The 54981-nt window shown below is 60.2% G+C and carries 54 protein-coding genes and 4 pseudogenes (2 of these 58 running past the window's edge); 26 read left to right on the top strand and 32 right to left on the bottom strand.

Annotated features, from left to right (window positions below):
* Positions 1-70 (bottom strand): annotated as a pseudogene (locus ACF8K2_RS11720) (transposase); its annotated part reaches 54 nt to the left of the window's first position; the annotation flags it as partial.
* A gap of 523 nt (positions 71-593) precedes the next feature.
* Positions 594-1028, bottom strand: coding sequence for a PRC-barrel domain-containing protein (locus ACF8K2_RS11715; RefSeq protein ID WP_060492524.1), 435 nt, complete (start codon positions 1026-1028; stop codon positions 594-596).
* Positions 1029-1608: 580 nt separating this feature from the next.
* On the opposite strand from ACF8K2_RS11715, the gene ACF8K2_RS11710 reads away from it, so the two are divergent.
* Positions 1609-2124, top strand: coding sequence for an MgtC/SapB family protein (locus tag ACF8K2_RS11710; protein ID WP_060492525.1), 516 nt, complete (start codon positions 1609-1611; stop codon positions 2122-2124).
* A 40-nt stretch (positions 2125-2164) separates the two neighbouring features.
* Here ACF8K2_RS11710 and ACF8K2_RS11705 read toward each other — a convergent pair whose 3' ends face one another.
* The 3 genes from ACF8K2_RS11705 to ACF8K2_RS11695 all read right to left on the bottom strand — a co-directional run bounded on the left by ACF8K2_RS11705 (position 2165) and on the right by ACF8K2_RS11695 (position 8065).
* A complete protein-coding gene (locus ACF8K2_RS11705) occupies positions 2165-6274 on the bottom strand; it encodes a CheR family methyltransferase (RefSeq protein WP_063426138.1) in 4110 nt (1369 codons plus the stop codon).
* A gap of 121 nt (positions 6275-6395) precedes the next feature.
* The gene (locus ACF8K2_RS11700; protein WP_060492527.1) at positions 6396-7493 is read right to left on the bottom strand and encodes a mechanosensitive ion channel family protein; all 1098 of its coding nucleotides are present in this window, start codon (positions 7491-7493) and stop codon (positions 6396-6398) included.
* A 71-nt stretch (positions 7494-7564) separates the two neighbouring features.
* Positions 7565-8065 carry a DUF4142 domain-containing protein gene (locus ACF8K2_RS11695; protein ID WP_060492528.1) on the bottom strand — a complete coding sequence of 167 codons (501 nt, stop codon included), beginning with the start codon at positions 8063-8065 and terminating at the stop codon, positions 7565-7567.
* 216 nt (positions 8066-8281) lie between these two features.
* On the opposite strand from ACF8K2_RS11695, the gene ACF8K2_RS11690 reads away from it, so the two are divergent.
* The 6 genes from ACF8K2_RS11690 (at position 8282) to ACF8K2_RS11665 (ending at position 12964) form a co-directional block, all read left to right on the top strand.
* Positions 8282-8467 (top strand): hypothetical protein, encoded by a 186-nt coding sequence (locus ACF8K2_RS11690; protein ID WP_060492529.1) that lies wholly within the window; start codon positions 8282-8284, stop codon positions 8465-8467.
* Between the two features lie 14 nt (positions 8468-8481).
* A complete protein-coding gene (locus tag ACF8K2_RS11685; RefSeq protein ID WP_060492558.1) occupies positions 8482-9807 on the top strand; it encodes an iron-containing redox enzyme family protein in 1326 nt (441 codons plus the stop codon).
* Complete coding sequence (locus ACF8K2_RS11680) at positions 9807-10760, top strand: class I SAM-dependent methyltransferase (protein ID WP_060492530.1); 954 nt, start codon at positions 9807-9809, stop codon at positions 10758-10760. Before ACF8K2_RS11685 ends, ACF8K2_RS11680 begins: the two co-directional genes overlap by 1 nt.
* Positions 10761-10767: 7 nt before the next feature.
* Entirely contained in the window at positions 10768-11874 is a 1107-nt protein-coding gene (locus ACF8K2_RS11675) for a carboxylate-amine ligase (RefSeq protein WP_060492531.1), read from the top strand.
* Between the two features lie 106 nt (positions 11875-11980).
* Complete coding sequence (locus ACF8K2_RS11670) at positions 11981-12118, top strand: PSPA7_2676 family Cys-rich small protein (RefSeq protein WP_169725120.1); 138 nt, start codon at positions 11981-11983, stop codon at positions 12116-12118.
* A 9-nt stretch (positions 12119-12127) separates the two neighbouring features.
* Positions 12128-12964: a Ku protein gene (locus ACF8K2_RS11665; RefSeq protein ID WP_060492532.1), complete on the top strand. Its 837-nt coding sequence runs from the start codon at positions 12128-12130 to the stop codon at positions 12962-12964.
* A gap of 1 nt (position 12965) precedes the next feature.
* On the opposite strand, the gene ACF8K2_RS11660 is transcribed toward ACF8K2_RS11665, so the two are convergent.
* From ACF8K2_RS11660 to ligD, 5 genes are read right to left on the bottom strand one after another with little or no spacing between them, the layout of a single operon-like run.
* On the bottom strand, positions 12966-13628 hold the full coding sequence (locus ACF8K2_RS11660) for a glycosyltransferase family 2 protein (RefSeq protein ID WP_060492533.1): 663 nt from the start codon (positions 13626-13628) through the stop codon (positions 12966-12968).
* Positions 13625-14224: a bifunctional 2-polyprenyl-6-hydroxyphenol methylase/3-demethylubiquinol 3-O-methyltransferase UbiG gene (locus ACF8K2_RS11655; RefSeq protein WP_060492534.1), complete on the bottom strand. Its 600-nt coding sequence runs from the start codon at positions 14222-14224 to the stop codon at positions 13625-13627. Before ACF8K2_RS11655 ends, ACF8K2_RS11660 begins: the two co-directional genes overlap by 4 nt.
* The gene (locus ACF8K2_RS11650) at positions 14221-14991 is read right to left on the bottom strand and encodes a PIG-L deacetylase family protein (RefSeq protein WP_060492535.1); all 771 of its coding nucleotides are present in this window, start codon (positions 14989-14991) and stop codon (positions 14221-14223) included. The genes ACF8K2_RS11655 and ACF8K2_RS11650 overlap by 4 nt, the downstream gene beginning before the upstream one ends.
* Positions 14988-16013 (bottom strand): hypothetical protein, encoded by a 1026-nt coding sequence (locus ACF8K2_RS11645; protein ID WP_060492536.1) that lies wholly within the window; start codon positions 16011-16013, stop codon positions 14988-14990. Before ACF8K2_RS11645 ends, ACF8K2_RS11650 begins: the two co-directional genes overlap by 4 nt.
* A complete protein-coding gene (gene ligD / locus ACF8K2_RS11640) occupies positions 16010-18475 on the bottom strand; it encodes a DNA ligase D (RefSeq protein WP_060492537.1) in 2466 nt (821 codons plus the stop codon). Before ligD ends, ACF8K2_RS11645 begins: the two co-directional genes overlap by 4 nt.
* Positions 18476-18629: 154 nt before the next feature.
* On the opposite strand from ligD, the gene ACF8K2_RS11635 reads away from it, so the two are divergent.
* On the top strand, positions 18630-19091 hold the full coding sequence (locus ACF8K2_RS11635) for a hypothetical protein (protein ID WP_060492538.1): 462 nt from the start codon (positions 18630-18632) through the stop codon (positions 19089-19091).
* Positions 19088-19318, top strand: coding sequence for a metallothionein (locus ACF8K2_RS11630; protein WP_081238088.1), 231 nt, complete (start codon positions 19088-19090; stop codon positions 19316-19318). Before ACF8K2_RS11635 ends, ACF8K2_RS11630 begins: the two co-directional genes overlap by 4 nt.
* An 81-nt stretch (positions 19319-19399) precedes the next feature.
* On the opposite strand, the gene ACF8K2_RS11625 is transcribed toward ACF8K2_RS11630, so the two are convergent.
* Genes ACF8K2_RS11625 through ACF8K2_RS11605 form a run of 5 tightly spaced genes read right to left on the bottom strand, consistent with a single transcriptional unit; the run spans position 19400 to position 23704 of the window.
* Positions 19400-19828: a hypothetical protein gene (locus ACF8K2_RS11625; RefSeq protein WP_060492539.1), complete on the bottom strand. Its 429-nt coding sequence runs from the start codon at positions 19826-19828 to the stop codon at positions 19400-19402.
* Positions 19829-19855: 27 nt separating this feature from the next.
* On the bottom strand, positions 19856-20815 hold the full coding sequence (locus tag ACF8K2_RS11620; protein ID WP_060492540.1) for a lysylphosphatidylglycerol synthase domain-containing protein: 960 nt from the start codon (positions 20813-20815) through the stop codon (positions 19856-19858).
* Positions 20815-22017, bottom strand: a complete 1203-nt coding sequence (gene clsB / locus ACF8K2_RS11615; RefSeq protein ID WP_063426153.1) for a cardiolipin synthase ClsB — start codon at positions 22015-22017, stop codon at positions 20815-20817. Before clsB ends, ACF8K2_RS11620 begins: the two co-directional genes overlap by 1 nt.
* Positions 22014-22787 (bottom strand): endonuclease/exonuclease/phosphatase family protein, encoded by a 774-nt coding sequence (locus ACF8K2_RS11610; RefSeq protein WP_060492542.1) that lies wholly within the window; start codon positions 22785-22787, stop codon positions 22014-22016. Before ACF8K2_RS11610 ends, clsB begins: the two co-directional genes overlap by 4 nt.
* Positions 22784-23704 (bottom strand): DUF72 domain-containing protein, encoded by a 921-nt coding sequence (locus ACF8K2_RS11605; RefSeq protein ID WP_060492543.1) that lies wholly within the window; start codon positions 23702-23704, stop codon positions 22784-22786. The genes ACF8K2_RS11610 and ACF8K2_RS11605 overlap by 4 nt, the downstream gene beginning before the upstream one ends.
* A 166-nt stretch (positions 23705-23870) precedes the next feature.
* Here ACF8K2_RS11605 and ACF8K2_RS11600 point away from each other — a divergent pair, with 166 nt between their 5' ends.
* Entirely contained in the window at positions 23871-24251 is a 381-nt protein-coding gene (locus tag ACF8K2_RS11600) for a low affinity iron permease family protein (protein ID WP_060492544.1), read from the top strand.
* Between the two features lie 83 nt (positions 24252-24334).
* Complete coding sequence (locus ACF8K2_RS11595; RefSeq protein ID WP_169725121.1) at positions 24335-24499, top strand: DUF6021 family protein; 165 nt, start codon at positions 24335-24337, stop codon at positions 24497-24499.
* Between the two features lie 48 nt (positions 24500-24547).
* Here the strand turns inward: ACF8K2_RS11595 and ACF8K2_RS11590 are convergent, their stop codons facing one another.
* The 4 genes from ACF8K2_RS11590 to ACF8K2_RS11575 all read right to left on the bottom strand — a co-directional run bounded on the left by ACF8K2_RS11590 (position 24548) and on the right by ACF8K2_RS11575 (position 29291).
* Entirely contained in the window at positions 24548-26992 is a 2445-nt protein-coding gene (locus ACF8K2_RS11590) for a TonB-dependent siderophore receptor (protein ID WP_392464895.1), read from the bottom strand.
* 137 nt (positions 26993-27129) lie between these two features.
* Entirely contained in the window at positions 27130-28086 is a 957-nt protein-coding gene (locus tag ACF8K2_RS11585; RefSeq protein WP_060492546.1) for a FecR domain-containing protein, read from the bottom strand.
* A complete protein-coding gene (locus ACF8K2_RS11580) occupies positions 28083-28589 on the bottom strand; it encodes a sigma-70 family RNA polymerase sigma factor (protein ID WP_060492547.1) in 507 nt (168 codons plus the stop codon). Before ACF8K2_RS11580 ends, ACF8K2_RS11585 begins: the two co-directional genes overlap by 4 nt.
* Positions 28590-28751: 162 nt before the next feature.
* The gene (locus tag ACF8K2_RS11575) at positions 28752-29291 is read right to left on the bottom strand and encodes a type 1 glutamine amidotransferase domain-containing protein (RefSeq protein WP_060492548.1); all 540 of its coding nucleotides are present in this window, start codon (positions 29289-29291) and stop codon (positions 28752-28754) included.
* Positions 29292-29458: 167 nt separating this feature from the next.
* Here ACF8K2_RS11575 and ACF8K2_RS11570 point away from each other — a divergent pair, with 167 nt between their 5' ends.
* Positions 29459-29701, top strand: a complete 243-nt coding sequence (locus ACF8K2_RS11570; RefSeq protein WP_060492549.1) for a hypothetical protein — start codon at positions 29459-29461, stop codon at positions 29699-29701.
* Positions 29698-30495 carry an exodeoxyribonuclease III gene (gene xth, locus ACF8K2_RS11565; protein WP_060492550.1) on the top strand — a complete coding sequence of 266 codons (798 nt, stop codon included), beginning with the start codon at positions 29698-29700 and terminating at the stop codon, positions 30493-30495. The genes ACF8K2_RS11570 and xth overlap by 4 nt, the downstream gene beginning before the upstream one ends.
* 115 nt (positions 30496-30610) lie before the next feature.
* On the opposite strand, the gene ACF8K2_RS11560 is transcribed toward xth, so the two are convergent.
* The 7 genes from ACF8K2_RS11560 to ACF8K2_RS11530 form a co-directional block, all read right to left on the bottom strand.
* Entirely contained in the window at positions 30611-33154 is a 2544-nt protein-coding gene (locus ACF8K2_RS11560) for an EAL domain-containing protein (protein WP_060492551.1), read from the bottom strand.
* 148 nt (positions 33155-33302) lie between these two features.
* Positions 33303-33551, bottom strand: coding sequence for a hypothetical protein (locus ACF8K2_RS11555; protein WP_060492552.1), 249 nt, complete (start codon positions 33549-33551; stop codon positions 33303-33305).
* A 78-nt stretch (positions 33552-33629) separates the two neighbouring features.
* Entirely contained in the window at positions 33630-34094 is a 465-nt protein-coding gene (locus ACF8K2_RS11550) for a hemerythrin domain-containing protein (RefSeq protein WP_063426161.1), read from the bottom strand.
* A gap of 143 nt (positions 34095-34237) precedes the next feature.
* A complete protein-coding gene (locus ACF8K2_RS11545) occupies positions 34238-34681 on the bottom strand; it encodes a DUF421 domain-containing protein (protein WP_060494708.1) in 444 nt (147 codons plus the stop codon).
* 9 nt (positions 34682-34690) lie between these two features.
* Complete coding sequence (locus ACF8K2_RS11540) at positions 34691-35197, bottom strand: hypothetical protein (RefSeq protein ID WP_060494713.1); 507 nt, start codon at positions 35195-35197, stop codon at positions 34691-34693.
* A gap of 10 nt (positions 35198-35207) precedes the next feature.
* The gene (locus tag ACF8K2_RS11535; protein ID WP_060494709.1) at positions 35208-35711 is read right to left on the bottom strand and encodes a CinA family protein; all 504 of its coding nucleotides are present in this window, start codon (positions 35709-35711) and stop codon (positions 35208-35210) included.
* A gap of 362 nt (positions 35712-36073) precedes the next feature.
* On the bottom strand, positions 36074-36931 hold the full coding sequence (locus ACF8K2_RS11530; RefSeq protein ID WP_054881852.1) for a glucose 1-dehydrogenase: 858 nt from the start codon (positions 36929-36931) through the stop codon (positions 36074-36076).
* Positions 36932-37127: 196 nt separating this feature from the next.
* Here ACF8K2_RS11530 and ACF8K2_RS11525 point away from each other — a divergent pair, with 196 nt between their 5' ends.
* The 6 genes and pseudogenes from ACF8K2_RS11525 (at position 37128) to ACF8K2_RS11500 (ending at position 40708) form a co-directional block, all read left to right on the top strand.
* Positions 37128-37652 (top strand): hypothetical protein, encoded by a 525-nt coding sequence (locus ACF8K2_RS11525; protein WP_004573937.1) that lies wholly within the window; start codon positions 37128-37130, stop codon positions 37650-37652.
* A gap of 99 nt (positions 37653-37751) precedes the next feature.
* On the top strand, positions 37752-38045 hold the full coding sequence (locus ACF8K2_RS11520) for a DUF6555 family protein (RefSeq protein ID WP_060494710.1): 294 nt from the start codon (positions 37752-37754) through the stop codon (positions 38043-38045).
* A gap of 38 nt (positions 38046-38083) precedes the next feature.
* Positions 38084-38242 (top strand): hypothetical protein, encoded by a 159-nt coding sequence (locus ACF8K2_RS11515; protein WP_169725122.1) that lies wholly within the window; start codon positions 38084-38086, stop codon positions 38240-38242.
* A gap of 29 nt (positions 38243-38271) precedes the next feature.
* On the top strand, positions 38272-38706 hold the full coding sequence (locus tag ACF8K2_RS11510; protein ID WP_060494711.1) for a hypothetical protein: 435 nt from the start codon (positions 38272-38274) through the stop codon (positions 38704-38706).
* A gap of 82 nt (positions 38707-38788) precedes the next feature.
* The gene (locus ACF8K2_RS11505) at positions 38789-39223 is read left to right on the top strand and encodes a response regulator (RefSeq protein WP_060494712.1); all 435 of its coding nucleotides are present in this window, start codon (positions 38789-38791) and stop codon (positions 39221-39223) included.
* Between the two features lie 142 nt (positions 39224-39365).
* Positions 39366-40708, top strand: a pseudogene (locus ACF8K2_RS11500) (cation:proton antiporter).
* A gap of 59 nt (positions 40709-40767) precedes the next feature.
* Here ACF8K2_RS11500 and ACF8K2_RS11495 read toward each other — a convergent pair.
* A complete protein-coding gene (locus tag ACF8K2_RS11495) occupies positions 40768-40986 on the bottom strand; it encodes a general stress protein (protein WP_060494690.1) in 219 nt (72 codons plus the stop codon).
* A gap of 276 nt (positions 40987-41262) precedes the next feature.
* Between ACF8K2_RS11495 and ACF8K2_RS11490 the strand changes: the two genes are divergently transcribed.
* A complete protein-coding gene (locus ACF8K2_RS11490; protein ID WP_060494691.1) occupies positions 41263-41541 on the top strand; it encodes a hypothetical protein in 279 nt (92 codons plus the stop codon).
* A 243-nt stretch (positions 41542-41784) separates the two neighbouring features.
* Here the strand turns inward: ACF8K2_RS11490 and ACF8K2_RS11485 are convergent.
* The 3 genes and pseudogenes from ACF8K2_RS11485 to ACF8K2_RS11475 all read right to left on the bottom strand — a co-directional run.
* Positions 41785-42132, bottom strand: a pseudogene (locus ACF8K2_RS11485) (short-chain dehydrogenase); the annotation flags it as partial.
* Positions 42133-42164: 32 nt separating this feature from the next.
* The gene (locus ACF8K2_RS11480; RefSeq protein WP_014859183.1) at positions 42165-42398 is read right to left on the bottom strand and encodes a PLD nuclease N-terminal domain-containing protein; all 234 of its coding nucleotides are present in this window, start codon (positions 42396-42398) and stop codon (positions 42165-42167) included.
* 13 nt (positions 42399-42411) lie between these two features.
* A complete protein-coding gene (locus ACF8K2_RS11475) occupies positions 42412-43614 on the bottom strand; it encodes a zinc-dependent alcohol dehydrogenase (RefSeq protein WP_060494693.1) in 1203 nt (400 codons plus the stop codon).
* 424 nt (positions 43615-44038) lie between these two features.
* Here ACF8K2_RS11475 and ACF8K2_RS11470 point away from each other — a divergent pair.
* The 6 genes and pseudogenes from ACF8K2_RS11470 to cydB all read left to right on the top strand — a co-directional run bounded on the left by ACF8K2_RS11470 (position 44039) and on the right by cydB (position 52287).
* A pseudogene (locus tag ACF8K2_RS11470) lies at positions 44039-48161 on the top strand (CheR family methyltransferase).
* Between the two features lie 646 nt (positions 48162-48807).
* Positions 48808-49200, top strand: a complete 393-nt coding sequence (locus ACF8K2_RS11465; protein ID WP_081238041.1) for an NUDIX domain-containing protein — start codon at positions 48808-48810, stop codon at positions 49198-49200.
* A 153-nt stretch (positions 49201-49353) separates the two neighbouring features.
* On the top strand, positions 49354-49644 hold the full coding sequence (locus tag ACF8K2_RS11460; protein WP_063425418.1) for a hypothetical protein: 291 nt from the start codon (positions 49354-49356) through the stop codon (positions 49642-49644).
* Positions 49645-49671: 27 nt separating this feature from the next.
* The gene (locus ACF8K2_RS11455) at positions 49672-49923 is read left to right on the top strand and encodes a hypothetical protein (protein ID WP_060494599.1); all 252 of its coding nucleotides are present in this window, start codon (positions 49672-49674) and stop codon (positions 49921-49923) included.
* Positions 49916-51292, top strand: a complete 1377-nt coding sequence (locus tag ACF8K2_RS11450; RefSeq protein ID WP_060494600.1) for a cytochrome ubiquinol oxidase subunit I — start codon at positions 49916-49918, stop codon at positions 51290-51292. Before ACF8K2_RS11455 ends, ACF8K2_RS11450 begins: the two co-directional genes overlap by 8 nt.
* The gene (gene cydB / locus ACF8K2_RS11445) at positions 51289-52287 is read left to right on the top strand and encodes a cytochrome d ubiquinol oxidase subunit II (RefSeq protein WP_060494601.1); all 999 of its coding nucleotides are present in this window, start codon (positions 51289-51291) and stop codon (positions 52285-52287) included. Before ACF8K2_RS11450 ends, cydB begins: the two co-directional genes overlap by 4 nt.
* Before the next feature lie 33 nt (positions 52288-52320).
* Here the strand turns inward: cydB and ACF8K2_RS11440 are convergent, their stop codons facing one another.
* Together ACF8K2_RS11440 and ACF8K2_RS11435 are read right to left on the bottom strand one after the other, a co-directional pair.
* The gene (locus tag ACF8K2_RS11440) at positions 52321-54519 is read right to left on the bottom strand and encodes a xanthine dehydrogenase family protein molybdopterin-binding subunit (protein ID WP_060494602.1); all 2199 of its coding nucleotides are present in this window, start codon (positions 54517-54519) and stop codon (positions 52321-52323) included.
* Positions 54516-54981 carry the end of a xanthine dehydrogenase family protein subunit M gene (locus ACF8K2_RS11435; RefSeq protein WP_060494603.1) on the bottom strand. The gene runs 536 nt beyond the window's last position, so 466 of the gene's 1002 nt are visible here — the last part of the coding sequence; its start codon lies off the right edge, out of view; its stop codon occupies positions 54516-54518. Before ACF8K2_RS11435 ends, ACF8K2_RS11440 begins: the two co-directional genes overlap by 4 nt.

The following is a 54981-nucleotide window of genomic DNA, read 5'->3' as shown; positions in this document are numbered from 1 at the left end:
GCTTGCAATAGCGTGTACCCAGGTGGCGGTGCTCCTTCAACCAGCCAAATAGCCGTTCGATAGCGTTGCGAATACAGTCTTTGGCACCAAGAGGAACAGCGTGGTCGGCAGATTACCGGAAGCGCTGAGCATCTTCGGTTGGGGGCATCATTTTCAAACCATCCAAAGCATGCCCTCAAATATGCCCCAAATGTAGCAATTAGCTGGAAGTAAATAGCTATTCGAGGCTAGAAAAACGCAGAAATGATCAGCTAACAAGCATGCGCCAAGCCCCTAAAGACTGTCAGGATCGCCAAAAAACATTTGGAAAGGCCTCTGGAACGGCATTTCTGGCTTCAAAAAGCAGAAATGTACCCCCAAAAATACCCGCGATACCCCCAGCAGGATGCACGATCGAGAATGGCGATTTCTGACAGCTGTCGAGATGGTGCAGCTTGGATTTCAGTGTAACTCCATGGCGGTGTGGTCGAAAGCAGGACAGTGCCTCGTCCGTATGGAAATTTTTCCACACGGCTGCTATCGACCCAAATCCGCCTGCCACGACCCTGTTGGTCAGGATAAGCTTGGCCGGAAGCCCGGCCAAGCAGGGCCCATCACAGCCGGGGATCGCTTTCCCACGTGGTGCCGTAGTAGTCGTGGATACCTCTGCCCCAAGTCGGATCGCTCATGTTTGGCCAGTTGTCCTTATCGAAGCCTGGGGCGTTCTTCAGGCGGTCCTTGTCGGCATCAAGGACGAAGCGCTTGTTCACCGTGTCCAGGCGCAAAGCAGCCCACGGCACGGCGAACAGCTTTTCACCCATCCCCAGGAAACCGCCAAACGACAGTACAGCGTACGCAACCTTGCCGCTGGCGGTGTCCAGCATGATTTCCTTGATGTCGCCCAAGTCTTCGTCTTGCGTGTTATACACGTCGTTGCCGATGAGGGTATCCGCGCCCATCAGCCGCGGCCCCGGGCCGCGGTCTCCCTCGGCAGTGAAATCGGTCCGTCCCTTGTACATACCGTACTTGTCGCGCTCTTCGAAATTCATAGTACGCTCCTGGCCAGCGGCCACAGGCAGTAGAGCCTCTCGACTCTTTGTTCAAGGCTGCTCGAGTGACGCCGGCGGGAATGTCGGCGTCATCTCACATTTTATAACCGCGCGATATCCCTCGAGCATTTAGTAAGGCTCGTACGAGAAGCGGGCGGGACAGCGAGCGACGGAATAGGACACTAAGCTACGACAGCCTGGATGCGTTCTGCGGCGCTCAGAATAGGAGAGTGGTCAGCATAACCAGCCGTTCGCTATTTGCGACCAGTGGTGGGACATGGAGTCGACTGAAGCGGCTGCGACTGGCCGTCAATTCGGTCTGAACGCCTTACCGACAGCACAGCACGCGCTGAGAATATCTACGGCGACCTGCGAAACTTGATGCTGACCGTCAATTGCAGAGACGAACAAGAGGTTTGCCCACGAATACTGCAAGGCGACCACTTGAGCGTTCGATGCAGCAAACGTGCAGTGCTCGCAGTCACACTCTGTAACTGCCTCCGGAAGACCCGGCCATGCCCATCGAGATCGTAAAAAGCGCCAGCAGAGGCCGAACGTGTAAACGGCACGGACCCCATCCATGGATCTGATCTGGCAAACAATCCAGGCCGAATTCGCCGATATCGGCGATGTGCGTGAGGTCGTGCGGATTCTTGTACGCCTCGTGATGGCTGCCGTACTAGGCGCGGTGCTGGGTTTCGAGCGCGAGCACAAGGGCAAATCTGCCGGGGTGCGCACGCACATGCTGGTTTCGCTCGGCGCGGCGCTGTTCGTACTGGCACCGAGCACGGCAGGTGCCGATGCGCAGGCGCTCAGCCGGGTGATTCAGGGCATCGTTGCCGGTATCGGATTTCTGGGCGCGGGCACCATTCTCAAAGGCAATGGCCAGGACACCAGTCATGTCAAAGGCCTTACCACAGCTGCCGGGTTATGGATGACGGCTGCCATCGGTACGGCAGCGGGGATGGGACGCGAAGCCACGGCGCTGGTCAGCACGGTGCTGGCGCTGTTGGTGCTGGGAACGATGCCTTTGCTGGTGGACAAGGTTGAAGGGCAGGACGAAGAAAAACAGAAGGAGGAGGGCAGGAAGCACTGAGGGGCGTGAGTCGCCCCCGGTAAAGCCCATCTTCTCCTATTCAAACCGACGCTGAGCCATTCAGGCGCTCGATCGCGTCAATCAAGTCGTCATAACCCACCGGCTTGTTCAAGTGGCGGTCAAAACCGGACTGGCGAGACTTGTGTTGGTCCGCGCTTGCCCCATAGCCAGTCAACGCAATGGCAGGGATGTAGCGCAGATGCTCCAGGCCGCGCAGCGCCCGGATCAGAGCATGGCCATCCATGCCAGGCATGCCGATGTCGGAAATGATCACGTCGTAACGCGCATCTGCCGCCGACTGCAGCGCCAGTTTCGGGTCGCTGTACGCATCGACGTCGGCATCTTCCATCAACAGCAATTGTTCCATCACTTCCAGCACATCGACCGAGTCATCCACCAGCAGGATGCGAACCCCTTTCAGGCGACCTTCTGAGGGCAGCACTTCGCCCTGAGCCTGGGGTTGCTGGGTATACACGCACAAAGGCAGGGTAATGATGAACGTACAACCCTGGCCTATTCCGGGAGACTCCACGCTTACCGCTCCGCCATGGGCTTCTACCAATTGACGAACCAGGGAAAGGCCAATACCTAGCCCCTCTCGCCCATGGCCGGTGGGTGCAGCCTGGTTGAACAGCTCAAAAATATCTTCCAGGGAGTTTTGGGCGAGGCCTATGCCCTGATCGATGACTTCAAGTCGCGCCTGCTCATCCTGTCGAGCAAGTCTCAACAGAATTTCGCCATCGGCAGGGCTGAACTTCAGTGCGTTGTTCAGCAGGTTCCAGATGATCTGCTCGACACGGGTGCTGTCGGCCTCCACATAGACCGGTTCGCCATCGGCCGGCAGCGTCAGCCGAACACTTCGGCCGCGCTGCTCATTGCAGGCTACGGAGCAGATACCCTGCAGCACGGCGCACAAATCGACCGGCTGGGTCTTCAGTTTGAGTTTGCCCGTGCGGATGCGCGCTACATCGAGCAAGTCATCGATGATCCGCGCCTGGCTGGTGACCGCTTCGCGAATGACGTTGACCGCTTTGCTCGCCATGCCGGTACTTGTGACCGATGGTATACGTCGCAAGATATCGGCATTGAGCTGAATCAGGTTCAACGGGTGCTTGAGCTCGTGGGACATCACCGCGAAGAACTCATCCTTCATGTGGCTGGAGCTTTGTGACTCGGCCAGGCGCTTGCTTTGTTCGTCCTGCAGGCGCTTGTGGCCGGTCAGATCACGGGCGATCTTCACGTAACCGCGCAGGCTGCTGCCCTTGAGGCGTGAAACTTCACCACTGCAATAAAAGCGGCTGCCGTCCTTGCGCACATGCCAGCGTTCGTCCTGGCCGCGGCCATGCAGGCGGGCAGCGCGCAATTCGCGTTCCGGCTCGCCGTTTTCGCGGTCCTGCTCGGTGAAAATCAGCGCATAGTGAATGCCCAGCACTTCATCCTTGGCGTAGCCGAAGATCAGCGCAGCGCCCGTGTTCCAGTCGATGATCAGGCCTTGTTCGTCAAGCAGGATGATGGCGAAGTCATGGGTGCTCTCTGCGACCAGGCGCATGCGCTCCTCGCCTTGACGCAAGCGTTCTTCGGCTGCGCGACTCTTGGTGATGTCGATAAACGTCAGCACGGTGCCATCGACATTCTGCTCGCTGGCCCGGTACGGTAGCAGGCGCGCCAGGTACCAATGCTGGTCCTGGCCGATCACTTCACGCTCGATCGTGGTTTCGCGTTCGATCACGGCGCGCGCATCGTCCGCCAGGCCTGGGTATTCCAGACGATGGGTGATGTCGAGCAGCGAGCGGCCGGTGTCGACCGGCAGTATGCTGAAAATGGCGGTGGCCCCAGGGGTGAACCAGCGAATGTGCAAGTTGCGGTCGACAAACACGGTGGCGATCTGGGTGGAGGCGATCAGGTTGCTCAGGTAGTCGTTGATCTTGTCGGTTTCATCGACCTTGGTCTTGAGCTCGTAGTTGACCGTCAGCAGTTCTTCGTTGATGGATTGCAGCTCTTCCTTGCTGGTTTCCAGCTCTTCGCTGGCCAGGCGCAGCTCCTCGTTGATCGCCTGCATTTCTTCGTTCGAGGCCATCAGCTCCTGGCTGGAGATATCCGACTGCTCGATGGTTTCCTGCAACTGCTGACGGGTGCGCTGCAGTTCGCGCTCCAGGGTGTTCAACACCATGCCTTCGGTTTGCTGGATAGCAGGCGGGGTATGGGGATCAGCTTCGCGAACCTGAAAAACCACCAGCAGGCATTCGCTGCCACTGGGTTCGTCCTGGTGGGGCTGGACCTGTAACTGGACTTCGACGCGTTGATCGTCGACGGTGGTGATCACTGCGCCAGAGCTGACCGGCTGACCGGTGTTCTGGGCCTGCAACAGGGTACTGCGCAGGGCAGGGCGCAGCGGCGTGAGTACCAGGTTGAGCAGGCTGGGGCTGACTTCGCCACCGGCGTGGCGCAGGAAGCGGCCGACACCATCGCTCATGTGCAAGATGTTGCCGTCAGTATCGACGATCAGGCTGGGCGGTGTGCGTCTGGACAATGCACGGTGATGGATTTCAGCATAGGACAGCTTGCGCAGGGGCTTGGGTTTGGTGCGTACTGCTTGCGTGTCGGGCGCTTGAAGCCGCCCTGGGCGGCTCGCCGGTTCTACTTCCCTGGCGCGGAAGATGCGATGGCGCTTGTCCACGGCAATAAACAGGTCGGCCGCCACGTCCGCTGATTCCGAACTGCCCAGGAACAGGTAACCTCCTTTGCGCAGGGCGAAGTGGAACAGCCGCAGGATCTCCCGTTGCACTTCCCGGTCCAGGTAGATGAGCAAGTTACGGCATACCACCAGGTCCAACTGAGAGAACGGTGGATCGGACAACAGGTTGTGCCGGGCGAACAGGACTTTTTCGCGAATGTCCTTGCGTACCTTGTAATGCTGGTCTTCCTTGATGAAAAACTGACGCAACCTGGCCGTGGGTACATCGGTGGCGATGGCATCGGGGTAGACGCCCAGCCGGCCGACATTGATCGCGTGTTCGTCGAGATCGGTGGCGAACACCTGGACTTTGGTGCTGCGCTGCTCCATGGCCAATTGCTCGGTCGCCATCATCGCCAGGCTGTAGGCTTCTTCGCCGGATGAGCAACCTGCCGACCAGATGCGCACTTCGCGCTGAAGCTCTTCGTTGTCGTCATTGGCAAGGCCCGGCATCACATGCTGCTGCAATGCTTCGAAGGCTTCGCGGTCACGGAAGAAATTGGTGACCCCTATCAACATGTCAGCCAGCAATGCACGGCATTCCTCAGGATGCTGCTCGAGGTATTCGCGGTAACCGGCCAGGTCGGTCTGTGCAGTGACATGCAGGCGCCGTTCAAGTCGGCGCAGGACCGTCGCGCGCTTGTAGTGCTGAAAGTCGTGACCGGTGCTGGCATGCAGGCGGGCAAGGATGTCGTCGAGCAGTGGGTCGCATTGAGCCGGGTCGCCTGAACGCTCGCCCAGAGGCGGTGGGAGGCTGTCATCCTCGATTTCAGGAAGTTTCACGTTCTGTGCCGAGCGCCACAGCTCCAGCAGCTTGCCCGGAATCTCGGTTACCGGCAGGATCAGGTCGACCATGCCGGTGGCGATGGCAGCCTTGGGCATGTCGGGGTACTGGGCGTCATCGGGGGACTGCACCAGGGTTACGCCACCCTGTTCCTTGATGCGTGACAGGCCCACTGCACCATCGCTGCCGCTGCCCGAAAGCACCACGCAGAACGCATGGTCCTTGTGCACGTCGGCCAGGTCGCGGAAGAACAGGTCGATGGCAACATGGTCGCCGCGGCTGCGCCTGGCCGGGCTGACCCGCAGGTAGCCGTCATTGGTGGACAGGCGGTTGGCCGGTGAAATCACATAGACGTGATCACGCTCGATCGGTACCGGCTCGCTCACCTGGCACACCGGCATGCGCGTGACACGCTGAATCAGGCGGTCGGCCTGGCTCTGGTGGTCCGGCGACAAGTGCAACACTACAACGAACGCCATGCCGCAGTGCTCGGGGGCGTGCTGGAAAAACGCCTGGACCGCCTCCAGCCCGCCAGCCGATGCGCCGATGCCCACCACTGGAAAGTCCAGGTGGCTAGGGCTGAGCGCAGGGTTGTGCGGCGACGCGATGGAAGTCTTGCTGGACGATTTCATTGGCACGAGCCTTGTGCGAACCGGGAGTGAGCTTTGGCACCGATTATAGGCCCGACACCCTTCAGACGACGAGCGGGGTTCACGTTAGGACAGCCCTCGTTGGCCAAAGTGCCGCTATTTATCAGTGAGCCGGTGGCTCAGCGGGCGGCTGCGGCAGCGCGGTGACCTTGATGGCACGTACCGGCACGGCAAACTTGGCTCCGATCCGGGTGAAGCGCTCTAGCAGGTGGAAGTTGATGGCCTGCTGGATATCCATGTAAAGGTTGTAGCCAGGGTCCCGCACGATATAAACGCACTCGAACTCCAGCGCCTCTTTACCAAAGCCGCGCAGGTGAGCGCGGTCGAAGCGGACCTGCTGCTGGGCCTTGATTGCCTCCTCGACGATGGCGGGTGCCTTTTTGACCGCATCAGTGGGGGTGTCATAGGACAAGCCGAACTCGAACACGATGCGTCGTTCCTGCAAGCGCTTGTAGTTCTGGATCGTGCTGCTGATCATGCTGGCATTGGCCATGACGATCTGCTCACCGCCCAGGCTGCGGATGCGTGTAGTCTTCAGCCCGACATGTTCCACTGTGCCGGCCAGTGGGCCGATGACGATGAAGTCGCCGACTTCGAAGGGTTTATCGACGGCGATCGACAATGAAGCGAACAGGTCACCCAGAATGTTCTGCACGGCCAGGGCGACGGCAATGCCGCCCACACCCAGGCTGGCCACGAAGGCGGTGATATTGACGCCCAGATTGGACAGCATGGCCAGCAACACCACCGACCACAACAGCACGCGCGCGCCCCAGGCCGAAAGCGTGGCCAGCGCACTGCCTTGGTAAAGGCCGTCGGCGCTGTGCCGGCTGAAGTAGCGGGTCAGGCCCAGCGCGATGGCGCGATTGACCCAGAGGCCGATCTGCAGGGCAGCGACCACGAACCACAAGCTACTGACCCGGCCCAGCCAGCGCTCGGGCAGGTCCAGCATGCTCAAACCCACCAGCAGCGAAGCTAGCAGCAGCAGGCTGTTGCTGGTGCCGGCCAGTACCTTGGCCAGCACCTGACTCATTGCCCCGTCATGTTCGGACCAGCGCTGCACCCGGCGCATCAACAGGCCGATGACAGCTCTGGCAATCAGGAACGTCAGCACAGCAACGCACAGCGCCACCAGCAGGTTGAGGATGGAAATGCCGAAGAATGTGGTGTCGGTGAACAGTTCGATGATTCGATCATTCATGGGGAGCCCACCTCCAGATGGCTCAAGGCAGGGCCGCAGGGCGGCCCCTGGATAGCGTGGTGACGTGTGGGTTACTTGCCGTGGGTGGCTTGCAGCGCCTTGGCCTGTTCCAGATGGTGTTGCAGCGTTGGCAGCTTGTCGCTGGCGAAGGCCTTCAGCTCCGGCTTGTCGGAGGAGGCGGCCTCTTTCTTGAACAGTTCCACGGCCTTTTCGTGCGCGTCGATCTGATTATTGACGTATGACCGGTCGAAAGACTCCTCGCGCCATTCGAGGATCATCTTCTTGACCTTGTCGGTCAGCGCCGCTTCGTCGGGCACGCTGATGTCCAGCTTGCGGGCGATATCAGCGAGTTCCTGGTTGGCTTTGGTATGGTCCGTGACCATTTGCTGGGCGAATTGCTTGATGTCTGCGCTCTGGCTCTTTTCCTGTGCCAGGTTGCCGGTGACCACTTCGGCGATACCGGCTTCAGTGGCCGCATCGACGAAATCGTCCGAAGACGCTGCCTGTACTTGCAACGAAGCCAGGCCCATCAACAGGGTTACCCCGGCGATTTTCAAGAATGGTTTGTTCATCTGTCACTCCTTCGCTTGGTGGCTGCGACCTCTGTGTCGCACTCGGTTGAGCGGTGGGAGCAGGTGAAGGTTTAGTTTTTCTCGAATTCAGGGCCGCCGTGAGGGCGCAACCGGCGTTTCGGGCACCGCTCATCCGCTATGTCGGAATCAGAACGAATTCACGGGTACCGGTCGGACTCGTTGCTGTAAGTCTTCACAAAAACGAGAGCTCATCAGATGAAAAACAACCTGTTTGTCGTGCTGCTGTTGTCTGCCAGTTTTTCGCTGCTCGGAGGTTGCTTCGACCGCGACAAGGATCATCCGGCGAAGGATGCTGACCCAAGTAAACCGTCGCTTCAGATGCAGCAACCCACACCGTCCGTAACCAATCCTCCAGCTGAGACCAAACCGCAGAATCAATGATCGAGGTACAAGGCATGGTGGCAATGACACAGGCAGGTACCACGACCCACAAGGCCAGCGCAGGGCTTGAACGCCGCTATCGAGCGCTACTTGAGGGCCCTGAACCGACGGGCGAGGCCTGGCTGGAGGAGCAATTGCGTCATGCCCGTCTGCTTGTCGACGATCTGCCAGAGGATCCGGGGCTACTTGCGCAATGGGCCGATGCCCATGCAGGTTGTGTCGCCAAAGCGCATGCGGCCTATCTGGAACACCGGCGTCAGGGTGGGGCCCGCCGTTATTTTGCCAACCGTTCCCATGCCTTGTGGTTCCTGCAACAAGTCGCGCCGACCAAGGCGGTCGACGGTGCATGGCTGCACGGGGCCCTGTGGCACTGGCAGGACCCGCGCTTCCATGGGCTGATCCGCACCTTTCTCGAAGAGCTCGGGGACGGCGACCCACGCTGCAATCACGTGCTGATCTACCAGCGTTTGCTCAGCCGTCTGGGTTGCTCGCAGGAGCGGCCGCTTGATCCTGCTCGTTACCTGCAGGGCGCGCTGCAACTGGCGCTCGGCCAGCACTGCGAGCGTTTTCTTCCAGAAGTGATCGGTTACAACCTGGGTTACGAACAGCCCCCCTTGCATCTGCTGATCACCACCCACGAGCTGGCCGAGCTGGGTATCGACGCCCATTACTTCCAGTTGCATGTGACCATCGATAATGCCGCCAGCGGCCATGCGCGCCGCGCCATAGAGAGCTTCACCGAGCTGATGCGGGATGAGCGACCCGCGTTTTACGAGCGTGTCAGGCATGGTTACCGTCTTAATGACCTGGGGATCGACACGCCGTCGTTGATCGCCTCGTTCGACCTGCGGGCCGAATTGCTCGGCGCGCTGGAGCGCAAGCGCATCTATGGCCAGTGCATGCATTCGGACCGTTGTCGCCTGCAAGGACGCACCATCAACCAGTGGCTTGCCGAACCCGGCGCGATGCCTGATTTTCTGGAGGCGCTACAGGTTCAGGGTTGGATCAAGCGCGACACCGATCCCCGACAAAGCCGCTTCTGGTCGCTGATAGAAGGCCCTGTAGCGGCCATGTTCGGTGTGTTCGATGCTTATGAAAAGCAGCTTTGGCATGACTGGATCGCCGGAGACTGGCAAGGCGCAGAAATCCGTCGGGTGCCGCCAGGGCAGTGGGAGCACGCCTTGCAGTTGGCAGATGAAACACCCCTTGCGCCGCCTGCTGCAGACATGGCTGCGCTGATCGAAGCAATGGCTGGCAATCGGCATGCTACCCCGCAGGGCCTGCACGCCACCCGCGCGTTCATTCAGGCCACCGGCTTGATGCAAGGAGGGCTCTACTGATGCTGCTCGACCAGGACCAGATCCGTGCCGATGAGGCCTTGTTGCAGTTGGGGCGTCGACTGCGTGCCGACGGCTATCGTTTCACCTGTGTGACGCCGGCGACCCAGGCCAGGGTCAATGCCCGGGCCGATGCGCAGCAGGCGCGTACCTTGCGTGATGTGTTCGGCTGGAGTCGACCGTTTGCCGCGTCGCTGCTTAGCCCTGACGAACTGGAGCAGCTGCGCCTCGCTGGCGTGCTGGAGGCCCAAGGTGCGCTGTGGCGCAGCACTGTGCGCTGGTCCAGCCTGGACGATCTGTTGCTGGTACATGCTGCCTGGCCAACGGACAGCCGCGACGCGGTGTTCTTTGGCCCGGACAGCTACCGTTTCGCCCAGCTGATACACGATCATTTGAGAAGCACGCCCGAGCGCGTGCAGCATGCCGTAGACATCGGCTGTGGCAGCGGTGTAGGGGCGTTGCTGATCGCTCGCGCCGCCCAACACGCTCAGGTTTGCGCAGTGGACATCAACCCTATGGCATTGCGCTACACCGCCATCAATGCCGCCTTGGCCGGTGTGGCCAATGTTTCGGTCGAGCGCAGTGACCTGCTCAATGACATCGCAGGTACGTTCGACCTGATCGTCGCCAACCCGCCGTACATGCTCGACGCCGGACAGCGCGCCTACCGCCACGGCGGCGGCGCACTGGGGGCCGAGCTGTCGCTGCGCATCGTGGAGCAAGCCCGGGAGCGCCTGTCGCCAGGGGGCACGTTGCTGCTCTACACCGGTGTCGCCATCGTCGAGGGGCGCGACGCGCTGCTCGAAGCCATGCGGTTGCGCCTGGCAGGGCCTGCGTTCAGTTGGTTCTATCGCGAGCTGGACCCGGATGTATTCGGTGAGCAATTGCTTGAACCCGGTTACGAGCAGGTCGAGCGCATTGCCGCCGTGGCGCTGACCGTCACCCGTCGCGGCTGATAGCGTCGTGGCGCGGCAGTGCACGTTTGGCATCGAGGAAGAATACCTGCTGGTGAAGCTGGCCACCGGGCAGGTCATGGCGGCTCCGTCAGCAGCCGTGGCCAGCTGTTGTCGGGATGCGCTGGGCCCGTGGTTCGCCGAGGAAATGTTCCACAGCCAGATAGAGCTCGCTTCGCCCATATTCGACGCACTGCACCAGGCGCGTGATTTCTTTGGCGAGCGGCGTCAGCGCCTGGCCCAGGCACTGGCCGACGAGGGCGCCGGGCTGTACGGCGCGGCGAGCCACCCCAGCGCCCAGTGGCTGCGCCAACGCCCACGTGGCACCCCGCACTATCGCCAGTTGTTCGACGATTATCAGCTGGTGGCCCAGCGCAGCCTGTTGAATGGCTTGCACGTGCACGTTGGCGTACCGGTGGGCATCGATCGGATGCGGGTGATCAATCGGGTGCTCTACTGGCTGCCCTTGTTGTTGGCGCTCAGTACCTCGTCTGCGTATTGGGGCGGGGAGGATACCGGCTACATGAGCTACCGCCGCGTGGTGTGCGGGGAATGGCCGCACATGGGGCTGCCTGAGCCGTTGCCGGACTGGAGCGCGTACCAGCGCTACCGGGCATTGCTGCAACGGACCGGCAGCTTGGCCAAGGACGGCGACTTCTGGTGGGCGATCAGGCCCTCGCGGCGGTTCCCTACGGTCGAGCTGCGTATCTGCGATGGCTGCCCGCGGCTGGAAGATGCACTGGCCGTCGCCGGCCTGTTTCGCCACCTTGTCGAGCTGGCGCTGGCCCGCCACGATGACCCCGCCAGCCGCGAGATGCGCTGGGTCACCCAAGAGAACTACTGGCGCGCCCTGCGTCAGGGCCGCCTGGCCACCTTCATCGGTGTCCACGAGCAACAGCCGGTAAGCGCCGAAGGTTGGCTCATGCAGTTGCAGCTGCAATGCCCGCCGGACACTGCAGATGCCGAGCGTTCATTCATTCAGGCCCGGCACATCCTGCGCGAGGGCAGCAGTGCCGATCGCCAGCGGCAGGCCTTCGCGTTGGCCCGTGAACAGGGCCTGGATAACCGCCAGGCGATGCGCGCAGTGGTCGGGCAGGTGATGAGCGATCATCGGTAGGCCGGTGGCGAGCCGCTGCCCTTGGAAATCCGGATAAACCTTCGCGGCGCCTTGGAGTCAGTTTCAGTAAGGGCCCGGATACTCCAGAGGGCCAGGGAGGTGGCTGATGAAACTCTACTGCCTGCTGCGTGGCTGCCAATGGCGCAGCCTGCTGGTGTGTGAAGTCGCCGGGTTTCACTGCCAGTGTTGCGAACGCTGTGGCGCGCTGCGCTACAGCCAGCCCGGCCAACCCTTCAATACGTAGGAGCGGACCATGGCCCGGTCAATCTGGAAAGGCGCGATCAGCTTCGGCCTGGTGCACATCCCCGTCTCGCTGAATACCGCCGTGCGCAGCGAGCGTGTGGACTTCGACTGGCTGGACAAGCGCAGCATGGAGCCGGTTGGCTACAAGCGAGTAAACAAGGTGACCGGCAAGGACATCGACAAGGAGCACATCGTCAAGGGCGTGGAGTACGAGAAGGGCCGTTATGTGGTGATCAGCGAGGAAGAAATCCGCAAGGCCAGGCCCGAGGCGACCCAGACAATCGATATCTTCTCGTTCGTCGATGCCGGCGACATCCCGCTGCAACAGTTTGACACTCCCTACTACCTGAGCCCCGACCGTCGTGGCGGCAAGGTCTACGCCTTGCTGCGCGAGACCCTGCACAGCACCGGCAAGGTGGCCCTGGCCACTGTGGTGCTGCACACCCGCCAGCACCTGGCCCTGCTGCGCCCGCTGGAAGACGCGCTGGTGTTGATCACCCTGCGCTGGCCGGAAGAGGTGCGCGGGCTGGATACGCTGGAGCTGGACAAGAGCGTGACCGAGAGCAAGGTCGACAAGCGTGAGCTGGACATGGCCCGGCGCCTGGTGGAGGACATGAGCGGGCAATGGACGCCGGATGATTACCATGATGCGTTTCGCCAGACCATCCTCGACCTAGTGGAAGAGAAAGCCAGCAAAGGCAAGATCGAGACCGTGGACAAAGGCGAGGGCGCGACGGCTGAGAAGGGCGCCGACATCATCGACCTCACTGAACTGCTTAAACGTAGCCTCGGCGGAAAGACCAAAGCGAAGAAGCCGGCAGCCAAGCGACCGCGCAAGGCGTCATGAGTTATGCAAACGGCCCCTCCAGCGCCTTGAGATAGTCCCCAAAGCCCTCGCGCGCACGGCTGTCCACCCGGCTGCTGGTGGCCACGCTGTGCGCTGCGGTCCAGACGATCTGTGCGCCGCTGGCTTCGAGGGCGAGCACCAGATGCACATCTTCATGCGCCGGCAATGGCTGGAAGCCGCCCACGCGCTGGTAGGCCTTGGTGCATACACCGAGGTTGGCGCCATGGATATGTCGATGCCCGTCTCGTGCCTGATAACGGCTGCGGTACAACTGGCGTAACGCTGCGTTCTGCCACGGCTGCCAGCGTTCGATGTGCACCGTGCCGCACACCGCGTCCGCGCGCCATTGCAGTTGTGACACCAGCCAATGCCCAGGCACGCGGCTGTCGGCGTCGGTGAAGGCCAGCCACTGGGCACCGCGCTCGATCATCCACTCCGCGCCCAGCCGCCGGGCGATGCCGACGTTGCCGGCCTCCAGTTCCAGGGTATGCACGCCATGGCGGCGGGCGATGCGCGCGCTGGCGTCGACACAGCGGTCGAGCACCACCAGGACCTCCACTGCCAAGCCCGCCGCTTCCGCTTGCGCCACCGCCAGCTTGACGGCGGCCAGACAGTGCCCGAGGCGACGAGCTTCGTTGTGGGCGGGTATGATGACGGCGATCATGGGCAGGTCTCGTCAAGGTCCACCACGCTGGGCTGACACGACCAGTATTCGAGCAGGAAGTCTGCCTCCTCGTGGCGCAGCACTGGATAAAGTGGCAGATGCCTGGCCAGCAGGGCATGCACCTCGCGGCCATCCTGCGGGCAACCGGCGATGGGATGGCGCCAGTGGCAGGCCAGCAAACCACCGTCATACGCCAGGCTGGCCACCGATTGCTCGATCACCTGCAGCCAGTCGGTGGGGTCCAGGTAGTAGCCGATTTCGCTGAGCACGATCAGGTCGAACTGCCCGCCCGGCCAGTCGCCCGGCAGGTGGCCCTGTTCGACATGGGCGTGGCTCACACCTGCAAGCCGCTGACGGGCAAGGGCCACGGCGGTCGCGTCGATGTCCTGGCACGACAGGCTGGCGCAGCGTTCGGCCAGCAGGATGCTTAGCTCGCCATTGGCGCAGGCTGGCTCGAATACGCGTTCATAGCATTGGCGCGGCAGGCTGGCCAGGGTCAGCTCGCGCTTGCGCCGTTCGTACCAGCGGGTACGAAAGGCCCAGGGGTCATCGCTGCCGGCATACAAGTCGGCGAAGTACTGTGCGTCCAGGCTCATGTTGCCTCCGTTGACAGGAATATCAGCTCGAACGGTTGCAACAGGCAAGCCTGCAGCTGTTCTGACACAACCGGTGGCCGATCACCATCGGGCTGCAACTGGCTGGCATGTGCGGCAAGGGCTTGGCGCTTGAGCGCCAGATGCTCATCGCACAGCTGCAGGCGGTGAGCCCGGGGCCAGGGCAGGCGCGGGTCATCGGGGCTTGCCCAGTGCCAGGCCCAGACCGGGACCTCAGCCAGTTGTACACGCCTGGCCTGGGCAGCCTGGGCACAGGCGCGACCTGCTGCTTCGTGGTCGCAATGGCCGTCGCCGCGCCATGTGGTCAGCAGCAGGTCGCCAGGTTTGAGCAACTGGTTCAGGTGATTGACCAGGAAGGCTTCATCATGGGGCAGCGCGCCATCCTTGAGGTTGAGTCGTCGCCAGTCCAAACGGTTGAGGTCCAGCCCAAGCAGTTGCAGGGCATGGCGGCTTTCCAGTAGGCGCTGATGACGCAGGCGGCGCTCGGGCCATTGCGAGGAATGCGGGTGGCTGCCCTCGCCATTGGTAGCAGAAATCAGCAGCACGTCCTGTTCTCGTCCCTGGAAGCTGGCCAGCAGCCCGCCGGCCATGAAGATTTCGTCGTCCGGGTGCGGAGCCAGCAGCACCAGGCGCCTTCCGGGGGGGCACAACTGCTCGGGCAGCGTCCAGCTGGCGCGGGCCAACTGAGCAGAATGCTGCCAAGCGCCCCATGGCGTTCCTTGCGCAGCCTGTATCAAGTTCTGGCTCATAGTTGCCATGCTCCCGCCGGCAGGCCGGTCAGTTGCCGGCCCAACTCGGCCAGGTCGCGTTCGGCATGGCTCTGGCGTATGTATACCGGCAGGTCGGCACTGAGCCGGGCGAAATGGCTGCTGCAACAGAACGGCGTGGCACCGAGCGCCCGGCCGACATGCTGAATGACCTGCTCGACCGCCTGCTCGACCTGGGCGCGGGTGCGCCGCACCTCGAAGCTGGCGTCGTCCTGAGGGTGGAGGTCGATCCAGGTGGCGCATTCGCGAAGGGCGGCACGGGCACCGTACAAGGCAGCATCGACTGCGCCCAGATGCGCATCGGCATGCGGGTCGCGCCGGGGTTTACGGCAATGTTCGCGAAGGTAGTCCGCCAGGGCCTCGGCGGCGCCATACCAGCAAGCGGCGATACCCGCGCCGCCTTGCCAGAAGCCGGGCCGGGACAGGTACTGGCCGGGCGAACCGATGGCCAGCCCTGGCGAGTCGTCGAATTCGATGACGACACTGCGGGTGGCGGCCATGCCTACGGCCTGCCAATGCTCGGCCAGGATGCGCTGGCTGGGATGAGGCAGTTCGATGGCCACCAACTGAGGCTGGTCGTCTTCCCAGGCCGTGAGCAGGGCACGGTCGACCTGCAACGCGCCCGAACACCAAGCCTTGCGGCCTTGCAGGCGCACGCGTTCACCGTCCCGCTCGACGATGTATGCCCGGGCATCTGGCGGCTCGGCGGCCCACACGCCCCAAATGCCGTTGGAGGCATGCTGGGCGGCACCGCATTCGGCGAGGATCGCCAAGGCGTCGGTATGGCCTTCATAGAGTTTGGCCAGGCTTAGATCGCAACCGGCGACCCGCGCCAGGACGCGCCAGCGTTCGAGCGTGCAGCCCTGGCCGGGCAACGGGAGCACGTCGAGCCGTTCGCCCTGCAAGGCCTGCATCAGTTCTATTAGCGAAGCGTCGCGTTCGATGGCCTGCGAACGGTGAGCAAAACGGTGTAACAACGAATCGAAGTGGGTCAGTTCCATCATGCAATACCCAACTGCTTGCGCATACGCAACGTGATCGACTGGCGTGTCTTGCCCATTTCGGCCCACGGGTCTTCGACCTGTGCAAGCCGCGTGTGAAGGTTGCCGATGTTCCACTGGTTGGCACCCTTGAGCTGGCTCAGTTCCTCACGCCAGATCGGCACCGACACCGGCAGGACCTCGCGGGCCCGCAGCGAGTAGGCGGCAACGGTGGTGGCACCCTTGCCGTTACGCAGATAGTCGATAAAGATCCGCCCGACCCGGTTCTTCGGCCCGGACACGGCGCTGAGACGATCAGGGAACAGCCCGGCCATGTGGTTGACCAAGGCATGGCTAAAGTCCTTCACCTCGTCCCAGCCAGCGCGTCGGGTCAAGGGTACGACGAGGTGCATGCCCTTGCCGCCGCTGGTCTTGAGAAACACCTTCAGGCCCAGTTCGTCGAGCAGGGTAAGGATCAACTGGGTGGCCTCAAGCATGGCTTTCCAGGGCAGCGCCGGGTCAGGGTCCAGGTCGAGGACAAAGCGGTCGGGTTTATCGAAATCCTTGGTGGTGGCATTCCAGGTGTGCAGCTCAAGCGTGTTCATCTGCACCGCGCCCAGCAGGCTGTCGGCGCGGTTGAGCACCATGGCCGCCTGGCCGGCCTGGGCCTTGTTGTAGCTGAGCACCTTGGGAATATGCAGCTGGCCGGCGTTTTTCTGGAAGAACAGTTCGCCGTCCAGACCATCCGGGGCCCGGACGAGGGCTACAGGCCGGTCCTTCAGCTGTGGCAGCAGCCAGTCGGCGACCTGAGCGTAGTAGTGAGCGACCTCGCGCTTGGTGGTACCCGTGGTTGCGTCGACCACGCGGTCGGGGTGGGTCAGGCGCAGGGTGCCCAGGTTCTCGGGTTCTGTCTGTGCTGCGCGCTTGGTGGGCATTGCTCGCTCCAGGTCGATGGCGGTGGCAGGTTTATCGTCACGCAGGCCGTGGAACACCGAGTGGCGAACGATGCCTTCACGGGTCATCTGGGCATAGGCGACCTCTGCCAGCAGCTGTGGTTTGAGCCAATGCACGCCGCGGGCTTCGGCACCGGTGGGTGGTTTCGGCAAGGGCGATCTGTCGGTTTGCAACGGCTTGAGGCGGGCGTGAATGCTATCCAGGGTGGTAGCGCTGAAACCGGTGCCGACCTTGCCGGCGTAGCGCAACTGGCCGCTGCCGTGGTCGTGCAGGGCCAGCAGCAGGGCGCCGAAGCCGTTGCGGCTGCCTTTGGGGTCGGTGTAGCCTACGATCACGAATTCCTGGCGCTGCTTGCACCTGAGCTTGATCCAGTCGCTACTGCGCCGGCCAACGTAGGGGCTATCGGCACGCTTGCCGATCAGGCCTTCGAGTTCCAGCCGGCAGGCGCTATCGAGCAGTGACTCGACGGGTTCCTCAAAATCGGCGGAATACCTGAGTACCTGCGATGCATGGCCTTCCAGTAACCGGGCCAGGCTGTCGCGACGCCGTTTTAGCGGCAGTGCACGCAGGTCCTCGCCACCCAGCCAGGGCAGGTCAAACAGGTAGTAGGTGATGCGCTCGTCATGCTCGGTGTCGAAGGCGTTCTGCAAGGCCTGGAAGTCGGCCACGCCGTTGTCGTCGACCACTACCATCTCGCCGTCCAGCCATGCCGAGTCCAGGCCCAGGGCCTTGAGCGCCTCGACCTGCCGGGGCATCTTCGCACTCCAGTCGTGGCCATTACGGGTAAACAGGCGTATGTCGTCACCGTCGATACGCGCCAGGATGCGGTAGCCGTCGAATTTGACTTCGTAGCGCCAATCGCCGCTTGGCGGGGAGTCGACCAACGTGGCCAGTTGCGGCTGGAGCGTATCCGGCAGGGGTTTGCGGCCGACTCGCTTGTGCCTGGCGGTGGTCGCCTTGGCCGGGCTGCGCGGGGGCAGGGTACGTTCGCTCAGCACGCTGTCCGGCAGGGCCTCGACAATGCTGTAGTCCGTTTCACTGCGTGCCTGCCCATCATGAGACTTGACCAGCATCCACTGCTCTTTCTTGCCGGCCAGGTGAGTACGGAACAGGTTCCAGACCCCTGACAGTTTTTCGCCCTGCAGGCGAAAGCGCAGCTTGCCCTTTGCATAGGCTTCGCGTGGGTCGCCTTCGGGCTCCCAGACACCCCTGTCCCAGACGATCACATCGCCTGCGCCGTAGTGGCCTTCAGGGATGCGCCCTTCGAAATCGGCGTAGTCCAGTGGGTGGTCCTCCACATGCACTGCCAGGCGCCGAACCTTGGGATCCAGTGAGGGGCCCTTGGGGATGGCCCAGCTCTTGAGGGTGCCGTCGAGCTCCAGGCGAAAATCGTAATGCAGGTGGCTGGCATCGTGCTTCTGGATGCAGTACTGCAGCGCATGGGCCGAGCGGGGACAGGCGCGTTTACCAGCCGGCTCGGGCGTGGCATTGAAGTCGCGCTTGCGCTGGTACTCCTGCAGGGGTTTGGCCATGACGGGCTCCGGAAGGGTTCGCGGGTCTCAGGATTGGGAGGCGGCGGTGGCGCGAGGAGTTCAAAAAATGCGAGGGGTGAGGGCTGGCAGAAACTCTGAATCATTTGCCGCCGGGGAGAGTCGACCGAGTGAAGCCCACAGACGGAGAACGTTCATGTCCACACCCGATGACCCAAGACCGCCCATTGAGATCGACGACACCGAGGACCGCATGGGCAGCGTCCACGAGCTGGATTTCAGCGAACGCCGCGATGAACGCCAGGGGCGTGTCGGCGACGAGCGTCCGGCGCGGGAGATCGCCGAGGATTACCCGCCCCGGCGTGTCGCCGAAAGCGGCATGACCGGCGGCGAGGCGCTGAGCGACAGCCTGCACGAGGACAATGTCACCCTCGATGACCTGAGCCCCGATACGCTGCTCGATGAGACCGGTGCCCGCGATCCGCATGAGCCTGGCAGCGGCGGCCCGGCGGACAAGACCTTGCGCCAGGTGGAGGCCCACGAGATCGGTGCCGGTTCCGGCCTGGACGAGGCCGAACTGGCCCGCTCCGCGCCGCTGGACGGCGAGCTGTGGACCGATGAGGTGGTACCCGATGATGAAGGGAGAGAGCCGAAATGAATGAGCAACGTTGTTCCTGCACCCATTGTTCTTGCACCGTGGATGCCAATGCTGTGGTCCAGGATGGCAAGGCCTATTGCTGCGAGGCCTGTGCGAAGGGCCATCGCAATGGCGAACCCTGTCGAATGAGCGACTGCAAGTGTGGTGAGTTGGCTGAGTCGAAAGAGTCCAATGTCGATAATGCACTGGAGGAAACATTCCCGGCGAGCGATCCGATTTCGCCATGAGGCCAGTTGCTGCCAGATGTGAGACGGGAGTTGGGATCATGTGGAAACTCACCCGTCACGCATCTGGTTTGAGTTACGCCCTCAATGGGTCTGCCAGACACCGTTATTGCGTTCGCAATCGCTGCGGGCCTGGCCCAGGCTAGGGGTGTCGTAGTAGTAGGTGATGATCCGCGCATCCTTGGGTAGTGCAGGGCGGGTGGCAGGTTCATCACGCCCAGCGGCATCGGGGTTGGCCAGTGTCTCCTGCGTCAGTGGCGCGATACAGCTGCCAACGCTGCCGTCGGGGCAACGCTCAACCCGACGCTTCTCGTTGTTCAACATCTCTTTGCTTTCGTTGCTGCACGACCAGGCAATCGCCTCAGCGGGAATGTTGCCGTAGCTGTAACAGGTGTGTTGCTGCACGGGTTTGACCGCCTCGCTGGATGAGCGGGTAACCACGTCGCAACCTTCGGCCAACACCTGCCCGCAGCTCAGGGTGCCCAGCATTGCCATGTACAGAGCGAATCGCATGATATACCTCCCGGGCACCAAGGCCCGTCAGCGCTTGTCGAGGGCTGCCCCGACCTGCTTGCGCAGGGCCTTGGCGCGCTTCTCGAGAACCAGGTAGGTCACCACCGCCAACAGCAGCGGGATCAGGTAGTACAACGTTCGATAGCCCAGCAGCGCCGCGACCAGGGTGCCTTGGCCTAGCTGGCCGTGGAGCAGCGCCAGGAATACGGCCTCCAGTACGCCGAGCCCGGCGGGAATATGGGCGACCACCCCGGCCACGCAACTGATCAGCAACACACCCAGCACCGAGGGATAGAACAGCTCAGCGGGCAACAGCAGGTGAATCAGCGCTGCCATCAGCGCCCAGTTGCTTGCGCCCAGCGCGACCTGGCAGAGCGCCATACGCAGGCTTGGCAGGGTGACTTCGTGCCCGCGCAGCGCCCACGTGCGCCGCGTGGCGAAGGCGCAGGCGCACAGGTAAGCCAACGCTATCGCCACCATCAATACGCCGATCAGGCGCAGGCCGCTGGCACCCACCGCCCAGCTTTCCGGCAGCTTCACGAAGCCCAGGGCGAATACCGAGCCGGCCAGCAGCAGGTAGCCCATCCAGTTGGTCAGTAGCCCCAAGGTGAGGATGCGGGTGATGGTCGGGGTATCCAGGCCCAGCCGGCTGTACAGGCGATAACGCAGGGCCACGCCACCGACCCAGGTGGTGAAGTTGAGGTTGAACGCATAGCAGACGAATGCTACCGGCAGCACTTGACGGGCCGGCAGGCGGTGGCCGGTGTAGGCGCGGGCGAGCAGGTCGTAACTGGCGAATACCAAGTAGCTGCACAGGGCCAGCAGCAACCCCAAGGCCAGGGTCGAGGGCCGGTACGCCAGCAGCGATTGGCGGACTTCGTTCCAGTCCAGGTTGCGCGCGAGGGAGAACAGCAGCACTGGTATCAACACCAGAAACAGCACGGTCAGAAAGCGTTTGCCCCATGTCTTCCAGCGGGTAGTGGCCATCAGGTCTTGCCCCCGTGGTAATCGGCCGGGGCCTCGCCGTCGGCTTGCAGCGACTGCAGGCGCTGCCGGTGCGCCGGAAACCAGCCGGCGATCTGCGGGAAATAGCGCGTGATGTGAAAGCCCAGGAAGATCAGCGGAGCACGCCACCAGTAGCCGCGCACCATGCGCTCCAGCGTCACGGTCTTGCAGTGCTCCCGGCTCAGTTCGGTCAAGTGCTGGTACAGTTGTTCGTTGAACGCGGGGTCGCGTATCAGCAGGTTGGCCTCAAGGTTAAACGACAGGCTCAGTGGATCGAGGTTGCTTGAGCCTACGGTGGACCAGTCGTTGTCCACCAACGCAACCTTGCCGTGAAGCGGCCGCTGGCAGTACTCATGGATGCGCACGTCGTCGCGCAACAGGTAGTTGTAGAGCAGCCGCGAGAGCGCGCGTACCCAGCGCATATCCGGTTGCCCCTGGAGGATCAGCGTCACCTCGACCCCGCGCCGGGCGGCGTTGCGCAGTTCGCGCAGCAAGCGGTAGCCGGGGAAGAAGTAGGCGTTGGCCACGACGATTCGTTGCCTTGCTTCACGGAAAACCTGAAGGTAGCAGGCTTCGATATCGTTGCGATGGCGCTGGTTGTCGCGTTCCACCAGCACGGCGCTGGCCGGGCCTGAAGCGATGCCGCCCGGCGCAATCCTGCTGGCGGCATCCAGCACCGGTGCGAGCATGCGGCAGGAAGAAGCATGCACCTGGGCCACCACTGGGCCGACGACCTCCACGGCGTAGTCCTGCTTGGCCTGTGGGCCGAAGTCACCCAGGTGGTCGGCACTGTAATTGATGCCGCCGATGAAGGCGCGTTGACCGTCGATCACCAGGATCTTGCGGTGCAAGCGGCGAAACAGATTGGTGCGCATGCCCACCAGCCGTGGTTGCGGATCGAACGAATGGAAACGCACCCCGGCCTCGGTCATCGATGAGATGAAATCGTCAGGCAGGTCGGCGGTGCCGTAGCCGTCCACCGCCACCTCGACCCGCACCCCGCGTCGCGCGGCATCGATCAGGGCCTGGCGCAGGGGCTGGCCGACTTTGTCGTCGTAGATGATGAAGGTTTCCAGGAGGATTTCCTCGCGTGCCTGGGCCATGGCCTCGAATACGCGGGGGTAATACTGCTCGCCGTTTATCAGCAACTCGACGCGGTTGCCGTCGCACCAAGGCAGCTTCATAGCGTCACCTGCGCCACCAGCGGGGCATGGTCGGAGAGGTGTGACCACGGGTATCTGGACAACACCCGTGCTTCGCAAGCTTGTGCGTTACGCAGGTAGATGCGGTCCAGCCGCAACATCGGCAAGCGCGCGGGAAAGCTGCGTGCCGGCTTGCCGAAAGCCTCCACCAGGTGGCCCGACAGCCTCGCATCTGCTTTCAGGCGCCAATCGTTGAAGTCGCCAGCGACGATGACCGGCTCATCCGGCGGCAGGCTGTCAAGCAATGCCTGCAGCAGGCCGACCTGCCGCTGACGATGCGCTTCACGCAGGCCCAGGTGTACGCAGACTGTGTGCACCTGTTCATGGCCCGGCACTTCCAGCTGGCAATGCAACAGGCCCCGTTCTTCGTTGCCATGGACCGAAACATCCAGGTTGTCATGGGCACGGATGGGAAACTTGGACAGCAGGGCGTTGCCATGGTCGCCATGGGGGTAGACCGCATTGCGGCCATAGGCGAACTGCGGCCACATGCTGTCGGCGAGGAATTCGTACTGGGGTGTCTTTGGCCACTTGGGATGGCGCTCGGCATGGTGTTGATGACTGCCGTGCACCTCCTGGAGAAACACCAAGTCGGCGCCGGTCGAGCGTACCGCCTCGCGCAGTTCCGGCAAAATGAAGCGGCGGTTGAACAGGGTGAAGCCTTTGTGCACGTTAAGGGTCAGTACCGTCAGGCGATGTACGGCGGTGACCTTGTCGATGATGCAGCGGGGGGCGGGCAGTGTCGGGTTCATAGCGGCTCCTGCGGCTCGACGCCTGGTTCGGTCGCCAGCTCGCCGTCAAGGCCTAGCTTGTCCAGCAGGCGGCGGGCATCGTAAGGGGCATGGACTTTCTGGTCGTTGTCGAAGTAGCAGTAGACGTCACGGGAGGTGCGTTTTGCCGGGGCGCGACGCACCACACGCTGAGCATCCTCAGGCTGACCGCCCGCAGCCCAGGCCTGGATGCGCAGGCGCCAGCGGCGCAGTGCCCTGGCCGTGTAGCCGCTGCTGTACAGTTCGACATCGCCATGCAGGCGCAGGTACATGAAATCGGCCGTGACCTCTTCGACATAGGGCCATTTGCCGGCGCTGTCGGCGACCACCAACGCAACCTTGTGCTTGCGTAGCAGGTTGATGAAGGTGTCGCAGAGGAAGCTGGGGTGGCGGATTTCCACGGCGTGGCGCAGGCGCGCATTACCCGGCACGGCCACGCCGCCGTTGCCTTGCAGGCGTTCTGCGGCGTGGCGCGCAATGCTGCGGGCGGCTTTGCGGTCGCGTGGCAGCTTGGCCAGAAAGTCGCCGAAGCGCTGCGCGTCGAATTTCAGGTTGGGGGGAAACTGCCACAGGAAGGGGCCGAGTTTGTCGCCCAGCAGCAAGGGGCCCGATGCGAAGAAGTTGGCAAGCGCCTCGTCGATTTCGCGGAGCCTGCGTACATGAGTGATGTAGCGCGGCGCCTTGACTGAGAAAACGAAGCCCTGCGGTGCCTCGTCACGCCACTTGCCATAGCGCTCGGGCGTTTGCAGGGCGTAGAACGAACCGTTGATTTCGATACTGTTGACTGCCCGTGAGGCAAACGCCAGCTCGTCGTCCTGGCGCAGCCCCTCGGGGTAGAAGTCCTTGCGCCATGGGCCATAGCGCCAACCGGAAATTCCAATGCGGATCTCGCTCACCATAGCCCCCTGAGCTCCTGTGCTTAACAGTAGCGACAGGCAGCAGGACGAGATTGTTCACCGGGATTGACGAGTGGATGGCTATGCAAAATTGGGAACTTTGCCGGTGTTGCAATCCTCCACCGGATGCCAGGGTTGCACCGCGGTACACCACGAAGGAGGCTCAGCGATGAAATTTGATCGTTTTGCACAATGGCTAGCCAACCACAGCGGGCGGCCGTTGACCTTCTTTATTGCCTTGATGTTGATCATAGCCTGGGGCGTAAGTGGGCCCTTGTTTCATTTCAACGACACGTGGCAGCTGGTCATCAACACGTCGACCACAATCATCACGTTCCTGATGGTGTTCCTGATCCAGAATACCCAAAACCGTGATAGCGACGAGTTGCACATCAAACTGGACGAACTGTTGCGCACTACCCAACGGGCGCACAAGGCATTGCTCGACCTTGAGGACATGGGGCCTGCTGAACTCCATGCGCTTCGAAAGCGGTACCAGCAACTGGGGGAGCACGACGAAGCGGGCCCAGGCAGGGACGATCCCCATTGAAATGTTCAGGAACAAGCCATGGCGTTGTCTAGGCAGGGGCAAGGCCGTGACGGTGACACACACACACACTCGGAGAACGGATGATGAACAAACCCGACGAGCAGCGGCAAAAAGGCCCCCATTCTTCCGATCATGCAACGAAGGATGAGGACCTGGGGTTCGACCCGGACTCTCCGGACTTGGACGACCCTCAATTGGACCCACAAGGCCCGGCGAAAGCACCCAGGGATGTAGAAAAGAAACCGTGAGCCTGGCTAGCGTGCCCGGCTGTGTGAGAGCCGGGGGCAGCGCAGCTGTCAGAATGTGTACTTCAGCGACAGCATCAGGTTGCGTTGCTCTCCGTAAACGCTGCTCGGCACCGTGACAGAGTTGCTGAGCGCGTTGTAATACTTCTTGTCGAACGCATTGTTGAGATTGACGCGCGCATCGATGTGTTCGGTCGGCTTGAACCCCAACATGAAGTCCACCAGTGTGTAGCCATCCTGCTCGATCATGTAGGTGGTGTTTTTGTTGTAGATTCGATTCTGGTGATAAAGGGAGGCCCCCACACGCCATTGGTTGAATTGCCCTGGCAGGGTGTAGGACGTGCTCATCTTGAACAGATGGCGGGGAATATCGGTGTCGAAGAGGCGGCCCTCGTTTTCCTTCTTGGCATCCTTGACATACTTGGCTTCGGCAAAGGTATAACCCGCAGCCAGTTGCCAATCAGGCGTCAATTGGCCCTGAACCTCCAGTTCTATGCCCTTGCTGCGCACTTTGCCTGCCGCTTCGTAGCACGGGGTAGTGGGAGCCGTAGGGCAACCGTCGGTAAATGACTTCGCGCGGTCCTCCTGGTCGATCTGAAAGAGGGCGGCCGATGCGTTCAGTGCCCCGTCGAAGTACTCACCCTTGATGCCCAGTTCATAGTTTTTCCCGGTGATCGGCGCAATGATATTGTCGGAGGCATCCCGGTAGTTCTGGGGTTTGAAGATGTCGGTGTAGCTGACATACACACTGTGATGCTCGTTGATGTCATAGATCAGGCCGGCGTACCTGGTGACATGCCGAGTGACTTTGAGCTCGCTCGGGGCGGTGCCTTTGTAGGGCGAGGAGGTGGTGTTGTCGTACCAGTCCAGGCGGCTGCCCAGGATCAGCTTCAGCGGGTCGGCCAGGCTCAGGCGTGTGGTGGCATAAACGCTGTTGAGCTTGGCATTGGTGTTCTGCCAGCCGTACTTGTCCTGGCTCGGCGGTTTTGGCGTGGCGCCAGCGTCCCAGTTGTAAAGGTCGATGTTGCTGTTGAGCAAGATGTTGTAGGGCACGTCCCCGTTGAACACCACCCGCCGGTGACTGGCGCCGACCACCAGTTCGTGGTCTCGGTCCATCAGGCGAAACGGGCCGCTGGCGTAGGCATCGAAGCTGTTCTGGGTTTCCCGATAGTGGCCCGCGCCGACGAACTGGTTATAGGCCTGGGTGGTGGTGTTAGCGACCAGATAGGTGCCCAGCATGTCCAGGTCGGCCCAGGTCTTGGTAGCCGAGATGTTGAGCTTCCAGCCGTTGTCCAGCAGGTGTTCCAGTGCCGCGTAGGCAGAGGTGCTGGTCTTGTCCCAATACTCCCAGTCACTGCTCAGCGACGTAGAGCGTGACAAATGCAGGTCACTGCCGTCGAAGCCCACTGGCAGGCCGGTCCAGCCGTTGCCATTGTTGTTGTCTTGCTGGCGCGATGCACTCAGGGTCAAGGTGGTGCTGTCGTCCAGGTCGGCCTCAAGGATGCCATAGAACAGGTTGCGTTCGTTTTCCAGGGTGTCCCGGTAGCTGTTGCCGGTCTGATACGCCGTCACCATTCTGCCGCGAACGGTTCCACTGTCGTTGAGCGCCCCGGAGACATCGACCTCGGTGCGGTATCGGTCCCAACTGCCCATGCTGCCTTCGATGCTGGCCTGGAATTCCCGCGTCGGCCGCTTGCGGATCAGGTTGATCGATGCAGCAGGGTTGCCCGCACCCTGCATCAGGCCGGTGGCACCGCGCACGACTTCGACCCGGTCATACATGGCCATGTCGGCCGACAGCAGGTCCTGGGACACCTGTGAGCTGTCCAGGCTGGTGGGCAGGCCGTCATACATGATGTTGTCGAGGGAAAACCCCCGGGCGTAGTACGAGGATCGTTCGGGGCCCGTCCGGCGCAGGGTGAGCCCAGGGGTGTTCTGCACCACCTCGTTGAGGTTGGCGAGGTTCTGGTCCTCGATGCGTTGGCGCGTGATGATCGTGACTGATTGTGGTGTCTCGCGCAGGGACAATGGCAGTTTGGTGGCCGTCTGCGCTGAACGTGTGGTGTATGAACCGGTACCTTCGGTGGTGCCAGCCAGCAGTGCGCCGGTTACGGTAGTCGCCCCCAGTTCCAGGGCACCTTCGCTGTCCGCTGCCACTTCTATTATGTAGCTGTCCGCACGCTTGAGCACGTGCAGGCCGGTGCCGGCCAGCAGTTGGGCGAGGCCGTCACTCACTGAGTAGGTGCCGCTGAGCCCCGGGCTATGCTTGCCGGCGGTCAATTGTGCGTCTGCGGACAGCAAGATGCCGGACTGGCTCGCGAAACGGTTCAGCGCCTGATCAAGGCCCCCAGCCGGGATGGCGTACTGGCGTGTCTGTTCGCTTGCGTAGGCCAGTGCTGCAGGCACGGCAAGCAGTAAAGGGGCGCCGCCGAGCAAGCTGGCAAGCAGGATGTGGTGGGTCAGCCGTGAACGGGTTGGCGTGGGCAGGTGCGACACTCTGAACGATCCTCTTGAGAAGGCTTGTTGATGGGTTTCAAGAGGTATCCCGTACAACTCGACCAAAACGACAACACTGCACAAACTCTTTTTTGCCATTCAGGCCGGAAGCAGACGGCCAGCAGCCTTCTGCGTTTCTAAGCCGGGCTGACGTTGACCCAGAAGCGCGTCAATCTGTGTATTTTTACGGGTAGCGACTGCTGAACGGCCATTAGCACGCGGTCGGTGTCTGCCAGGGGAAACACCCCCGTCAGTGGCAACTGCGCTACAGCGGGGTCGCAGCGAAGCACGCCGGGACGATGGCGAGCCAGTTCGGCGACGAAATGCCCCAGCGGCATGCGTTCGGCGATCAAGCGGCCGTCTAGCCAGGCGATGGTGTTGAGGTTGGCTGGCCCGAGGTCGCCGAGGCGATTGGCGGAAAACCAACGACTTTGTCCTGCCTGCAGGCGGCTGGCGGGCGCCTGCCGCGGACGCAACTTCAGCTCGCCTTCAAACAGCTCGACATGGCTGCCACCCTCACGCTGGTACACGGAAAAGCGTGTGCCCAACGCCTGGATTTCCCCCTCTGCAGTTTCAATAATCAGCGGGCGCTGCGCCGGGTCATGACCACTTTCAAGCAGCAGTTCTCCAGCAATCAGGCAAATGCGCCGCTCTGACGTGTTGAAGCGGATATCAACCGCAGTGCCGCTGTTCAGGCTAAGCCGGCTGCCATCGACCAGCGAGCGTCGCAAACATTCGCCAGTGCCGCTGCGCAGGTCTGCCATGGTTTCGCGCCAAGGGGAATGCGAATGCACCAGATAGCCGCTCCCGCCGGCCAACAGCAACATGCCAAGCAGCTTGAGCGTCTGCCGACGACGCGCATCGGGCAGCTCGCGCAGCACCCCTAGTGCTGTATCCGCAGGGACACCGCTCAGGGTACTTTGCAGGCGCTCCAGGCGTCGCCATGCACGATCGTGCTCCGGGTCCGCGGCGCGCCATTCAAGAAAGCGCTGCTGTTGTGCCGCTTCGAACTCACCGCTCCAGTGCAGCATGAGCCAATGACTGGCCTGCTCGAAGATTGCGGGGGAGAGCGGTGCTTCGCTGGCGTTTTTCATTCAGCGTACAGGACCTGATAGCAAGCAGTGATGGCGCGGAGCATGTACTTTTGTACCGAGCTGACGCTGACGTCCAGCCGAGCTGCGATCTGTGTGTAGGTCAGCCCTTCAAATTGCGACAGCAGAAATGCCTCGCGTACCTTTGCAGGCATGTTGTCGAGCATGGCGTCGATCTGCATCAGGGTTTCGATCACGATTGCGCGGGTTTCCAGTGACGGCGTCTCTGGCTCGGGCAGGGCTGCGAGGCTCTCCAGATAAGCTTGGTGGATACGCTGGCGACGCCACTGGTCTATGACCAGGTTGCGGGCGATCTGCACCAGGAATCGACGGCCGTCACGCTGTTCCGGCAGGCGGCGGGTTACCAGCAGGCGCAGGAAGGTGTCTTGAGCGATGTCCGCCGCCCGCTCGCGATCACCCAGGCGGTGGCGCAGCCAGCCTTGCAGCCAGCCGTGGTGATCGCGATACAGGCTGTCAATGGGTTGCAGTGGGGTGTCGATGGGCACTTCACCTTTCCGCTAATCAGATGCATATGGGAATTAATCGCGATTGTAAGGTGGTGTGCCGGTTTTGCAAACCGTTGCAGCAAAAGTCAGGTCAATGCGTGCAAACGGAGTTGGTGTGTTGAACTGGCAAACCAGGTGTTTGCCAGTTCACAGGTCAGGGAGCTAGCCCGCAAGGGCCTTGACCAATTGCTCGCTGAAGGCGGGGATATCATCCGGCTTGCGGCTTGTTATCAGGTTGCCGTCCACCACTACCTCTTCATCGACCCAGTGGCCACCTGCATTGCGGATATCATCCTGCAAGGTCTTGTAGCTGGTCATCCGTTTGCCCTTGGCCAGTCCACTCGATACCAGCAGCCAGGCGCCGTGGCAGATTACCGCCAGTGGCTTGCTGGCCGAATTGTGGCTTTTGACCAGTTTCTGGGCGCCAGGTATCAGGCGGATGGTGTCGGAATTCTGTACCCCACCCGGTAGCACGATGGCATCGTAAAGGTCGAGGTGGGCGCTGTCGAACGTCGCGTCCACCGCAAACTCATCGGCCGGCTTGTCATGGTTCCAGCCGCGGACAGTACCTTCCTTGTCACTCAGGATGTCGATCACGGCCCCGTTTTTCTGCAAGGCTTCGCGAGGTCCGGTCAACTCCACTTGTTCGAAGCCATCGGTGACCAGAAAGGCAACGCGCTTGCCACTCAGTTTTGCACTCATCGTTCAATCTCCGTTTTTGCCAGGTGTGGATGTGGGACGTCTCGGACGGGGTGAGAAGTTCCAATGCACTCCTTCAGTGGTATGGGATGCTGACCGACTGGCCGTTGCGGTTGAACATTGCGCAGCACTAGGGCTCTCACTAGCAGGGATAGAACGAGGCGGCCGTCATGAACATCGAACGCAGCATTCCTGAACTTGAAGCCTGGTACGCGCAGTACGACGACATCAGCTACCGGCGCGAATCGCCGGACGCCTACCACCATGAACTGGTTCGCACCGCCGAGGCATTACGGGACGATGGTGCGATTGACTGGGATGACTGGTTGAGGCTGAAGGCACTGGCCGATGAGGCACATATCCGGGCACTGGAAGATGCCGTGCAGGCTCACGTGAGCGACCCTGACGCATGAAAGCGCTGAAGATCGCCACCTTCAACATCAATGGCATCCGCAGCCGCCTGCCCGCACTGTTGGCCTGGCTGGAGCGGGAGCAACCGGACATTGCCTGCTTGCAGGAGTTGAAGGCGGCCGATCAGCAGTTTCCTCGCCAGGCCATCGAAGCTGCAGGTTATGGTTGCCTGTACCAAGGGCAACCCTCCTGGAACGGCGTGGCGATCCTGGCGCGTGATAGCGAGCCGCTGGAGGTGCGTCGCGGGCTGCCCGGCATGCAGGACGATCAGCAGAGCCGCTATCTGGAAGCTGCGGCGCATGGTGTACTGGTGGGCTGCCTTTACCTGCCCAATGGCAACCCGCAACCCGGCCCCAAGTTCGATTACAAACTGCGCTGGTTCGAGTGCCTGATCAAGCATGCCCAAACACTGCATGGCAGCAGCCATCCTGCGGTGTTGGCGGGCGATTTCAATGTTGTGCCCACCGATCTGGACATCTATAACCCGCGCTCATGGCTCAAGGACGCGCTGCTGCAACCTGAATCGCGGGCGTGTTTCCAACAGTTGCTGGCGCAGGGCTGGGTCGACGCTGTTCGTCACCTGTATCCCGAGCAGCGCATCTACACGTTCTGGGACTATTTTCGCAATCACTGGGCGCGCAATGCCGGGCTCCGTATTGATCACCTGCTGCTCAACCCTGATCTCAGCCCTTATCTGAGGCGGGCGGGCGTGGATGCCTGGGTGCGCAACGAAGCCAAGGCCAGTGATCATGCGCCGGTCTGGATCCAGTTGGGCGGGCGCCGCCAGCAACGCTAGCTGTCAGCGGGGATGATCCGTGGAACGGGTGAATTAGACCGGCGTCTGGACTTGGCACCCATCGGGAAAGTTACACGCACATCCCCTCATCGCGTTCTCCGAGACGTGAATTCGCTCATGAGATCTGCTCCCTCATCATTCCTATCAGCGCTTCGTTTTCCAGCGGTTTGCTGAGCAGAAAACCTTGCACTTCATGGCATTGGTCATCGCTAAGGAGGGCCAGTTGCTCTGCGGTCTCGACACCTTCGGCAGTTACCGTCATACCCATTGCGTTGCCAAGATTGATGATGGCCTGGACCACGCTGCGGTCGCTGCCGCTCTTACCCAGATGCTGAACGAAGCGCTTGTCAATCTTGATGCTGTCGAACGGGTAGGTACGCAGGTAACCCAGAGAGGAGTAACCGGTCCCAAAGTCGTCCATGTTCAGGCGCACGCCCAGCTCCTTCAGTGCATGCATGGTATGCAGAGCGCCTTCAACGTCGTTGAGCATGACGTTTTCAGTGATTTCCAGTTCCAGTCGATGGGCCGGCAGGCCGGTGGTGCGCAATGCGTCGCCGACGTCGCGAACTACATCGCTGCGGCTGAACTGGGCCGGCGACATGTTTACCGATACGATTACCGCCTGTGGCCAGCCGCGCGCCTTATTGCAGGCTTCCTGTAACACCCAGTTGCCAAGCAGCACGATCAGGTCAGACTCTTCGGCCAGCGGGATGAACCTATCCGGGTGTAGCAGGCCCAGGCGTGGGTGTCGCCAACGCACGAGGGCCTCAGCCGATGCGAGCGACACCCCGTCGACCTTGAAGCGCGGCTGGAAGTGCAGCACAAGCTCGCCACGTGGTATGCCATCGCGTAGTTCGCTTTCCAGGACACGCTTGTCCATCAATGCTGCATTCAGTTGCGCTGAAAAAAAGCGCCAGGTGTTTTTGCCCGCCTGCTTGGCGCTGTAAAGAGCCACGTCAGCGTAGCGGATCAAATCGGTTGGCGTACCGGGATATTCGGCCGACATCACGACACCAAGACTCACACCCACTTGAACACTATGCCCCTCGACCTGCATGGGTCGTCTGATTGCCTCGATCAAGCGGATGCAGAATCGGTCCATGTCCTTGCGATCCCCTGGCCGGGTCACTACGACGATGAACTCGTCGCCTCCCAAGCGGGCAACCAGGTCACTGTCGCGGGTAACCTGACCAAGGCGGCCGGCCACCTCGAGCAACACCGCATCGCCTGCCGGATGCCCAAGGCTGTCGTTGATCGGCTTGAAATTATCAAGATCCAGTATCAGCAGCGCTACCTGGAGTGGCCCAGTGCTACTCATGGTTTGTTCGAGGAACCGAAACAGCTTATTGCGATTCGGCAGCCCGGTAAGGGCATCGTGCAAAGAGAGATGCTGAATCTGGGCATGTGCGGCTACTTCGTCGGTGATGTCGCTACAAGTGCCACGAAACCCGGTACAGACGCTCTGATCCACGATTGCGCGGGAAGCGATTCTGCAAATACGCTGTTGGCCCAGATGATCCTGATACTGGCAGCGTAGGGTACCGGAAGAGCTTGTCGCAGCCAGACTATGAAGCCAGGTCTGGAAATGGCTGGTATCACACGACAGCAGCTCGGTAATCGGGCGCTGTTGCCATACTTCTACAGGATGCCCGGTAAGTTCGCTAAAACGGTCCGACAGGTAGGTTAGCCGTAGGAGCACATCCGTTTCCCAGATCCAGTCCGATGCGGCTTCGGCCACAGCCTTGAAGCGCTCTTCGCTCGATTGCAGGGCAGCCCTGGATGTCATGAGCGCATGGTGGCTACGATCGATCCTCGTGCTGGCCCGCATCGCATAGCGTGCAAACAGTGCAATGGTCAGCGCAATCAGGAGCACGGCGATAGCGAGGGGCGTAATTACTGTCTTGATCAATTGGGTGCCAGGCTGCGGTAAATCCCAGCTCAGGGCGAGACCGATGCCTTGGAGGGCGAGAACACCACGCCCTTTACGCTGCTCGGTCGAATCGCTTACAGCCACGCCGGACAACCCCGCCAACTCGCCCAGCACCAACAGCACCTTCGGTGAGAGAACGCGAATGAACACCATCACTGCTGTGGGTTTCGGCAGGTGGTGGGGTTGGGCCTGTGGACGTATCAGTGCAGCGCTGTACAACGCCGGCAGGCCACGAAATACGATATATCCTGAAGTCGCCTGGTCATGCTGGGCGGCTTGGCGAGCAAGGTGCAAGATCTTGTCAGCACTGGAGGTGAGCTGCTCAAGCCCCTGCTGGCTGAGCTGACCTTCCAGCATGGCGTAGCGGGTACCCTCATCATCGAGCACGTATACTCCCTCATACCCATCGGCGGTGAAGAGCGTGGCGCCTACGTTGTCCTCGATGTATGCCCAATGCGTGTCGACCTGCCTCCCCAGGTGATCATAGGCGGCCTGCCAATCAGTGTGGGTCAGCAGGAACGTCCTGTCGCTCTTCTGCAGTTGTTTGATAGCCGAATCAGCATGAAAACGGCTTTGCTCCATTTGTTGGACGTCGAGCGCCCCGGCGAGGCGGTAGAGGGAGAACAGCCCCAGCAACAGGGCTAACAACAAGATCAAGGAGAACACCATGATGAGTTGCCCCACCACGTGACTACGGGTCGACATATCATTGTCAGCAAGCACGTCCATTGATTCACCGTCGCGGTCGAAGTCTCCCAGGGTTGACCGGTGAGCTGGCATGGAGGTCGATGGAACTGACGACCGGTGGTGGGCGAAAGGCGCCGTAGATAGACGAATACGGGCAGCATCGCTGGGCCACCTGCTTGTCAGAGCGTTATCACCCGGCAATTTCCAGTTGCGTGTTCTTCCGCCACCCCCGCAAATTCATCGCGCAGAGGCAGAACTGCAGGATTATCAGTGCCCAGGCATGTGCTTGCCAGCCCCACACGGCCCACAGCACGTTGCTTGCGATGAAACAGCAGAATCCTGTCTTCCTTCTGCCCGGACGGCCCGAACCGATGCACCAGGCTGCCACCACGGTCATCACCATGGCAGGCCATTCAAGTAACCCAATCCAATATTCCATGAAACCTTCCAACTGATGATGGGGAATCTGAAGCTGATCACCTGCCAGCGTTCAGGGCGCTGGCAGGTGCTCACTTGCTTAAGTCGCTCGCTGCTCGCCCTTGAGGATCTTTTTCTGCATTTCCATGGTTTGCCCAAGCTCCTCGAGGGTGTCCTTGCTGAGCAGTTTCTTCGCGGTGGGGAAGAGATCGCCTTCTTCTTCCTCGATGTGATGCTCCAACAACTCTTTCATGACCTTGACCCGCCCGGCGAATTCGACGGTGCCGGTTTCGGTATGCATAAGGTCGGGCAGGACGAGGGCGTCGACAGTCCGGTGTTCTTCCTTGGCCTCGTAGTACATCTTCGCTTCTTCCTTGCCACCCGCTTCCTTGATGGCCGGATAGAGAATTTCTTCTTCGAGCGCGGTGTGAATCTGTAGCTCCTGCTCAATTTTGTGGAGTAACTCAGCCCGTTTCTTTACCGCTCGCTCCGTAGTGGTCGACAGCTCTTCGAGCAGCTTTTTCACCAGCTTGTGGTCTTGGATCAGTAAGTCGATAGCGTTCATTGGCGTTACCTCATCACGGAATCAGCTAGCACTTGCTCGTGGTTGAGTACGCACGGAGTGACACGGTTCAATGCTTACGATGGCTGGCATCATCGCGTGTGTGTGCGAGGCGGTAGTCGTTGCTTTACTGTTGCCCCCAGGCCTCATTCGGCAGGAATGATCGAAATCTTTCCATTGCGTTCGACGATGGCGAACTTGACCTGCTCAATGTGCTCAATGCCCTGGCTGTCCCGCGCTGACTCAAGGATATCGTCCTCCGTGAGGCGTGCCCGACGCATGCGGCGATGCAGAAAGCGCCCATTCTCGACAACCAGGGTAGCGTGCCCATCCAGAAACCTGGCCAAAGACTTGGAGTTGAGCTTCGCGAGCGAAAGGCCGACGTCCAGAACGATCAGCGTGGTAATTACCAGCATGGCATTGGTGAATGAAAAATCGTCGCCCAGAAGCGCTTGCTGGGTGGCTTCTCCGATGATCAGCAACAACACGAAGTCGAAGGTCGTCAAATCAGCCAGCGAGCGCCGCCCGGCTACGCGAAACAGCAGCATGAGGGCAACGTACATCCCGGCTGCGCGGAGGATCGAATCCATGACGCACTCCTAGGGGTAAAGGAATGTGGAGAAGTGAACGGCGCTTTCAGGGCCAGCCCTGACGTTGCCCTCCAGAGTGCCTACGTGCTCACTTCGAAGGGTCAGGTACAAGGTGGCCACGCCATCTTGCCTGGTACCCAACTGGAACAGCATGGCCTGGCCGTGCGACAGCGACCGTTGTGGCTCCGGTTGTAACGTCTCGATACTGGCGTCACGGAGCAATGATCCCTCGAGTTGCACCTCCACCGGCTGACCAGGGATGCCCTGAACCGTGATGAAAAGACTGTCTGTCGTGCCGCTTCGGCTGAGGCGCTGGTACTCGACCCGTACCCGGCCATCCTGGCTTACCACCTGGGCATCGCTCAACGGGCCATTACCGAACAGGCCTGCCAAGGCAAGCAATACGATGGCCACGAGCACGTACCACCCCACGCGCTCAAAGCGCCAGACGCGCTGCTGCATCGGCATGTCTTCTTGAACAGGTTGATGCCTGGATATCAGTTCATCTTCCGACATGACCACCCCCTCAGGCGCGCTCACCGCGTAACCAGCGCTGGTGATAGTGGGAGAGCCGGGCCAATCCGAACAGGGCGCCTTGGCGCATGACTTCAGACCGCTCGCCGAAGAAACGCTGAGTGCGCGTGAAAACGGCTATTGGCTCGCCGGCGAAAGCCCAGGCAAAGCACATCGTCCCCGGTGGTATCCCGGATTCGGGCGCCGGCCCGGCTACCCCGGTGGTGGCGATCACCACATTCGCATCGCTGTCTCTCAAGGCGCCCAAGGCCATTTCCCAGGCTACTGCTTCGCTGGTCAGGCCGTATCGTTCGATGGTTTCGGGGCTGACCCTCAGCAGGCGTTTCTTGGCGCCAGGTGAGTAGACGACGTAGCCGCTTTCCAGCACCTCTCCTGTACCAGGTACGGCCGCCAACAAAGCCACAAGGCAGCCCGCAGTGCACGATTCCGCTGTGGTCAAAATCAATTTGTTGTTTTTGAGATAGCCGAGGGCGGCCAGTACAGGGTCGTTTTCCATTTCAGAGTCTATTCGCTTGTTTTGCAGTGGACGCGGTCCTGAGGTAATTGGTTCATCGCCCCTGTTGCCCGCCCATCTCCTGAAGTGACACTGACCTGAACTTTGTCCCGTAGATTGGCTTCCTTTGTTTAAATGCGAAGGGAGGAAAAAGCATGAAAAAAGAGACCCAGACGCAAAAGCCAGCGGCGCAGACGAGGCCGCATGGGGAGGAGGAGCGAGACAACGATGCTCATCGTCCGGATGGATCCACCGGTACAGCCCATGACTCGACAGCGCAGAAAACGGCTCGTGATCACGATCAGCACAAACGCTGAAACCGCCACCCAAAAAGGAGGCTCGCCATCAAGGCGAGCCTCTTTTCGCTAAAGGATCGGTTTGCCGCCAGTCACTGCGTAACGTGAGCCACTGATGTAACTGGCTTCGTCGGAGCCCAGCAGCACATAGATTGGCGCGACCTCGACCGGTTGCCCCGGGCGCCCCATCGGGTAGCTGGAACCAAAGTTCTTGACGGCCTCGTCCGGCATGGTTGCCGGAATCAAAGGCGTCCAGATCGGGCCTGGCGCGACGCTGTTGACCCTGATGCCTTTCTTGCCTAGCAACTGAGCCAGGCCAGCAGTGAAGTTGGCAATGGCCCCTTTGGTCGTGGCATAGGCCAGCAGGCTGGGGGATGGATCGTCGGAATTGACCGAGCTGGTATTGATGATCGAACTGCCCTTGGGCATGGAAGGCAGTGCTGCCTGGCAAATCCTGAAGATCGCGGTGATGTTGGTATCGAACGTCTTCACCCATTCGTCATCGTCGATTTCTTCCAGGGTCTCGTGGGACATCTGGAACGCCGCGTTGTTGACCAGGATGTCGATACGCCCGAACTGGCTAACGGTTTTTTCGACGATGTCGTAGCAGTGCTGTTTCTGCGCCAGGTCTCCGGGCAACAACAGGCATTGACGGCCTGCAGACTCAACCCAGCGCGCGGTTTCTTGCGCATCTTCATGCTCATTCAGATAAGCGATGGCGACGTCGGCCCCTTCGCGGGCATAGGCAATCGCGACTGCCCGCCCGATACCGCTGTCTGCTCCGGTGATAAGTGCAATCTTGCCTTCGAGTCGATTGTGGCCGGTATACGACTGCTCACCACAATCCGGATAGGGCTCCATCTTGCGCTGTGAGCCTGGTACATTTTGAGGTTGCGAAGGGAAGGGCGGGGTAGGGAAGTCGCGCATGGTAGAAGCTCCTGCAGTTGAGAACGTTCATACCGGTTCGAAAGGCCTGGCCACCTCGTGTTGATTTCAATCTGCAGTTGGTACGACGAGCGGTGCGGGATATCAATCCAGCTGAATTCCATGCCCCATCGCCTGTTCTACCGGACTCAGCTCCAGGCTCATGTCGTCGCTCGGGGCCCAACTCCCGGAGTAGCGAGTGCCTCGAATCATTACCCCAGCGACCCCCGAACACGAGATCAGCGAGCACAATGCCAGGATGTTTGGCTCTCCCAAGGAGCGTCTGGATTTTTACCGGCGTGAAATCCAGTACGAAACCAGCATCCTGGCCAACCGCACCGATGCCTACCTGGCGGCGCAGTCATTTCTGGTCATCGCCTTCGTCTCCTCAATGGGAAATCTGAATCAAGGATGGGGCGAGATGTTCACCCTGATCGTACCGGCGTTCCTCGCCTTGCTCGGGGTACTGAGCTCACTCAACGCTTGGCCTGGCATCCGGGCGGCATACAACATCATCGATCACTGGCAGCTCAAGCAAAGTCACCTGCTGCGCAGCGAGCCGTTGATGGGGTTGGCCTACGACGAGTCGCCGTTGTTTTGTGAGGCTGAGACATCGCGTGCAGGTCATCGCAAATCACTGCTGTTTTCGCTGCGCACACCGTGGATCTTTCTAGTGTTCTGGGTGCTCCTGGGTAGCTACTCGGTGTACATCCAACTCGCCTGACTGCTCGGGCATGGGTTGGCTGCAGATCATCCTGCCAATCCGATGGAATTATCTCTTCCAGGAATCGCTCAATAGCGTATCAACCAAGGAGCGGATCTTGTGCCATCACTTCAATTGTACGTAATCGAGTATGACCTGCACGGTAAGCATCGGACGTTCATCATCCGCCTGGAAAAAATGGACAACGCCGTGGCTTGGCACTGGGCCAGCTGCGATGCCGGCGTTGGCATCATCCCGAGATTGAGTCAGCAGAAAATCAAGCTGGTCAGTCGACCGATGGCCGAGCGCTACGGCATCGCCAATGTGAAGTGGCGGCTCGCCGGCGATGGCCCGGAATTCGTAGCGCAACCTATCGACGTCAAAAAGTTCTCGGGCGTTGCTGCGGGTACTTGAAGCCCCGCGCCCCGATCCATCTGCTTTGAGGTATTGCCATGCAGCCGAAAACCGAAGGCTCCGAAGAAAAAGGGCCCAGCGATGTGCCCTTCATCAATGATCCCCAAAAGCCCACGTCGCCACCTTTGAATGACGCGGATGCCACGGAGGCAGCAGAGGCAGAGGAAGACATCCAGAATGATGGCGAATCCATTTAGCGATCTGCTGACTCGCGTCGTAGTAAAGGTTGAAGACTATAACCGCCTGTGACCTCGGCATTGAGGTCACGGATGCCCTTGGCGTGTTCAGATGGTTGCTGGCCAGCTTTCTCATGGGCAAGCGCATCCGATCCACCGTAGCAGTGGAGGCGTACCGGGTTCTTGTTGATCAGGAGGGTCTGGATACGCCGCTTAAGCTTGCCCAGACTTCTCATTCGGCACTGGTCAGACTCCTCGGTCAGGCTGGCTATGGGCGCTATGATGAATCCACTGCCCGACGACTGCATGATCGTGGCAACAAGGTAGAAGTGGAACTGGCTGCTCAACTTGAGGTAATGCAGCAAGGATCAAATGCTGAGGGATTCAAGCGCTGGCTACTGAGTTTCGAGGGCGTAGGGCCAAAGACCGTGGAGATTTTCATGCGTGAAGGCTTGGCCCAATTGAAGAAGTTGGAAGGCCATTGAGCATGGGTGGCCTTTAGCCCTCATCGACGCATGTGCGGATGAGTGAAATACTCGAAAATCCAACCATGGGATGGAGAAGGTGATGAAGCTCGGCATCGAGGGTTTGTCGTTGTCAGGTAAGACGGTAATTGTAGTAGAGGACGATCCAACGCTACAGACCCTCCTGGTGGACATCCTGATCGAGTTGGGCGCCATCTGCGATGGGTTCGATAACTCAGAAGATGCCTTGATTCATTTGATGGGACTCAAGAGCGGCTGCTCGTTGATCGTTGTCGACCATGGTGTTCCGGGAAGCATCAAAGGTATGGAGTTCATCTCCATGGCCCACGAAAGGTGGTCTGGACTACCCGCCATTCTGACCTCTGGCCACCAGCTTGATGCTTCTCAGGTCACACCTCCCGTTACCTACCTCTTCAAACCGTGGTCGATAGACGAGCTCGCTCAAGCTATTGTCCAGGCGCTTCCCCCTGCAAATGTACCTTCAACTCTCCCGCCGCTCGACCAGCAAGGTCTCTAGCGCAGTTTGACCGCAGCGGAGCGCTGAAAATCTTTTTTACGTTTACCTCAGGTATTGGCTGAACCCACCAAGCGCAGCGGAACGACGTGGCGTGCCGAAAAGTCAAAAAATACTCGGAAACTTTCCCTGGGCGTCTGCGGAAATGACCTTCATCGTCTGGTTCGCCATGCTGGGCGCAGTCTTGCTGCTGCTCGCACTCTCATCCTCCTACCTGCGCTGGATCCCTGTGACCTCGTCTGTAGTGTGTCTTGCCCTGGGTATCGGGCTGGGTACATCGGGGCTGGGTATTCTTCAACTGGACTTGAGCCAGTCGAGCGGGTGGATGGAGCACCTCACAGAGGTTGCGGTGTTGTTTTCGCTGTTCTTTAGTGGCTTGAAATTGCGCCTGCCCTTGCACAACCGCCGTTGGTGCAGCGCCTTTTTTCTGGCGGGGCCGGTGATGTTGATCTGCATCGCAGGGGTAACGCTGGTGCTGCATTACGGCTTGAACCTGGGGTGGGGCATTTCGCTACTGATCGGGGCGATCCTCGCACCCACTGACCCCGTGCTCGCAACCTTGGTGCAGGTGGTTGATGCCCAGGACGATGATATTGTGCGTTTCAGCTTGTCGGGTGAGGCAGGGCTCAACGACGTCGTGGCGTTTCCCTTCGTCATTCTCGGGCTGCTCCTGCAACAGGACAATGACCAGGCCTGGTTCAGTGACTGGCTGCTGAAGGACATGCTGTGGGCAGTAACCGCAGGCCTGTTGCTTGGCTACTGGACGGGCGCGGCCTGGGCAAGCTCACACTGTTCTTGCGTCTGCGCAACGACGACAGCACCGTCTCGCCCAATGACTATCTGGCCCTTGCGCTGATTGCGTTGGCATACGTGAGCGCCGAGTCGATACAGTCCTATGGGTTTCTCGCGGTATTCGCTGCGGGCCTCGGTTTAAGGCAGGCGGAGGTTCAGACCGCCAATAGCCCAGAAGAACCGGCTGCTGAACATCTGGTACAGCCTGTGGTAGGTCACCAGGACGTGGCGCCGGAGCTAGCCGTCAAAGGCGATGTGAAAGGGCTCGACGACTCGCAGGTTGCAGCGGGGATCATGTTGGGTGACATGTTGGCTTTCGGTAGCCTGATCGAACGGGCAATGGAAGTGTTTCTGGTGACCCTGCTAGGGGTAGTGCTCATTGAGCATTGGGACTGGCAGGCAGTGCTGGTTGCCGGTGCTTTGTTTTTTGTCATTCGCTCCATCAGCATCCTGCTGTTCCCCGCTCGAGGAATGCTGGATATTCGCCATCGCGGGCTTTTAGGGTGGTTTGGTATCCGAGGTATTGGCAGCTTCTACTACCTGTTCTATGCCCTCAATCATGGGCTGCTTCCCACTTTGGCCGCGCAGAGCACCAACCTGGTGCTGTCAGCGGTGGCGTTGAGCATTCTGCTGCATGGGTTGAGTGTCCAGCCGCTTCTTGCCAGATACGAAGCGTGGAAGGAGAGGGTTTCCTGATGGCCGTTCAGTAGAAAAGCGCCAGGGCAGCTCTTGCCCTGGCGCTTGATCACCGCCAGTTAGCGGTTTTCGCTACCGCGCCCGCCGCCGTGGCTGTTTTGGCCACCTTTACGGCCAGCCTCTGAAGCACGCTCACGGTCGTTGGCAAAATTGCCACCTGAACTCTGCCCGCCTTTGCGACCTGCCTCCGACGCTTTTTCGCGATCATTGGCAAAATTGCCAGGATTGTTCTGAGCAGTACCACCTTGATGGCCACGATTGGTTGGGTTGTTAGCCATGATCTTTCACCTCATGTCGTCACACAGGAAAGTCTGTGTTCAACTCGGACGTCGCGGAGCGGGGTGTTTACTCCTTGGGTTTTGGCCAAGGCCGACGGGTTGCGCGAAAGAACCGGCGCAGGCGCCTGTGGCGCCCTTAAGCTTTGCTCGCGAACGTTTGGGAAGGATCAAGCTTGCATCCAGTCGTGCAGAGCACAATCAACGCCGTTGACACCGCTCTACTGAACCTCTGCAATCTTCGTGACTCAACCCTCCATCAGAGTGTGAGGCCTCCAGATGCGAACATTCGAGAAAAACCTCTCCGCCGCCCAATTGCTGAAGCTCAACTGTTTGGCAGCCTGGTACTGTGTGCTGGAAAGCAGGGCCTTGAGAATGGACTCGCCTGACGACTATCACGAGGAACTACTTCGCCAGGCCGATGAGATGGATCGTCGAGGGATTATCTGCTGGCAGGAATGGCGCGATCTTCGCCTGGAGGCTGACGCTGCTTACCTGAGAGCGGTAGCAGGGGAGGACTATCGTCCGGTTAATCCCACGAACTCGTCAGCAGAGTAGGGGGCGAACGTGATCTCGCAACGAAACCACGCTCATTCCTCTGAAAGCAGACCTTCCCTATCTATCCCCGCGTCGTGAGTGTGTGAGTGTAAAACCCACAAAAATTCCCAGCGCCGCTGCGACGATCAGCAGCGGCGTTATGTCTTTTGGCTTCCTCCTGCCTCCGTCGATACCCTTCCTGCCACTTGGAGGCTCAAAGAGGTTGCCTGATGATGCTTCGGCTTTTGGAGCGCAATTTATCCAAGCGCCACTGTCAGGCGCTTCTTGTTCCGTACCCGATGCACCGGGGGCAATCGGAACAATGGTGTCGCTGGCCTCGATCCGTGAGAGCTCAAGGGTGGTGCCATCGACCAGGGTCATCGTCAGGCCTTCTATCGTGCCTGCCACCCGGTTTGGAAAAACGGGTTCACCTGCGGCATCCAGGCTGTCGTAGATGAAGCGCGTACCTTCAAGCCAGCCCACGGCGGTGAGAAGTTCAGGGCCGAGATAATACTTTCCGTCTTGGAAGAAGCCTGGAAACTGATGAGCGCGCTCCACGTTCTCCACGCGATAGCGTTCGCCTGATTTCATGCCTGTCGCTTGATCGATCATGTTGAAACCCCTGAAAGTGGAGCTCGGAAATATCAACCTTTGCTGTGCTCGTCAGAAGTGGGCCCCGTACCTCGCTTGATACCCCGCGGGCCAGCAACACCCCAGATACCCAGGCCAACCAGCGGTAGCGCGACGATCAGCAGGGCCCAGGCCGCTTTGACTGCATCTGACTTGTCGCTTCTGAAAACGCTGACGATGGCCCACAGATCGATGAGTAAAAGGATTGCCGCCACGGCAATCCAGAAGTAGCTGGCGAGCCCGTTCATGACTTTGCTTCCTCTATACGTAGTCAGGTCCCAAGGTGCCGGGTGCTGCGCCTGGCACGAGGATGACCTTGCGGCAGTTGTCCTGCTTCTGATCGAACATCTTGTAGCCCATGGCCGCTTCTTCGAGGGCCAGGCGGTGAGTGACGATCAATTCCGGTTGTAGACGGCCTGCTTCAATGTGTTCCAGTAGTTCAGGCAGGTATTTCTGGACATGGGTCTGGCCCATCTTGAAGGTAAGACCCTTGTCGAACGCGTCGCCGAACATGAAGCCGTGAATGAAGCCCGCGTACACACCGGGGACACTCACGACGCCGCCACGCCGCACGGCCGCAATGCTCTGGCGCAACGCCTTGCCACTGCTGCCTTCAATTTTCAGCGCCGTCATCACCGTTTCGGCAGTGCTGCCCTTGGCCTCGAAGCCGACAGCGTCGATCACCGCATCCACACCGCGCATGCCTGGTGTCTGACGGATGATGCTGTCTGCGGGATCATCGTCCCGCTCGAAGTTGATGGGTACAACATCGTAAGCTTGCTGGGCATACGCCAGGCGGTAATCGCTGTCATCGACCATGAAAATGGTCTGCGCACCGAGCATTCGCGCACAGGCGGCACTCAGCAAGCCTACTGGTCCGGCGCCGTAGACCGCCAACGTTGAACCTGGGCCGATCTCGGCGTTGATGACTGCCTGCCAAGCGGTCGGCAGAATGTCCGAGAGAAACAGTACCTTGTCATCGGCCAACTCGGTGGGCACTTTGAACGGGCCGACGTTACCCTTGGGAACCCTTACGTAGTCAGCCTGGCCACCAGGAATACCACCATAGAGATGGCTGTACCCGAACAGCGCGGCGCCCGGGGGAATCCCTTTCTTGTTGATGATCGAGCCCCGCCCCGTGTTGGTGGTTTCGCAGGCAGCGAAAAGGTCGCGCTGGCAAAAGAAGCAGCTACCACAAGCGATCACAAAAGGGATCACTACGCGGTCACCGACCTGGAGATTGGTGACTGCACTCCCGGTGTCTTCCACGATACCCATGAACTCATGGCCAAAGATATCGCCCGCTTCGGTTTCTGGAATTTTGCCTCGATAGAGGTGCAAATCGGAGCCGCAAATGGCGGTGGCAGTCACCTTGAGGATGATGTCGTCTTCTCGCTCGATGATGGGATCAGGGACGTTATCGACCCTGACGTCGTTTGCTCCGTGGTAAGTCAGTGCTCTCATGCTCCTCGCTCCTGCGTCACAAAAAACGTGGGGGTATGCAGGGGAAGCTTCCATGCCATGCAAAGTTCAAAACAACAGCTTCAGTGGTGACGCTTGAGGAGGGGAAGGCTGTTTTCGAAACAGGAATGAACGAGGTGTGGCGACGAGCAAGGAATTGCGGGCGTCGAAACGCTTAGGACCTGCAGTTCTAAGCGTTGTATAGTACGGATCGGAGCACGAAGGGAGTCTCGGCAGTGCGAAGGTAAACGCTATACTTCGAGAAGACGTTATTTATGATCAGGATGATGGCATTCATGATCAGCGCATTTTCGTTACGGATTACGCGCCAAAATTGACCATTTTGCTGGCGGGTGAAGCCTCCAGGAGCATCACTCCTCGACCCAGCCACTCACCCTATCAGCTCAGACAAGATCTTGATATCATAATGAAACCGACAACTAAAGTTCCCACCTCTCTGCCGGAGCGAGAGGGCATCCTCCCTAGCCATCTGCGTTTCCCGGTGGTGGGTATAGGTGCGTCGGCGGGCGGTCTCGCCGCGTTGAAAACATTTTTCGAGCAAATGCCCAGTGATAGCGGTATGGCCTTTGTCATCATCCTGCATCTATCACCTGATCATGAAAGCGTAGCTGACAAGATCCTCCAGGCTTGCACAGACATGCCCGTCATGCAGGTAACCGATACCGCTCCCATCGAGCAAAATCGGGTTTATGTCATCTCTCCTGCTAGTCAATTGGCCATGAATGATGGCTATCTGAAGGTCACACCTGCTAATCGTCCGGCGGGAAGCCACGTCGCCATCGATCTTTTCTTCCGTGATCTGGCAGATGTTCACAAGGAATTCGCATTTTGTCTTGTGCTCACCGGCACGGGTAGCGACGGGGCCGTGGGTCTTTCTCGTATTAAAGAGCAGGGTGGGATCACCATCGTGCAAAGTCCCGACGACGCAGAATTCGATGGGATGCCTTTGGCAGCGATAGCAACGGGTATGGTCGACGCCGTCTTACCTGTAGCAGAAATCCCTCACAAACTTCTCGAGATATGGCGCAATACCAGAGCCATCAAAATCCCGGCACCTCATGATATGAAAGTCGCCTCGTCCTCTCCAGAGCTAGAGCGTGAGGTTGCCGCGGGTTCTACTGGATATCCTGCTGCTCTTGCGAACCCGCACCGGGCATGATTTCAAGCACTACAAGCGGGCGACGGTGCTGCGCCGTATCGAGCGGCGCATGCAGGTAACGGCTCAACCCGATCTTCCTGCGTACTACCAGTACCTGGAGAACTCGCCCGATGAAGCCAAGCAGTTGCTGGGGGACATGCTGATTGGAGTGACCAACTTCTTCCGCGACCGAGAAGCCTTCGAGGCGCTTGAGCGCCACGTGCTGGGCCCTCTGATGTCAACAGGCGATGACGAAGCTCGCCCCGATGAGGTGCGCATCTGGTCTGCTGGATGCTCGACAGGCGAGGAGGCGTATAGCCTGACGATCCTGTGTACCGAGCACCAGAAGCTTGAGGCCAACCCGGTCAAAATCCAGGTTTTTGCCACGGACATTGATGAGCGTGCCATTGCGGTAGGCCGGGCTGGCGCTTACCCGGAAGCGATCATCACCGACGTGCCACCCACGCGTCTGCGGCAGTATTTCCTCAAGGAAGGTGAGCACTACCGCGTCCGCAAGGAAGTCCGCGAAAAGGTCTTGTTTGCCAAACACAGCCTATTGTCCGACCCGCCATTCTCTCAGATCGACCTCATTGTCTGCCGCAACCTGCTGATCTACCTGGATCGGGACATCCAGCGAGAAATGTTGCAGATGGTCCACTTTGCCCTCAAGCCGGGCGGTTATCTTTTCATGGGCTCGTCCGAGTCTGCTGATGCCTGCCCGGACCTGTTCACGCCGGTCGACAAGCGTAACCGGATTTTCCGTGCACGAGCGGGCGCCAACATCAATCGCCGGGCGCCTTCTATGCCCCGGGGTGGCTTTGCGCTGTCCAGTCTTGCCGCGCCGCCACCCATGCTGCCGCCTACGCGTAAATTTTCCTATGCCGATATCCATCAGCGGGCGATGGCTGAGCAGATGCCGCCGAGCATGATTGTCGATCCCAATGGCGACATCCTGCACATGAACGAGGGTGCTGGCAGATTCCTGCGTTACGTTACTGGGGAAGTGGGACGAAACGTACTGGTGCTGATCATGCCGCAGTTGCGCCTGGAGCTTCGCACCACGCTGTACCAGGCCCAGCAAAGTGGTAAAGCCACGCTGTCCCGCAAGATCCGGGTGAACGATCCTGAAGGCGACTACCTGGTCGATATCACGGCGCGTCCCTTCAAAGACGAAGCCACCGATCAGGATGTGCGTACAATCGTGTTCAACGTCACGTCCATCGAACCCGGCGCCGATCTGCTCGACCTGGATTTGCAAACCGAGAACAAGGTGCTGGCCAGTCTGGAAAACGAGCTGCAGCGAACCAAGACCCACCTGCAGGAAACCATCGAGCAATCGGAGGTTTCGAGCGAGGAGCTGAAGGCGTCCAACGAAGAAATGCAGGCCATCAACGAGGAGTTGCGCTCCGCGACGGAAGAGCTGGAAACCAGCAAGGAAGAACTTCAGTCGATCAACGAAGAGCTGCTCACGGTCAATTACGAGCTCAAGACCAAGGTCGAAGAAACCGACAAGATCAACGACTACCTGGCGAACCTCATTGCCTCCACGGATATCGCCACGGTGTTCGTTGACCGCAACATGCATATCCGCTGGTTCACACCGCGCGCCAAGGACATTTTCAGCATGCTGCCGGTGGATACCGGGCGCTCGCTGCTGGATATCACCCATCGCTTCAATTATCCAGAATTGGCCGAAGACGCGTCGTCCGTGTATGAATCGCTGACCATGCTGGAGCGGGAAGTCAGCAGCGCCGAAGGCCGCTGGTACATTGCCCGGCTCCTGCCGTACCGCTCCAGCGAAGACCATATCGATGGTACGGTGCTGACCTTCATCGATATCACCAAGCGGCGTGAGGCCGAAGAAGATCTGCGCCTGGGCCAGGAACGCATGCGCCTGGTCGCCGAAAGCACCCACGATTTCGCCATCATCATCCTGGATGAACACGGCAAGATCACGGACTGGAACACCGGCGCTCAGCTGATCTTTGGCTACACCGCTGAAGAGGTTATCGGTTCCTCCTACGAGCTGATTTTCTCCGCTGAAGATCGTAGCGCGGGTGTTGCCCAGAACGAGATGCGCAATGCCCGTGAGCATGGGCGCGGAGAGGATGAGCGCTGGCACGTGCGCAAGGACGGTAGCCGGTTCTTCTGCAGCGGAGAAATCGCCTTGCTCCGAGCTGAAAGTGCTCTGGGGTACGTGAAAATTGCTCGTGACCTGACGGGGCATAAACGGCTGCACGATGAGCAGAGCAGAAAGCTTGCCGAGACACAGAGCACGATCCACATGAAGGATGAGTTCTTTGCCGTCATGTCCCATGAGCTCAAGCACCCGCTTAACCTGATTCAACTGAACGCAGAAATTCTTCGAAGGCTCCCTTCCGTTCGCAACACCGAGAACGCCAGCAAGGCGGTCGGCGCCATCGGCGAGGCTGTTACCAGCCAGGCCCGTATTATTGATGACCTGCTCGATGTGGCGCGCATTCGTACGGGCAAGCTGAAGTTGAAGACCCGCCTGCTCGACATCGGTGCCATGCTGAATGAAATCCACTCAATCGTTATCGACGAGTATCCCAACGCAGAGATCACCCTAGAGAAACCGAGCGCGGAAGTGCCGGCGATGATTATCGACGGCGACCCGACCCGCCTGGAACAGGTGATCTGGAACCTTCTGCAAAATGCGCTGAAGTTCAGCGGTGAAGCGGCCAAGGTACGTATTGTGCTCAGCAAGGCGGACAAGCACGCCCACATCGATATCATCGACAACGGTGTCGGATTGCCTACTGCCGAACTTGAAAACGTATTCGACCTGTTCAAGCAGGCCAAACCCAAGCATGCCACCCACCAGCGAGACGGCCTGGGTATCGGCCTGTCGCTGGTTCGCCAGCTGGTCCAGGCGCATGGGGGCTCCGTCGTTGCCCGATCTGCGGGGATCGGTCATGGCTGTACGTTCAGTGTCTCGCTGCCACTCTCTCAGGAGCTGATTAAAGAGCCGAAGGATGGGGATGAAGCCGGCGAGTCCCAAGGGCGACTGAAGGGTCTCAAAGTTTTGCTGGTCGATGACTCGCCAGCAGTCCTGGATGTGATGCGCATGCTGCTTGAAATGGAGAGTGCCCAGGTCAAGAGCTACAGCGATCCTGCCCAGGCGCTTGAGCATTCACTCCAGGAGCGCTTCGATGTCATTCTTACCGACATCGGAATGCCGGAGATGGATGGGCATGAACTGATAAGTGCCCTTAGGGCCGGCAAGGTTCATAAGTACACGCCTGCGATTGCATTGAGCGGTTATGGCGTGGCGAAGGACATGCAGTTCGACCGACACCTCACCAAGCCCGTGCAGTATGGCGACCTGGTCGGAACTATCGAGTCGTTGTGTAAAAGCGCATTGTCCTGACGTGTGGCCGGCAGGAGGGTGGCGACTGATCATCAGCCTGAAGTGAGTCAGTTTCGGTAGCTCTTCCGCTCACTGAATGTCAACAGCGGTCGTTATTCTCAGATAAACCGACCGCTGTTCTCAGAGCCGAAATCCGCTTGATTTCACTTCTATCTTTCCAGTAACCAAGCCCACCCGGCGGCGGTTGGGTCACCGGGTCTTTCGGCGTCGTCCAACGCTTTCAAGGCATTGAACTGGACTGCGCACTTATGCGCAGTTTCTCAAGATCCGTGCAACAGCTGTCTGATAGCCCCCTTTCATAGGCTCTCAGCGATGTCATAGCCTGGCTGCAAGCGTTCAGCTGTGCCGTTATTCGAATCGAGTCCGCCTTGGTCATTTACAAATGTCCTTAGAGGCTTAAACGGTCAGGATACGGCCCAGTTCACATGCCGGACAAATTTCACGCTCTCTAGACCATACACCGACCGGCGGTTACCGCGCTACCGGGATTTGCTGCAGTGCCGCGCTCTGCTGATCCGAGGCAAATTGACGGCTGAAACGCCCATGAAATTGAACGAGTCGCAGCAGGACACGTCTTCAGGGAAGAAGCCCATTACTCTGTATCGCGAGAGGCTGGGTGTTGATGGGTGATGATACGAGTGCATGTATGCGGGACAAACGAAAAGGCAGAATCAAATCCAGGGCAACGATAATCTGCCTGCGAAGCGGCAGGGTACTGCTTGTCCGGAAGAAAGGCGGCAAATGGAATTTCCCAGGTGGTTCGATTGAGCCTGGTGAGAGCCCTCATACAGCTGCAGCAAGAGAGCTACGTGAAGAGACATCGATTGAAGGGTATGGCCTGCTGTCTCTGTGTTCAATCAAAGTGGATTCAGTTGTGCATCACATCTTCACCACCCGATTCCACGAAAATGAGAAGCCTGTTGCCGACCATGAAATCGTCGCGTGTAAATGGGTGCTTCGCGAAAAGCTTACACCTCAATTGCTGACGTCCGCAGCAGCCGGCCTCTTGGCAACGCGGCTGCCTGCTCTGACCGCCTGATGAAAGTTGCAAAGTTGTACAAGAAAATTTGTTTGTATCAAAAATTAGACCGGTTGTCTGATGCCTGTATTCGCAGAGCCTAAGTCATTGAACTGCCTCTTGGCTTTGCTATGGTGAGGTTTCCGCATCAGACTAAAGTCGTAGGAGGGCGGCATGCGTATTCGAGGTGACGTGTTTTGGAATTGGGCGGATCCAGTGCTTCATCATCGTATCCATGACGAGGAGCTCGATGACGGCACCACGATTGATGTCCAGGTCAGGCTCTCACGCACCGGCCAGACGCAAATGTTCATCGGAGTGTATGCTGGCTGTGGAATGGCTTTGCATGAAGAAGCGTTCGATTCCCGCCCGGGCGAATCGATGACTCGGGCTCTGGCCTGGGGTGTTGGTAGAGCTAGGCGTCTGGCTACAGATCAACGGCGGGAAGCGATGAAGATGGCCTAGGACACTGTGTAATTCGAAGTTGGTCGTATGCCGCTCATGTTGATCATTCATCTCTCTGATGTGCGGGGCGCCAGCAGCGTGATCTTCGGTGCGTACGACATTCGCGAAGGCTGCGCAGCGGGTTACTACCCGCAAAGCAACCCGTTGAAGACGCTCTGGCACCGCGCCGAGCACGTCAAGGTGCCTGCGGCCAGGTCGGTTCCGGTTACGCTGGACCGCGCGCAGTCGTTGGCGGCTGATCCGCAAAGCGGCTTGCCAGCGGAATATCCGCTTGGTTGAGTTCGGCGGTGCGGCGACAGCGCTTCTGGCTGCGCGGCTTCAGTTCGCCATCACTATCAGCTTTCATATCGTCCTGGCGGCGTTCAGCATTGGCCTGGCCCAGTGGTTGATGGTGCTTGAAGCACTGTGGTTGTACCGTCGTGATCAGCAGCTGATGGCCATCTACCGTTTCTGGCTGAAGGTGTTTGCGTTGACGGTGGCTGTCGGTACCGCATCGGGGCTGGTGATGGAGTATCAGTTCGGGCTCAACTGGTCGGGGTTGTCCTCGGCGGCCGGGGAGGTGATCGGGCCCTTGATGTTCTATGAAGTACTGGTAGCGTTTTTCCTGGAGGCGGGATTCCTTGGGGTCATGCTGTTCGGCCTCAACAAGGTCGGTCCGAGGCTGCACTTCATGGCCACCTGCGCAGTGGCTGTCGGGGCATTGGTCAGCGCTTTCTGGATCCTCAGTGCCAACTCATGGATGCAGACCCCCGCAGGCTACTCGATCGATGCCCACGGCCGCTTCGTCGCCGAAGACTGGTGGGCGATCATCTTCAATCCGTCATTTCCTTACCGTCTGGCGCATATGCTGGTGGCTGCGTTGCTGGGTACCGCCACAATGGTTGCGGGAGCGGGCGGTTGGCAACTGCTGCGCGCGCCTTCAAACCAGCGCGCACGGCAGCAGTATTCGATGGCGCTGTGGGCCATTGCAGTGCTGGCGCCCTTGCAGGTGGCGATAGGCGACCTGCATGGACAGCACACGCTCGAGACGCAACCGATCAAGGTCGCGGCCATCGAGGGCTCTTGGCACCGCCCGGCGAAAGGTGCCGGTGAGCCGATGAGGCTGTTCGCCGTGCCTGACATGGCGTTGCAGCAAAACCGCCTTGAAGTGGCCATCCCGCGGGTGGGGTCGCTGTACCTGACTCACGACCTTGTTGGCACGATCGCCGCGCTCGATGAATTTGCACGCGAAGACCTGCCACCGGTGCCGGTAGTGTTCTTTGCCTTTCGCATCATGGTTGGCCTGGGGTTGCTGATGGTCATGCAGGGCATTGCTGGCTTGGTGGTGCGCTGGCGTGGGCGGCTAACGAGTGCGCGGTGGCTGCAATGCGTCAGTGTAGGGTTGGCGCCTGCGGGCTTTGTAGCCATGCTCAGTGGCTGGGTAGTGACCGAAGTCGGCCGTCAACCGTTTACCGTTTATGGCCTGTTGCGCACGGCCGACAGCGTGTCGCCGGTGGCCACCTCGACCGTTTTGGCTGCCACGGTGGCGATCCTGGCGTTCTACGTGATCACCTTCGGTATCGGGTTGTGGTTGTTGTTGCATGTGCTGCGCCGGGCGCCCGCGCTGGACGAGGCGGGCCCTGAGCCGCGAGTCGGGGAACAACCATGAGCCTCCTGGGTGTCGACCTGCTGACCCTGTTGAGCGCCGCAGCGCTGGCGTTCTCGGTGCTTGTCTATGTGTTGCTCGATGGTACCGATCTGGGTGTTGGCATGCTCATGGCTGCTCATCGTCGCGCCGAAGAGCGCGAGGTGCTGGTGCTCACGATTCTGCCGATCTGGGATGCCAATGAGACTTGGCTGGTATTGGGCGGTGGAGGGCTGCTGGCGCTATTCCCGACAGCCTACGCGGTGTTGTTGCCAGCGCTTTATGTGCCGTTGCTGTTGATGTTCATGGGCTTGATCCTGCGTGCAGCAGGCCTTGAGTTTCGTGAGCACTTGACCCGCAAACGCTGGTCGGATGCCGCAACGCTGGGTGGCTCGCTGCTTGCCACGCTGTGCCAGGGGCTGGTGTTGGGCACGTTGATCCAGGGTGTCCCACACTATCAGGGTCAATACAGTGGCGACGGCAAAGAATGGCTGGCGCCTTTTCCTTTGTTTTGCGCGTTGGCGCTGGTTGTCAGCTATCTGTGGCTGGGCGCTTGCTGGCTGTACTGGCGAACTGAAGGAACACTGCAAGTGCGCGCAAAGCACCAGGCTCGGCTGTTATGCGGGGTTGCCGTACTGGTGCTGGTCGCTGTGCTGCTCCTGACCATGGCGCTGGATGCACGCTACTGGCAGCGGCTGAGCCAGGGCTGGGTCGTGCTTACGGCCGGTGCGGCCTTGGCAGTGCTACTCGCGGGATTTTCCCTGGCCTGGGGCAGGACGCGGGATTGGTTGCCGTTGTCGTTTGCCCTGGGCGTCATCTGCTTCGCGTTCACGCTCATGCTGATCGCGCTCTTCCCCTTGGCAGTTCCGCCGGCGCTGACCCTTGTCGAGGCCAGCGCCTCAAGATCCACCCAGCTGTTCATGCTGATCGGCTTCGCAGCCGTGGTGCCGCTGACGCTGGCTTATAACACCTGGGGCTTCCGGGTGTTCGCCGGCAAGCTCCGAGCGCGTCGTCGTTAGCGCAAAGCGGGTGGGGACTTGGCCCCCGCCCGATCAGAGCACTTTGTCGAGCGTGATCGGAAAATCCCTTACACGCTTGCCCGTGGCATGGTAGACCGCGTTGGCCACCGCAGCGGCCACCCCGACGACGCCGATTTCACCCACCCCCTTGGAGCCCAGTTCATTGACAATGTCGTCGTGCTCCTCAACGAAGATCACTTCGATATCCCCGCAGTCTGCATTGACCGGGATGTGGTACTCCGCAAGATTGTGATTGACGATGCGGCCTAGCCGATGGTCGGTCAACGCTGCTTCGTGCAGGGCCATGCCCACCCCCCAAACTACGCCCCCCAGGATCTGGCTGCGTGCGGTTTTCGGGTTGATCACACGTCCTGCCGCCACAGCGCTGACCACCCGAGTTACATCGATCGTGCCAAGGTCCTCGTCGACGTGGACTTCCACGAATACCGCCGAATGGGTGGCGGTGGAGAACGGCTGGCGCCTGGCGCCGGGCTCTGCGTCGATCTGCACGTCGAACTTACCGTCGGGGGCGATCGCCACGATGTCCGCCAAGGCCCAGCGATGGCTGCCCGCGTGCAGGTAGCCATCGATGAAAGAAATCTGCTGCCGGGGTGTGTTGGCCACCTGGGGGTACATTTTGCGCGCATGTTCCAGCACCCGGGTGCGCAGGACATGGCAGGCTTGGCGCACGGCCGAGCCCACCGACGACACCGTGAACGATCCGCCCTGAAGCGGGGCGGTGGGCAGTGAGGAGTCACCCAGCATGAAGGTGACATCCTGCACCTTGACGCCAGCTGCGTCGGCGGCGATCTGAGTCATGACCGTATAAGTGCCGGTTCCGATATCGGTGGTGGCACTGCTGACGGTGAGTTTACCTTGGCTATCGATGCGCGCTTTGGCGCTGGCCTTCATCTGCATGGCTTCCCAGACGCCGCCAGCCATCCCCCAGCCGATCAACCGTTTGCCACTGCGCATGCTGCGCGGTTGCGGATTGCGGCCCTGCCAGCCAAAGCGTTCGGCACCTTGCTGATAGCACGCCAGTAACTCCTTGCTGGAGTAAGGCTTGCCCTCGTTGGCATTGTTGTCGGTGAAATTGCGGCGGCGCAGGTCTACCGGGTCGATCTGCGCTGCACAGGCGAGCTCATCCATCGCGCATTCCAGTGCAATCATCCCGGACGCGGCCCCAGGCGCCCGCATGTCCAGCGGGGTGTAGACATCGAGCGAGGCCAGGCGATAACTGAGCGCCACGTTGTCGCACTGGTAAAGCATGCCGCTCCATTCCACCAGCTGCTCGGTGAAGTCCTCGAAGCGGGAGGTCTGGCCAAGCGCATCGTGAGCGATCGCCAGCAAGCGCCCGTTTGTGTCTGCACCCAGGCGCAAACGTTGCTCGGTGCGGGGTCGGTAACCAAAGGTGAACATCTGCTGGCGGGTCAGGGTCACGCGCACCGAGCGCTTGAGGTGCAACGCCGCCAGCACTGCCAGCGGCAACTGGTACTGCGGGCGCAAGCCCGAGCCGAAGGCGCCGCCGACGAATGCCGCCCGCACACGAATGTTTGCCTTGGGCAGGCCGAACACCTTGTGCAGGTAGTCCTGGCAGTTCTGCGTGCCTTGGGTCTTGTCGTGGATTTCCAGGGTGCCGTCGGGCTTGTAGTGAACGGTCGACGCATGGGGCTCCATCGGGTTGTGGTGTTCGTTGGCCGTCAGATACGTGGCATCCACCTGTACCGGCGCCTCGGCAAACTGCCCGGCGAAGTCGCCACGCGGCGCCGGTGTTTCGGCGGGTGCGGCATGCGATTGTTGGCATGCGCCCAGGTCTGTCTGGTGAGCCTTCTCGGCATATTTGATTTTGATCAGCGAGCCTGCATAGCGGGCCAGTTCGAGGGTTTCGGCGATCACCAGCGCCAACGGTTGGCCGCTGTAGAGCACGCGATCATTGAACAAGGGCCGAAAAGGCGCCCCCTCGGCAGAGTCGGCATCGCTGTAGTCGTCGTCATAACTGGATATAGGCGGACGATGGCCATGGTCGAGCACGGCGATGACCCCGGGCACGCACATGGCCTGCGTACTGTCGATGTCGAGTACCCGACCGCGGGCAATGGTACTGGACACGACGCTGCCGTGTAGCAGGCCCGCCTGGGGATATTCGCCCGCATAGCGGGCCTGTCCGGTGACTTTCGTCACACCGTCCACGCGGTCCAGGGGCGTGCCGACTACTGGTGTGCTGTTGATCATGGTCGTAGCCTCCCGTTGGCGGCACCGCGCGCCGCGTCATCCAATGCCCGCACGATTGCTCGCTGAGCGAGCGTTACCTTGAAGCCGTTGTGGCTCAGGGGTTGTGCACCTTGCAGCATCGTTTGTGCAGCGCGGGTGAAGAGCGCTTCAGAAGGCACCTGGCCGGCCAGCATGCACTCCACAACCGAATCCCGCCACGGCTTGTGGGCTACGCCGCCCAGTGCCAGGCGCGCCTGCTGGATCACATCGCCATCGAAGTTCAAGGCTGCAGCGACTGACACCAGCGCGAACGCGTAGGAGGCGCGGTCGCGTATTTTCAGATAACGGTAATAGTGTTCGAACAGCGGGGGCGGCAGTTCGATGCCTGTTACCAGCTCATTGAATGCCAGTTGATTGTCGCGCTCGGGGGTGTCCCCGGGCAGTCGATGGAAATCCGCGAAAGGTATCTGCCGTTCGCCGGAC

Source organism: Pseudomonas sp. xss_2 (assembly GCF_043104195.1).
Taxonomy (GTDB): Bacteria; Pseudomonadota; Gammaproteobacteria; order Pseudomonadales; family Pseudomonadaceae; genus Aquipseudomonas; species Aquipseudomonas urmiensis.
This window is presented reverse-complemented; position numbering and strand designations above follow the sequence as displayed.

What these genes read in the sequence shown, in the direction of transcription:
- ACF8K2_RS11575 (WP_060492548.1), bottom strand. Translation starts at nt 29,291, where the DNA reads ATGAGTGCAAAACTGAGTGGCAAGCGCGTTGCCTTTCTGGTCACCGAT.
- ACF8K2_RS11645 (WP_060492536.1), bottom strand. Translation starts at nt 16,013, where the DNA reads ATGATGGAACTGACCCACTTCGATTCGTTGTTACACCGTTTTGCTCAC.
- ACF8K2_RS11690 (WP_060492529.1), top strand. Translation starts at nt 8,282, where the DNA reads ATGAAAAACAACCTGTTTGTCGTGCTGCTGTTGTCTGCCAGTTTTTCG.
- ACF8K2_RS11465 (WP_081238041.1), top strand. Translation starts at nt 48,808, where the DNA reads ATGCGGGACAAACGAAAAGGCAGAATCAAATCCAGGGCAACGATAATC.
- ACF8K2_RS11685 (WP_060492558.1), top strand. Translation starts at nt 8,482, where the DNA reads ATGGTGGCAATGACACAGGCAGGTACCACGACCCACAAGGCCAGCGCA.
- ACF8K2_RS11515 (WP_169725122.1), top strand. Translation starts at nt 38,084, where the DNA reads ATGCAGCCGAAAACCGAAGGCTCCGAAGAAAAAGGGCCCAGCGATGTG.
- ACF8K2_RS11505 (WP_060494712.1), top strand. Translation starts at nt 38,789, where the DNA reads ATGAAGCTCGGCATCGAGGGTTTGTCGTTGTCAGGTAAGACGGTAATT.
- xth (WP_060492550.1), top strand. Translation starts at nt 29,698, where the DNA reads ATGAAAGCGCTGAAGATCGCCACCTTCAACATCAATGGCATCCGCAGC.
- ACF8K2_RS11480 (WP_014859183.1), bottom strand. Translation starts at nt 42,398, where the DNA reads ATGAACGGGCTCGCCAGCTACTTCTGGATTGCCGTGGCGGCAATCCTT.
- ACF8K2_RS11545 (WP_060494708.1), bottom strand. Translation starts at nt 34,681, where the DNA reads ATGGATTCGATCCTCCGCGCAGCCGGGATGTACGTTGCCCTCATGCTG.
- ACF8K2_RS11650 (WP_060492535.1), bottom strand. Translation starts at nt 14,991, where the DNA reads ATGAGCCAGAACTTGATACAGGCTGCGCAAGGAACGCCATGGGGCGCT.
- ligD (WP_060492537.1), bottom strand. Translation starts at nt 18,475, where the DNA reads ATGGCCAAACCCCTGCAGGAGTACCAGCGCAAGCGCGACTTCAATGCC.
- clsB (WP_063426153.1), bottom strand. Translation starts at nt 22,017, where the DNA reads ATGAAGCTGCCTTGGTGCGACGGCAACCGCGTCGAGTTGCTGATAAAC.
- ACF8K2_RS11610 (WP_060492542.1), bottom strand. Translation starts at nt 22,787, where the DNA reads ATGAACCCGACACTGCCCGCCCCCCGCTGCATCATCGACAAGGTCACC.
- ACF8K2_RS11635 (WP_060492538.1), top strand. Translation starts at nt 18,630, where the DNA reads ATGTCCACACCCGATGACCCAAGACCGCCCATTGAGATCGACGACACC.
- ACF8K2_RS11630 (WP_081238088.1), top strand. Translation starts at nt 19,088, where the DNA reads ATGAATGAGCAACGTTGTTCCTGCACCCATTGTTCTTGCACCGTGGAT.
- ACF8K2_RS11625 (WP_060492539.1), bottom strand. Translation starts at nt 19,828, where the DNA reads ATGCGATTCGCTCTGTACATGGCAATGCTGGGCACCCTGAGCTGCGGG.
- ACF8K2_RS11555 (WP_060492552.1), bottom strand. Translation starts at nt 33,551, where the DNA reads ATGGAATATTGGATTGGGTTACTTGAATGGCCTGCCATGGTGATGACC.
- ACF8K2_RS11595 (WP_169725121.1), top strand. Translation starts at nt 24,335, where the DNA reads ATGAACAAACCCGACGAGCAGCGGCAAAAAGGCCCCCATTCTTCCGAT.
- ACF8K2_RS11455 (WP_060494599.1), top strand. Translation starts at nt 49,672, where the DNA reads ATGCCGCTCATGTTGATCATTCATCTCTCTGATGTGCGGGGCGCCAGC.
- ACF8K2_RS11705 (WP_063426138.1), bottom strand. Translation starts at nt 6,274, where the DNA reads ATGAAATCGTCCAGCAAGACTTCCATCGCGTCGCCGCACAACCCTGCG.
- ACF8K2_RS11495 (WP_060494690.1), bottom strand. Translation starts at nt 40,986, where the DNA reads ATGGCTAACAACCCAACCAATCGTGGCCATCAAGGTGGTACTGCTCAG.
- ACF8K2_RS11680 (WP_060492530.1), top strand. Translation starts at nt 9,807, where the DNA reads ATGCTGCTCGACCAGGACCAGATCCGTGCCGATGAGGCCTTGTTGCAG.
- ACF8K2_RS11585 (WP_060492546.1), bottom strand. Translation starts at nt 28,086, where the DNA reads ATGAAAAACGCCAGCGAAGCACCGCTCTCCCCCGCAATCTTCGAGCAG.
- ACF8K2_RS11605 (WP_060492543.1), bottom strand. Translation starts at nt 23,704, where the DNA reads ATGGTGAGCGAGATCCGCATTGGAATTTCCGGTTGGCGCTATGGCCCA.
- ACF8K2_RS11695 (WP_060492528.1), bottom strand. Translation starts at nt 8,065, where the DNA reads ATGAACAAACCATTCTTGAAAATCGCCGGGGTAACCCTGTTGATGGGC.
- ACF8K2_RS11620 (WP_060492540.1), bottom strand. Translation starts at nt 20,815, where the DNA reads ATGGCCACTACCCGCTGGAAGACATGGGGCAAACGCTTTCTGACCGTG.
- ACF8K2_RS11530 (WP_054881852.1), bottom strand. Translation starts at nt 36,931, where the DNA reads ATGCGCGACTTCCCTACCCCGCCCTTCCCTTCGCAACCTCAAAATGTA.
- ACF8K2_RS11460 (WP_063425418.1), top strand. Translation starts at nt 49,354, where the DNA reads ATGCGTATTCGAGGTGACGTGTTTTGGAATTGGGCGGATCCAGTGCTT.
- ACF8K2_RS11715 (WP_060492524.1), bottom strand. Translation starts at nt 1,028, where the DNA reads ATGAATTTCGAAGAGCGCGACAAGTACGGTATGTACAAGGGACGGACC.
- ACF8K2_RS11660 (WP_060492533.1), bottom strand. Translation starts at nt 13,628, where the DNA reads ATGATCGCCGTCATCATACCCGCCCACAACGAAGCTCGTCGCCTCGGG.
- ACF8K2_RS11560 (WP_060492551.1), bottom strand. Translation starts at nt 33,154, where the DNA reads ATGGACGTGCTTGCTGACAATGATATGTCGACCCGTAGTCACGTGGTG.
- ACF8K2_RS11655 (WP_060492534.1), bottom strand. Translation starts at nt 14,224, where the DNA reads ATGAGCCTGGACGCACAGTACTTCGCCGACTTGTATGCCGGCAGCGAT.
- ACF8K2_RS11710 (WP_060492525.1), top strand. Translation starts at nt 1,609, where the DNA reads ATGGATCTGATCTGGCAAACAATCCAGGCCGAATTCGCCGATATCGGC.
- ACF8K2_RS11475 (WP_060494693.1), bottom strand. Translation starts at nt 43,614, where the DNA reads ATGAGAGCACTGACTTACCACGGAGCAAACGACGTCAGGGTCGATAAC.
- ACF8K2_RS11550 (WP_063426161.1), bottom strand. Translation starts at nt 34,094, where the DNA reads ATGAACGCTATCGACTTACTGATCCAAGACCACAAGCTGGTGAAAAAG.
- cydB (WP_060494601.1), top strand. Translation starts at nt 51,289, where the DNA reads ATGAGCCTCCTGGGTGTCGACCTGCTGACCCTGTTGAGCGCCGCAGCG.
- ACF8K2_RS11700 (WP_060492527.1), bottom strand. Translation starts at nt 7,493, where the DNA reads ATGAATGATCGAATCATCGAACTGTTCACCGACACCACATTCTTCGGC.
- ACF8K2_RS11535 (WP_060494709.1), bottom strand. Translation starts at nt 35,711, where the DNA reads ATGGAAAACGACCCTGTACTGGCCGCCCTCGGCTATCTCAAAAACAAC.
- ACF8K2_RS11665 (WP_060492532.1), top strand. Translation starts at nt 12,128, where the DNA reads ATGGCCCGGTCAATCTGGAAAGGCGCGATCAGCTTCGGCCTGGTGCAC.
- ACF8K2_RS11540 (WP_060494713.1), bottom strand. Translation starts at nt 35,197, where the DNA reads ATGTCGGAAGATGAACTGATATCCAGGCATCAACCTGTTCAAGAAGAC.
- ACF8K2_RS11490 (WP_060494691.1), top strand. Translation starts at nt 41,263, where the DNA reads ATGCGAACATTCGAGAAAAACCTCTCCGCCGCCCAATTGCTGAAGCTC.
- ACF8K2_RS11600 (WP_060492544.1), top strand. Translation starts at nt 23,871, where the DNA reads ATGAAATTTGATCGTTTTGCACAATGGCTAGCCAACCACAGCGGGCGG.
- ACF8K2_RS11570 (WP_060492549.1), top strand. Translation starts at nt 29,459, where the DNA reads ATGAACATCGAACGCAGCATTCCTGAACTTGAAGCCTGGTACGCGCAG.
- ACF8K2_RS11440 (WP_060494602.1), bottom strand. Translation starts at nt 54,519, where the DNA reads ATGATCAACAGCACACCAGTAGTCGGCACGCCCCTGGACCGCGTGGAC.
- ACF8K2_RS11670 (WP_169725120.1), top strand. Translation starts at nt 11,981, where the DNA reads ATGAAACTCTACTGCCTGCTGCGTGGCTGCCAATGGCGCAGCCTGCTG.